Raw genomic sequence first — 56,034 nt, 5'->3', positions numbered from 1 at the left:
CTCTGATTAACTCAGCCTTGCTGGGTCATTTTGCATGGCTTAGTCTAAACTCCAGATCTCAATTAAGCAGACAAATAGCTCAAGCAACTTGTTCAACGTAGGCAAACTTTGGTTAGATTCTACTAGATTTCACTATATTTTTAATGAAGTTTCCCTATATTTATTATCACCTGTGTTAATCTAAGGTACTCAAGCTAGGCTGCTATTTCTTGGTTTTTGTATCTAGGCAATTGTAATTATTAACCTGACATTAAATGTTGAGAGATTGAATGATGAAATCCTCTTCTATTATCTTAGCCGTTGTGATTAGCGCACTCACTCTCAGTCAGAGTGCCTATGCTAATCAAGAAAATGTTTCCATAACAATAGGCGATCGCGATCGCGCTGGAGTTTTATTAACAGAACCAGCTACGATTAATACTACATGGAGTAATTTTCTCGGACAGACTAATAATTCAAAACAAACTGCTGAATCAATTTCGCTAATGCAGGAGCGAGGATGCCAAAAAATTAACCCGCTTGAGTTCATCAATAACCCAAGCGCTTTTTTTAAGCAATGTCAGGAGCCAATCAAGACTCCAAGTACTGAACCAATTGAATATCTTAAGGTTCCGAAACTGGATTCTGGTATTAGTGTGACAGTTACTAAATTTTGATATGGGAACTTTTTTAACAAAAAATAGCTAATTCTTGGTAATGTGATTTATCTAGATAATTTACGCTTAAATATGGATGAAATATTTATGCTGGCTGCTTTAGCTCAAAGTAGAAAAGCTTTGCCGGAATGTTTGCCGAACCCACCAGTAGGCTGTGCCATCGTAGATGGCCAAGAGATCGTAGCTCAAGGATACACGCAAGCACCAGGAAAACACCATGCTGAAGCTGACGCACTTAAACAGATTCAAGGCAAAGCTTTCAACGAGTTGAAAATGTATGTAACTCTTGAACCTTGTTCTTTTCATGGACGCACACCTGCATGTGCTTTAGCGATCGCTAAAGATTGTCGGATACATGAAATATATTTATCTATACTCGATCCAGACCACCGCAATAATGGTAAAGGATTAGATATTCTCAGAATTGCAGGAAAAATAGTTAATGTTGGGTTATGTGCCAATGAGGTGAATGCTTTTCTTAGCCAATATCTACTAAAGTCATAGTTGAAGAGTTAGATTAAAACTTTAATATCATACCATTTTCCTAAAAATATTTGCAATCAGCCAACCATCTATGTAAATACATAACTGTGCTTTTGTGCAACTAAAAGTTGAAACTAGTAAGCGAGAAAGCTGTAAGATATTCCTTCATTAGGAGTTTTAGACTATTTCCGACTTCTCCAAAAAGTGGGAATGTTGTTGTTTAAGCTATGCTGCATAACAATCAACTAGATACCCTTACACAAAAATCTTTTCGCTTCAAGAGGATATTAGTTAGGGCGATCGCGGGTGTTACTGTCTTGCCAAGTATCATCCTTGATGTTAGTGTTACCACTGTTAGCACTTTTAGTCCATAAAATTTCTCTAGAAGTAATCAAGTTGATTATACCGCATCCAGTACAGATGTCTGCGTTAAATTATAACATAAGTGCAATTGTCACAGATATCTGCGTCTTCTCGATCGTCCTAAATCCCAGGAAAGAGATATGAGTAAGAATGAATGTACAGATGTAGCAGTGCTAGTCTGTGCAAGTGTTCTGGATACCGCATAATTAATTTCACCAGATGCCTCATTACTAAAGTATTTGACCAGATTCTTAAAGAAAGCGGTTATTAAAGAGGGAAGCAGGAGAAGTTCTTTCATGTTTAGCGATCGCCCACTATATATCTGGCTTGATATGCTTAGATTGTATTACAAAAAAAACGAGTTAAGAAATGGATATTTTATACTTAATAAATTTTTATGTAATGAGATTACATTGATTGATAAGTAGACTATGAAAAATTAAAGAAATAAAGTTTTTGTGATATTTTAAAAGTTGGTATTAATAATTTATCTCTTAGAAAATAGAATCGTGGCTCAGGATTTTTTACTTTTACAGTAAACGCATTGGATAACTAGACTAAATTTAATTATTAATTGTATTTTAAAATATGCAAAAATCAATGATAGAGGAATGTAATCACTTCAAAGGATATGCTAATGATACTTTAGGTATTTGATTTGCGATCGGTGATGATGTTATTATTAAGGGGTAGGTTGATTTTGGGTTTATTATCTCCAACAATTAACTTGTAATGTATCATAGACCAGAATTCATCAGTGTTGCAAATTGATTAGACCTTTTGCATAAATTACAAACTAATAAACCCACCTCGCCAAAGCGTAGCTTTGTCTATCTTCCCCAAAAGTGGGAAGGAAATTAAAGGATGGGGTGTTAAGTACTTTTGCAAGATATCTATGATTAGCAGTGTGAAATGGCTGTGGGTCTGAATATCTAGACTTGATACCAATAAATTGATGAGGTTACAGAGGAGCAAATAACCATGAGCAACTTAACATCTCCACATACCGAAGTTCAAAAAACGAAGAAAAAAAGTTTAACCGCAGATAAAAAGCCTCGATCTACAGATGATATTGTGCGTAGTTATCTGCAAGAGATCGGGCGTGTAGATTTGTTGACTCGCGAACAAGAGGTTATTTTTGCCCAACAAGTGCAGCAGATGATGAATTTATTAGCTGCTAAGGAAGAATTGGCTGTCAAATTAAACCACGAACCCACGCTACAAGAATGGGCAGATCGGGTGGAGTTAAGTGTGGAGGTGCTAGAGCAACAGCTAAATTTAGGACACCAGGCCAAGCAGAAAATGATTCAGGCTAATCTCCGGTTAGTGGTAGCTGTGGCAAAGAAATACCAGCACCGTAATCTGGAATTTATGGATTTAATTCAAGAAGGTACTTTAGGTTTAGAGCGAGGGGTAGATAAATTCGATCCCGCCCTTGGTTATAAGTTTTCTACCTACGCTTACTGGTGGATTCGTCAAGGAATTACACGGGCGATCGCTCAACAAGGACGTACAATTCGTTTACCTATCCACGTCTTTGAGAAACTGAACAAAATTAAACGGGTACAGCGAGAATTATCTCAACACTTAGGTCGCGTTCCTACTACTGCTGAAATTGCCACTGCCTTATCTTTGACACCTAGCCAAGTTCGAGAGTGTTTGTACTTAGCTCGTCAACCCTTCTCTTTAGAGGCGCGAGTTGGCGAACAACAAGATACAGAATTGCAAGACATACTGGAGGATGATGGCCCTTCTCCCGAAGATTATGCCGTTGAAGAATCTCTCCACCAAGACTTACAAGACTTATTGGCAAAGCTGTCTCCCCAGCAGCGAGAAATATTAACCCTGCGCTTTGGTCTAACGGATGGGTATGAACTTTCTTTAGCACAGATTGGCGATCGCATGGGTATTAGTCGAGAACGGGTGCGTCAGATAGAACAAAAAGCTCTTAGTCTCCTCCGGCGCCAAAAAGAACAAGTACGTAGTTATCTAGCTAGCTAAGGTTATTTTTTCAAATTTAGGGCATTTAAACTCAGGAAGCCACCATCATAACTGTGTAAAATTCAGTCATTATGGGCGAAAATAAACTTAGATAATCTCTGTTAATGATTTGATATGAGCACATCAAAGACAGTGCAACAGTTGCAAGTGCAATGGGTGACTCCTGAAAACTTTCGGCGTTATGGACAGGTTATTTTTGCAAGTCTTGATGGCAAAACTTACGATGGGGAAGATGCCCAGTTAAACCTGCAAAACGGGATTCCACGATTTTATATTATGCGGTTGGAGAAAATAGGACGAAAGTTTCACAAAATTACTCGCCATATGCAATGCACTCAATGTCTGGGTTCTTTAGAAGGGAAGGATTGGTTAATTGCAGTATGTCCTCCTCATAATGATGTGAATGAACCAACATTAGAAGAGATTACTGCTTTCCGCATTCCGGGGAATTGTTTTATCAAGCTACATGAGGGCACTTGGCACGCTGGCCCCCATTTTGACCATGAAGCTGTGGATTTTTATAATTTGGAACTAGCTGATACAAATATGGTGGATCATTTCACCCATGATTTTTTCAAGAGTCATCAAGTAGAGTTTGAGATAGTTTAGGTGAGATTGGGTTTAATTATAGATATATACAAGCCATTTTCCTGAATCAGTTCAACCATTTCAATCTACTTTCTACCGAAGGAAAGATTAATTCAAGTATTACGTCAGTTTGGTTATGATGTATAGAAGTATAATGTTAGCCTAGTAATTGTATCCCAGTAGAATAGTTGCGTAGAACTTTCCACTGCTTTTGAAATTTTTCTTAAACATTCATTTATGTCTTCTTCCAATTCTCAATCTTCTGACAAAAGCTTTGTCTACCGTGAATTTGGCAACGACAACTCCGCCGCCACAGAAAGACCAATTCCAGAACTACCCCCACAACAACAAAACTTGAAAGTACAAGCTTCCCGCAAAGGACGCAAAGGCAAAACCGTCACAGTCGTTAGCGGTTTTCAAGCCAAACCGGAAACCTTAGCAGATTTGGTGAAGCAGTTAAAAACCCAGTGTGGGACAGGCGGGACACTTAAAGATAACGAAATTGAAATTCAGGGCGAACACAAACAGAAAATTCTTGAGATTTTGACCAAGTTAGGTTACAAAGTCAAAATTAGCGGTGGTTAATCTTGAGTGCGGTTTACCGTATATAAACCGCGATCTAGATGAAGAGAGGAAATGTTATCTTTGAAATGTACAAATATGCTTGAACAGTGGTGAATCAGTTTGCCAACAAGCTGTCTTTTCTGAGATAAACAGGAGGTTTAAATGGATTTAGTTCGGATTCTGTGTGCCATTTTCGTGCCACCTTTGGGAGTTTTTTTACAAGTAGGTTTTGGTATAGACTTTTGGATTAATATACTTTTGACGCTTTTTGGTTACATTCCTGGAATTATTCATGCAGTGTGGATAATTGCGAAGAAATAATTTTTTGTCGGAGTAGGTTAAGCGTATCCATATCAGTGTTACTAATTCTAATAGAGGCAATTCATGAATTGCCTCTATAAAAAATATTAGGAAATTTACTGTTCTATATTCATTCGTAATATCAGGTTTACTTAATACTTATAATGTTTGTAGGTTCTCTTGAAAGAGAAAAGTCAATATTTGATGCTTGTTTATGTTCAGTTTCACTGACATTTAATCCAACTTATATTGCTAGATTTTATTATCAGTAATCACCCGATCTTGACATTACTTTAATAAACAAAAAACTCTAAAAATACTATTTTATTTTTTAAATACACGTAAGCACTGCCCAATAAAACTCGATATCTAAATAAGATTTGTAAAAACACGATTTATCAACTCTATAATGCACGCTTCGGTGTGGCTGAAAATACCAAATTAACTCTCATGTGTTAACATGGCATAGAGTCTAAACTCTAAAAGCAAGGGGCAAATGTGCAATTGCCATTGCACAGTTGAAACGTTTAAATCTTTGATTAACCCAGTGTGTATATCTAGTACCCAGCCATGAACCATAGGCGCTTTTCGCTCATGGAGTACCTGACGCATGATGGAAGTTTGATAAATATTTTTCACTTGCGCCACAACATTGATTTCTGCCAAGCGATTCAAACGTTCTTCTCTTGTTGGCAAAGCATCAATTTCTTCTTGTTTCTGTAGATACAGTTCCCGAATTGGATTTACCCAGTTATCAAGAATTCCAATCGTTCGCCCTTCTAAAGCTGCCTTAATTCCTCCGCAATCGTAATGACCACAAACGATAATGTGTTCCACTTTCAGGTGTAAAATTGCGTATTCTAAAACGGCTAAAAAGTTTATATCCGTTAGAGAAACTTGATTGGCAATATTACGATGTACAAATAGCTCTCCTGGTTCTGTACGGGTAAATTTTGTTAATGCCAGACGACTATCAGAACACCCAATGTATAGAAAAGGTGGTGTTTGTCCGTTAGATAATTCTTGAAAGTAAGTTGGATCTAGAGCTAGCTTTTCGGCAACCCAAGCCTGATTATTTCTGAGGAGTTCATCAATGCTGTTGTATTTCATCTTTCGTCAAATTCAAGAGAGAATCTCATCAATTTTTTATTTTAACCGATCTACAGTTTTGTCTAAATCAAGATGAACTTTCTCTGAACTAAAATCTTATAAAGATGACAATCTTTTTCAATCGGGGGCAACAACTTTGCTATCGTTATGATGGTTGATTGACCAACGGTGATCGATAGTTACAGAGGAAAACTCGCAAATTTCTTCTAGTCGCTTTTGCTGTACAGCAGCTTTACGGAGAGTAATAATTAGCTGATTCACCTGATGCCGTAAATCTGGGTTATCATTTACTGCTAACATAGTTTGTCTTTCTAAGAGTTGAAGTATAAGTTCGTAGTGAATAGGCGAAGGTAGAGGAATTTGCTCCATGAAGTTAACTTTTGATTTCATATTTGGGATTTTGTATGAGTTACAGTTTATTTCTTGTTAATAAATTGTTACATAATAAATAACTAGTTGCTTATGGCTTTGGTTTGATTAGCAATGAAGATTTGGCAAAGATATTGATGATATTTGATAGCAAAGTGCTGCGTGTATACGCATAGTATGCCCAATTGCTTAACTATTATGTGCAGTTGCCCTGCGCCTTTTAGGGCAGGTGGATGTTTATTTTAAAAATTCCTCGGTAATATACGAGCGATCGCAGCGCCGGGATCTGCTTGTTTTACCAAAGATTCTCCAATGAGTACAGCAGATGCACCTGCTGTCAGCACTAAACTTAAATCTTCTGGGTTGTGTAGTCCTGACTCGCTGACAACAAGGATATTTTTCTCTTGCAATTGTCTACCTCTTGCAGCCAAAAGTTGGCAAGTAGTTTGCAGATCGACAGAGAAATCTTCCAAATTGCGATTATTGATACCTATTAAGGAGACTCCATCTAAGGCTAACACACGGTCAAGTTCTGCCAAGCTATGGACTTCAATCAAAACTGCCATTTTCAGGTTATTAGCAATTTTCAGGAAGTATTGCAAATCTCGATCGCTCAGGATAGCTGCAATCAACAAAATCGCATCTGCACCCTGAACCCGCGCTAAGTACATCTGGTAAGGATAGATGACAAACTCTTTACACAGTAGGGGCAAATCTACGGCAGCCCGGACTTTGGCTAAATTGTCAAAACTACCTTGAAAGAACTTGACATCTGTCAGCACAGAAAGACAACTAGCACCTCCTTGCTGATAAGACAGGGCGATCGCTACTGGGTCAAAATCTGCTCGTAAAACGCCTTTACTAGGTGAAGCTTTTTTCACTTCGGCAATCAATGCTGGCTTTGTCTTACCTTGACGCAAAGCGGCAACAAAATCACGGGTTGGTGGCGCAGAGAGTGCTTGATGTTGCAATTCCCGTAAAGGCAGCCTTTCACGCATTTGGTCAACTTCTACTTCTTTATGCCAGACAATTTCTTCCAAAATATTGTTTGGCGCTGCATCAGGTACGGCAGCCTGATAACGTAACATGGACACGGAAATAGCTGGGTTAGGTGAACGGCGACGGATTTGCATAATTAGTCACTAGTCATTAGTCATTGGTCATTTGTCATTAGTCATTGGTCATTTGTCATTGATCATTTGTCCTTGTTTATTGACAAAGGACAAATGACAGAGGACAAATGACTAAATGGCTCGTTTATAAGCTTCGTCCAGGACTTCTGAGAGTGTCGGGTGGGCGTGAACTAGATGTGCGAGACTTTGCACAGATTGACGGTTGGCGATCGCAGCTGAGGCTTCATGAATTAAGTCTGAGGCGTGCAGTCCGAAAATGTGGACGCCCAAGACTTCTCCGGTGTCTTTGCGATATATCACCTTGGCAATACCGTCAGCTTCATTTTCTGCCAACGCTTTGGAATTTCCTTTGAAGTAACTCCTACTTGTGGCAATTTCAAACCCTTCGGCTTGTCCTAACTCCTTAGCTGCTGTTTCAGTTAAGCCTACATAGCTGACTTCTGGGTGGGTAAATGCTGCTGCGGGGATGCTGCGATAGTCTACTATTCTTTCCCTCCCAACTATATTTTCTACCGCGATGATGCCTTGAGCAGAAGCCGCATGTGCTAACATCATCTTCCCATTAGCATCGCCAATTGCCCACAAATGCGGTACGACTTCACCTGCTGATAGTACTGCCATGCGATCGTCTACTGGAATAAAATTCCGCCGATCGAGTTCCACACCCACAGACTCTAAACCAAGATTTTTGGTCGCTGGGATGCGTCCTGTAGCCACCAAACAAGCATCTACCTCAATGACATCTATATCTTCCTTGGTTTTGAAATCTGCTAACTCAATTACCACAGGTGAACCGGGAATGACTTTTTTGGCGTATATCCCGACTTTTGTTTCAATATCGCGGGGAGTAATTAGCACCCGTTCGGCAAGTTTGGCAATATCGCGGTCAAATCCTGGCATTAACTGATCTAGGGCTTCAATCAAAGTGATTTCACAACCCAAAGCTGAGTAAATATCAGAAAATTCTAAGCCGATGTAACCACTACCAATAATTGCTACCCACTCTGGTAGCGATTCCAATTTCACACCTTGGTCGCTGGTAAAGACAGTTTTACCGTCTACTTCAATCCCTGGAGGCACAAAAGGAATTGAACCTGGCGAAAGGATAATGTCTTTGGCTGTAATGGTTTTTTCACCGCCGTCTCCAGTAATAGAGATTTTTTGCGCGCCAGCGATTTTTCCCCAGCCTCTAATGATATCGACCCCTAGACGCTTAAGACTGTTGGTTAAGTCGCCTTGAAGTTTCGAGACAAGATTGGTAGCATGATTGGCGATCGCTTGGCGATCGAATTCCACGCTACCAATTTGAATTCCCAGTGACTTGAGGTGGTGGGCATTGCGTAACTCCCGCACACGTCCAGATGCTGCCAGCAGCGCTTTAGAAGGAATACAGCCCCGATTAATACAGGTTCCTCCCATATCAGCAGCTTCAATAATTGCTGTTTTCAAACCACAACTTACGGCGTGTAAGGCTGCGCCATGTCCGCCTACACCAGCGCCGATAATTACTAAATCGTAATCATATCCTTGACTCACGTTAGTTTCCCCGTCTGCTTCGCCTATTTATTCTCAACTTGACCGACAATCAGCGCAACCCTTTTAACAGTTATCAGTTATCAGTTTTATCGCTGAACTCTAAATCCCTTACCTTACATTACCCTGACTGTTTACTGTTGACTGTTCACTGATTTCAGGTTTGGGTATTGCTAACTCAAATTATGATTCACTCACTTCTGGCGAAAATATGGATATTTTCATTATATGGGTTGGTTTTCCCAGAAAAGCGACAATAAATTAAGTGAGTATTTGCAGGACAATGAAACTTATTTCCAGTTCTGAGCTAGTTAATGAATAGAAATTGCAGTCTCATTCAGAATCGCCACACCTTTTTCTTTACAGCGCGTTAGCGTAACACTAAGCTGGATTTAGGATTGATCCAGAAGATTTACGCAGGCGATCGCTCGATGTCTATTCCCCAAATTAGTGAATTTACTATCCGCCGTCATGCCAACGCCAAATCTTTCCAGCGAGGCGAGGCATATTATAACGCTGGTGCTGTTAATGCCGTTATCCAACGCGGTCATCTGCTTCAGGCAGATGTTGTAGGCACTGAAGCTAGACCTTATCATGTCAGCCTGAATTTCGATAGCAGTGGGTTAACCTCAGTAAAATGCACCTGTGCCTACAACTATGAAGGTTGGTGCAAACACATTGTAGCGACGATGCTCGTTTGTGCGCGTAACTCAGAAAATATTGAGCAGCGCCCCACCCTGGAAGAACTACTAAATCGCCTGAATTATATCGAAACTCAAAGGCTACTGCAAGAGTTAGTAGCGGAATACCCCCCCCTAATTGAGGCGATTGACCGTCATGTAAGTTGGATGACGAATCCTGCTGACAATCAAACAACCATAAAATTCGTGCGCCGCAATACTCTCGATCCGGCTCCCTTTCGGCGGCAAGTGCGGCAGATTCTCAAGGATACCGTGCGCTACTTTGAGGAAGGATACGAAGATGACCCGATTGGCGAAGATTTGCTGAGTGTAGTGCAAACTGCGGTAGATTTTAGCGAACGGGGAGAAGGTGAAAATGCGATCGCTATTTTGGAGGCGATTACCTCTACCTGTGCGGAAAATTGGGATGATGTTGCCGAATACGGCGCTGAAAATGATGAAGTTGTCGGCGAATTAAATAATGCTTGGTGTGAAGCAATTCTAATCGCCGAACTTACTCCAGAAGAAAAAGTTGATATTCAAATAAATTTGGAAGCTTGGCAAGATGAGTGGAATGCTGATTTTGGTCTAGTTATGGAGGCTTTACGCCAAGGTTGGGATTATCCGCCACTGGTACAAGTTCTTCAAGGTAACATTACTGAAAGGGGAGCATGGGAAGAAGACGTACCAGATTATGCTGATGATTTGGCATTAATTCGCCTGAAAATTCTCGAACGTCAAGAACGTTATCAAGAATACCTGTATTTAGCAGAAGCGGAAGGGCAAACCCAGCAATATCTGACAATGTTGGGGCGTTTAGGCAGGGTGGAAGAAGCAATTGATGCTGCTCAAACCCAGATGAACTCAATGGAAGAAGCCTTTGCCCTAGCCCAAACACTCAGCGTTCAGGGAGCATTACAGCAAGCACTAGATATAGCCGAGAGTGGATTAAATTTACCGGGTAATTGTCAGTATGAATTGGCAATTTGGACAAGTGATTTAGCTATTAAATTAGGTAATAGTGAAGCTGCTTTATCAGCAATCAAGGCGGCTTTTCAAATGAAGCCCTGCTTTGTGGATTACCAAAAGATGGCAGAATTGGCTGGGGAAAACTGGGAAAGTGTCAAAACAGACCTGCTGAGAATTGTCCGTACTTATAATGGTTGGGGAACAGAATCAGCCAAGGTGGATATATTCTTGTATGAAGGGCTAATTGATGATGCAATTGCGATCGCTAGCGAACTAAGTTCCGATCGTTCAGAGTTAATTCACCGAGTCATGGATGCTGCTATTCCTCATAATCCTGGTTGGGTAATTGCTAATGCTCGTCGCCGTGCCGAAAAAATTATGGATGCAGGTAAAGCCGAATACTATTATTACGCGGTTGAATGGTTGAAAAAGGCGCGTAATGCCTACCTGAAATCTGGGAAGAAAGCTGACTGGTTAAGCTATCGGGAAAACTTGATGCAAACTCACGCTCGTAAACGTAAATTGATGGGAATGTTTAAGGAAAGTGGTATGGAGTAGAGCTCTTGCAAAAAGCACTTTTGCACTCTTGGGGGTAAAGGGGAAAGGATGGAATTTTCCCTTACCCTTTAACCTTTCACCTTTCCCCAACTTCAAGGCAAAAGTTACTTTTGCAAGACGTCTACTGATTGCAGCACACTCTCATCAGAAATTTGGTATCAGATTTAAACTGTAAAAAAAGCACGGAGATACTACGCATAGTTTGCTTCCACGTAGTGGTACGGAAAGCCTTTGACTACATAAATTTTGCTTACCAAGGATTTTGGGCAACGCATAATTAATTTAATTTCACCAGATATCTCATTAATACTTTTAAGTCTGCAATCACCAGATGATTTAGCTTTTAAATTGCGATTTGCTCAAGACATCAACTTTAACGACAAAAGATGAAGTAAGATTCACATCTGAAGCAGTCCCCGTATAATCCCATAGTTACTGACAAAAATAGTCCAGTGCGATGATTGATAAATACCCTCAGAATCTTATAGTGTCCTGCTTACCGCTGAGTATGTTTCTATTACTTAGCAGTACATTTTTAAGTCCACTGCAAGCTCAGGCTGTTGATACTACACAATTACCAAGTGGTGATTTCATCCTATCACAACAAATTCCACCACCACAGGATATCCAACCACCCACAACACCTTCACCACTTCCCTCACCGGAAGTGCCACAGCCACTCCCCCCACCAGCAGAACTACTTCCACCCTCTGCCCCAACTCCTACACCTGATACACCACTCCCTGGCAACTTTCCTCAAACTATTGTTGTTGAACGCTTTGAAGTCGTTGGTAGCACAGTTTTCAGTGCCCAAGAATTAGCCAAAGCCACTGCTGAATTTACCAAACGACCGATCTCACTGACCCAAGTGTATCAAGCACGTTCTAAAATCACCGAGCTATATGTCAAAAATGGTTACATTACTTCTGGTGCTTATATTCCACCTCAAACAATCCAATCTGGTGTTCTTAAAATTCAGGTGGTCGAAGGTAAATTAGAAGATATTCAGGTAACTGGGACTCGGCGGCTGAATCCGAATTATGTCCGTAGCCGACTAGCAATCGCGACATCACCACCTCTGAATCGCCAGCGTTTATTAGAAGCCCTGCAACTTTTGCAACTTAATCCTTTGATTAAAAACGTGACTGCTGAACTCTCAGCAGGATCGCAAACGGGTACGAGTCTTTTAGAAGTTAAAATCAGTGAGGCAAAAACCTTTAGCGGTCAAATAGTTCTTGATAATGGGCGATCGCCCAGTGTTGGCAGTTTCCGACGCGGGTTAAGATTGAATGAAGCCAACTTACTCGGATTGGGAGATGGTCTGAGTGTAGGCTACACTAATACCGATGGTAGCAATTCCTTTGATGCTAGCTACACGTTGCCTCTCAATCCCCGCAACGGAACGCTTACCTTTAACTATGGCACTACGTCAAGTAATGTCATTGAGCCTCCTTTCGACTTCCTAGATATCGAATCGGCTTCTCGCTACTACGAACTGACATTCCGCCAGCCAATAATCCAAACTCCTACACAAGAATTCGCTCTGGGGTTAACAGCTTCCCGACGCGAAAGTGATATCTCGTGGATACTACAGAGAGAGAACCCACCAGCTCCCCCCTCTTTACTTTCACCTGGCGCTGATAATGAGGGACGCACTAGGGTATCTGCGTTGCGAGTTTTTCAAGAATGGACGAGTCGTAACAGCCGGGAAGTCATCGCCCTACGCTCTCAATTCAGTTTGGGCATAGATGTGTTGAATGCCACGGTTAATCAAGATGCTCCTGATAGCCGTTTTTTTGCTTGGCAAGGGCAAGCACAGTGGGCCCGCCTTTTAGCTCCTGAAACCTTACTATTATTACGTTTAAATACGCAACTTGCATCTACAACACTTTTGCCTATAGAGCAGTTTGGCTTAGGTGGGCAGGATAGCATTCGCGGCTACCGTCAAGATTATCTGCTGACGGATAATGGTACTTTTGTTTCTGCGGAAGTTCAAGTACCGATTCTGCGCTTACCTCAGATAAATAGCATCTTACAGGTTATCCCCTTTGTGGATTTTGGTGTTGGCTGGAACAGTTCTGGTAAAGAGAATACCGATCGCAATACTTTAGCTGCTGTTGGTCTGGGGTTGCGTTGGGCACAGGGCGATCGCTTCACCGTTCGTCTTGACTGGGGTATTCCTTTGGTATCTGTTAACTCAAATGAGAGAACATTACAAGAAAACGGTCTGTATTTTAGTTTACTTTATAATCCTTTTTAACTGCTGTTTATGTCTACCCTCAACTCTTAATAGGGTGGACATGGACAGTAGTCAATGATGAAAAAATGATGATTATCTAGGTTTTTATAAAAAAGACCCTGGGTTATGATTCCAGGGTGCATACACGTTTTTCAGGCATTAATAGGTTGAATAATAACTTTGTCAAATAGTTATTTCTACTATCTATAGAATGATACAAAAGTAGATTTAGTTATTTTAGTCGAGCAATACATCTACCGTTGGGAGTATACAAATATTGGAAGAGGCAAGTTATCTGGCAATATTTTGATTGGATTAACCTTCAAATGCTGCTGTAATTAATCTATATAATTTAAACTAAATAATTTAAGCTAATTTTATTTTTGCTGGGTGCATCAAAATACATCCAAAATTATAGCGGTAGTCACATAGGTTAGGACATAATGACAAGCGTGAATGCTAGAAATAGCAATAGTTTTACCTTCTGCCTTCTGCCTCCTGCCTCCTGCCTTCTGCTATAAATGTAATTTCTTGGGAGATATCCGCAAAATAATCGGTGGTGAAGGAGAATAACTTAAGTATTTTTAGGTAGTTGCACAGTAAATAAACTACCTCTCCCTACTTCAGAAGCGACCTTGATAGTTCCTGCGTGCCCTTCTATAATGCGATGGGATAGATGTAGTCCTAAGCCACTACCCGAACGTTTATTTCTGCCTTGGCGAAATCGCTCGAAAATTGTTGCCCGATCTTCTGGCGCAATTCCATATCCTGTATCTTCTACCTCAAGTATTACCGAATCTGGATCTCCTGGATTAGATGATGTTTCATAAATGCGGATTGTTATGCCTCCTGTATCTGTAAATTTGATGGCATTTGCAATCAGGTTGTTTAACACTCGCCGTAATTCCAAACGATCGCCCATGATAATAGCAGCGTTTGGACTCAGTGGATCTAATTGATGGGTATCAATTTCCAGAGTCAAGCCTTTTTCATTAGTTAGAGGACTTAGTTCGCTGACTACTTCTTGAGCTATCTCACATAAATCACATTCCTCCCAATTCAAGGTTTTTTTACCCGCCTCGAAGCGATAGACTTCTAATAGGGTGTTGACCATTTCCATCAGATTTTGGTTACTGCGAATCATGACTGCGATCGCTTGTTTCATTTCCAGCGAAATTTTGCAGAATGTTTCCATTTCAAACAAATTCAACATGCGATCGGCGGCTACTAGGGGAGTTCGTAAATCATGAGTCAGACGGGAAACAAAATCTTCCCGTTGGCGGGCCATTTTTTGTTGTTCGTCCAGACTGTGCTTGAGACGTAATAGCGATCGCACCCTTGCTAGTAGTTCATCAGTATCAAATGGTTTACGAATAAAATCGTCAGCACCAGCATCCAAACCTTCGACAACGCTGGATTGATGAAAGGCAGTAATTAATAGAATTGGAATATAAGAAATTGCAGGGTTATTCCGAATCCGACGTGTGACTTCATAGCCATCTATCCCCGGCATCATTACATCTAACAAAATCAGATCGGGTGGAGATTGCTCAATTTTCCGTAAAGCTTTTATTCCATCTGAAGCCAAATCAATTTCATACCCCTCACTTTCTAAAATGGCTTGAACCAAAATCAGATTATCTTGAGTGTCGTCAACTGCTAATATCCGATAAATTTTATTATTTTCAACTACAGACATGATTTATAAATTTGTATCAGTTTTTCTGGAAGTAATTTTTAAATTTAGGATATTCTATTGGTGCTTTTCTGGCTTGAGAAGGTGACTGATGAGGATTTTGCGCAGGAGAAAAAAAATCATCGTTATCTAACTGTGAAGCTGGAGCATTTGCTGCTACAGTCGGTAATGTAATTTGACGTGGCAATTCAATTTTAAACATTGAACCCACCCCCAATTTACTCTCAAGAAATATTTTACCGCCCATCATTCGCACTAGCGAATCTATAATTGCCAAACCCAGACCTGTACCTGGATATTTGCGAGTGATAGTTTGATCGACTTGCCGAAATGCTTCAAAAATATGTTTAAAATCTCTGGGAGCTATGCCTATACCTGTATCTTGAACGATAATTACTACTCGATTTCCAGGTAGTTCCTTAACCTCAACCCAGATTTCACCAGACTCTGTGAATTTAATGGCGTTGGAGAGCAAGTTAATCAAAATCTGTTTGACACGAACTGAATCGTTAAATATCAAAGGATTTTGCAAATCGGTTTGTACTAACAATGAAAGATTTTTAGCATCAGCTAGGGAACGCATTTCACTGACAACGAGATTGATTACCTTTGATATATCAAATCTTTCTGCCTTTAGATCTAATCCTCCTCCCTCCAGCTTGGAAAAGTCGAGAACTTCATTGAGTAGCATCAGTAAATGCTTCCCATTATTCAAAATGCGCTCAACCATATCTGCTTGCTGGTGCGTTAGTTGACCGAACTTAGGACGCAAGAGTATTTGTGAAAAACCAATAATCGCATTCATCGGCGTTCTAAGTTCGTGGGAAATAGTTGCCAAAAAAAGTGATTTTAGACGTGATGCCTCCAATAACTTGAAGTTTTGCATTTGAATCTGTTGCTGTTGTCTCTCCAATTCTTGGTTCTTACAAATGAGTTGTTCATGAGTTTCTCTAAGGTGCTGGTTTGCCAAATCGACCTGCATTTGTGCTTGATAAATCCGAATCGCACTCCGTAAAACTTGCGACAAACTTTCTGGGGATATTCTAGACTTAGAGAGATAGTCTGTAGCACCAGCTTTCAATAATTCGAGAGTAATTTGTTCATCTCCTTGACCAGTTAAAACTACTAAAGGAACTTTAATTTCTGAAGAACGTAGCTGTTGAATCAAGGTTAGTGCGTCCCGATCTGGTAAACGATAGTCGAGGAAAACACAATCGTAAGTAGTAATGCTTAAGACAGAGAATGCTTCATTACCATTGCCTACTTCAGACAGTTCTATCTGAACACCTGCTTTAGTCAGGGCAGAACAGATTGCTATCCGGTCTACTTCGTCATCGTCTACAACCAAAATTTTCAGCGTCTCTTCCATCGGTTTTAACTTTCGCCGCCAAACATAGGTTGATGTATAATATTTATCTTTTTAGATTATCAAACTAAAGAATATAAAATTTCCCTTCATCTAAAACCTGTAATTTGATTGATTAAGATATTTTGCATAAGATCCACTTTAATACCTGCTTGATATTCATCACATTAACTTCGTTATCCTCCGTTAGTAGTATGTCGGTCGCTCCTTCGAGTCTTTCCTTGGGTTGAATTGAGTCTGTTGGATATTCAATCTGGTTAATTTACCAGATGGTAACTAAACTCCTAACAAATGACCAATGTCCTGCAAAAATTAGTAATTAACAACCAGACACCACTGATATAAAGTAAAATAAAATACTTTACCAAGCTTAAAACAATTGTAGATGAGTGAGGAAGCCACCGTCGTCAGTCATTGGTGAGAGTTGCATCCCATTATCGTGTACCATAAGCTTGAACAGTTTTACTATCAGGTTAGTTAGACTAAATAAATAAAAAAGTACTATCTATACCTATTTGTGAATTTGAAGTAATCCTACCTCCTGAAAATTCGACAATTTTCTTAGCGATCGCCACATCTGTGTTAGTATTTATCCAGGTATATTGACCTTATAGATGTTCGCAAAATTACCAAAGTTTAATTCCGAAGAAAGGTTCCCGACAAAAGTTAGGCAAAAATTCAAAACCTAAAAGGGAAGAGGTTCGCACAGAGCGGCTTGTATTATATCCTGTGAAAAGTCAGACGGATAAGTTCGTTACAAAGGACTACTAATTACTTTGTTGTTTATGATTTCAGAAAATTTTAACGCTGGCTGATTCCCTTCCTTCTATGACGATCTCTATTGGCTCTATCAATCGGATGAATCCAAAGGTTTGATTAAAAATCGTTCCCAACCATCTTTTACTTTCTCGTAAAGCAACTTTCACACGGTGTAATTTTTTCATTTTCGTAAGCTTTTTTTAAAGTTTGCTCCAAAATAATAGTAATTAACGGATGCAACATGACAATTCAAAGCTGAATTATCAGCAAGGAACAGCAATTTGGCATTCGTTTCAATATTTCATACTTTTTGTGTAAGTATCTATATATCTCCAGCTAGATTTGTCCTCTATCTAAATGTAAAAATTTTGGCTACTTGTTATTTCTATCGGTGGATGCAGACAGGTTGAAATATCATCTATCTTGAGTTTGGGAAAATAATAGATAATAGTTACAAAAGGCAATATTTTGAAAGATGCAAACAGCGCAAGAGTGAGTGTAGCAATGAATGAAATTAGTATTATTTTAATTGAAGATCATGACTTAACGCGAATGGGGCTACGAGCAGCATTACAGTCTCATAGTGCATTGAAAGTAATTGGGGAAGCGGCAAATGCTACTCAAGGGTTAAAACTTTTAGAAACGGCAAAGCCAGATGTAGCGGTAGTAGATATCGGCTTGCCTGACATGGATGGCATCGAACTCACTCGTAAATTTAAACGCTCCCAGGCTGAAAATGGGCAATCTACTACAAAGATTCTGATCTTGACAATGGATCATACAGAGGATGCCGTACTTGCAGCCTTCGCAGCTGGCGCTGATTCTTATTATATGAAAGAAACCAGCATCAGTAAATTAACTGAGGCAATTCAAGCAACTCACGGCGGTAACTCTTGGATCGATCCGGCAATTGCCAACGTGGTATTGCGGAAGATGCGCCAAGGTATTCCTGGAGAAAGTCAAGGTTCTGACAAGCCGAAGACTGTCAAAATTGAAGCGCTGGCGACAGAATACGAGCAAGTTTTGGAAACATACCCTCTGACTCAACGGGAACTGGAAATCCTCGAGTTGATTGTAGCTGGGTGTAGCAATGGTCAAATTGCCGAGAAACTTTACATTACAGTTGGTACTGTAAAAACCCATGTTCGTAATATTTTAAATAAACTATGTGCTGATGACCGTACCCAAGCTGCTGTGAGGGCCTTACGTTCGGGGTTGGTGGCGTGAGGAATTAGGGACAAGGGAGATAAGGGGACTAGGGGATAAGGAGAATAACCTGCCACAATGCCCCATACCCACTGCCCATTATCCCAATTTTTCCCGCAAGCAATTAGCAATACGTAGTGCTGCTCCCGGTTTACCCATACGTCGCCCACCATTTTCAGCAATAATTTGCAAATTATCAGGGTTTTTGAATAGGGATTGTACAACCTTCGCTACATCTGCTGGTCGATCGATTAAAATCAAAGACGATCCCAGTAGACGACTTTGAGATTCAGCAAAGCCAAGGTTATATTGTGGGCCATTACCGGGAATTGCGATCGCAGGTTTGCCTAAACCGATAAACTGTTCTGTGGCTGTACCTGCCATTGCGATCGCTAAATCTCCCAAATGCAAGCAATCATTATAGGCTTGTTGTGTTAATAGCAGATAAGCATTTCTTTGTTTAAATGTCAAGACATTTGGATCGCTTAGTTTGATAGGAGATGCTGATTCAGCGCGCCAGCCTTGGGATTGTACACTTTGGGATAAAATATTAGAGTCTAAACCAGGAGCGATCGCACCTAAAAACACTACTTTGTTAGAACTATAAAAGATTGAATCTCGCTGTTGAAAACTTGTCATCAATGCAGATACAGCAATCATAATTGTTTCCCAGTTGGCGTATGCTTCTGGCGGACGAGAACCAGGAAGAAGAGTCACTACAAAAGGTCGAACTGTCTCTTGCTGTTGGATATTCTGACTATAAAATTGTTGGCGTGAAAACCTCGATTCTAGACCATCCATCATGGGATTACCCAAATAGAAAGCTGGAATTGGCCATTGTTTTAATGTTTCTGTGGTCAGCGCATCTCTAAGGAACACAGCCTTACAACGACGACGACTCATTAACCAACGTTCCCAAGGATGGTAAACTGAACCAGAAAAGTTTTCCCAACCCGCGTCTTTAGATTTTCGTGGTAATAATCCAGCTTCATCTCGCACATAATATTCAGATTTTGCCGTACCGACAAAAGCATAATTAGCGCCACTAAATGTTGCAAACAACAGCGGCAAAATATCTCCTACTGCTAAAATCGCTCTTCTATTACCTAATTTTTTTTGGGAACTTACCCAACGGCGAATAGCTTTAATTTGGCTGAGGGTAAGTTGCAATAAACCACCGCGTACATCCCGCGCTAATTCGCGGCCATCCATATAAATAAAGCCGCCAGAAGGCATATTCAGGACTGAACCGATAAAGGGGATATCCAACTGTTCATAAGCACGTCCTTCACCCACTAGAGGCAAAGCAAATATCTCTGGTGGGTTTGGTTGTCGTTGGAGTTCTTGCAAAATCCGAACTGCAATCGCATCTTCCCCATGACCATTACTTAATACAAGTAACCGCAAAGGAGAAGTTGCGGATTGGGAGTTAGAAGCTAAAGATGACCGAGATAGATTACTCATAAGAAACAAAATATCAAAATTAACTGTCTGTTTGGGTAAGAGGTATAAATAGAGAAATCGACAAGGAAGCTGGAAGTTAGTATTTCCCTATTCCTTTACTTCCCTACAACTAATACCAATTTTGGATAGGAATGTAATTGTTTGAAATTTCTAGAACAGCCTTTTGGTCAATACTTTTAATCAAAAATCTAAAATCTAAAATCCAAAATTAGTATAACTCCCAGTTAATTAGGTTAAATATTTATGCGAGTTTCTGCTACTGCAATTTTTACATTAGCTACATTAGCTACTGGCAATATTACTCAGCAAGCAACGGCTGCACCTGCTAAAACCGTTACTCCAACTGCAAAAGCTGGTAACTTGGTGGTACCGATAATTGAAGACACTCCCGCACGGGTAGAGACAATTGCTTCCCCAGAAACTATAGTTGCACAACAATTTTCCCAAAATCCTGTCGCCGTGCAAACAGGTGCAAACAAAAATTCCCCAGTAGTCTTAAAATCAACAGACAAGGGAAATTCATCAGTAACGCTTCTTCCCACTCCCTCTTTTTCCCCTTCATCCCCCAAAACTCCTGCTACTGAAAGCGATTTGGTAGTCAGAGCTACAGATGTACGGATGGTGGGAGCCAATCAAGAATTACAGCAAATCATTGGCCAGGTAATAAAAACCCAGGTGGGTGGAGAAACCAGTCAAAGCCAGCTACAAAAAGATGTAACAGCAATTTTAAATACAGGTTTATTTAGTAGTGTCAGTGTGAATAGCTTTAGCACTCAGGCTGGATTGAATGTAGTATACCAAGTTCAACCAGTGATTGTGCGATCGCTGCAATTATCTGGTGCTAAAGTACTTACCTATCAAGTCGCTCAACAACGTTTGCAATCTCAGATTGGAACCACTATTAGTCCCAGTGGACTGCAACAAGCAGTAGCACAAATTAACAAGTGGTACGCCGACAATGGTTATAACTTAGCACGGGTGCTATCAATTAAACCCAGTTCTCAAGGCATTCTCACTGTGAATGTCGCTGAAGGTTTGGTGAGTGATATCAAATTTCGCTTTGTCAACGATGAGGGTAAAACCCTTGATAGCAAGGGAAATCCCGTCGGAGGACGCACCAAAGCAGATTTCTTACAACAACAACTCAAGTTGAAACCCGGTCAAATTTTCCAAGAAAATGTCGTTAAACAAGACATTCAACAACTATATCGGACTGGTTTATTTGAAACTGTGAATGTTGCTTTAGAAGGTGATGCAACAAAACTTGATTTAGTTTACCAACTCAAAGAAACTGGGGCGCGTGGTGTTAATTTGGGTGGGAGTTACAATGCCGATCAAGGATTGGTAGGTACAATCAGCTATCAAGATCAGAATGTCGGTGGTGTTAATGATACTTTAGGTGTGAATGTTGGGGTAAGTAGCCGAGACTTACAATTTAATACCAAATTTATTAGCCCCTATCGAATAACTAACCCCGATCGCTTGGGCTACACTGTAAATGGTTTTCGTAGTCAGGAACTTTCGGAAACCTTTGATGACAAGATTAAGCTAGCTAACGGCGATAAAGTGCGAGAAGGTCAAATTGGCGGTGGTGTCAGCTTGCAGCGACCAATTGACGACTGGAATACTTCATTAGGATTAAACTATACCCGAACTAGTATTCGCGATCGCCAAGGTAATATTACCCCAACTGACGTTCAGGGCAATCCCCTCTCTGCGAGTGGAACTGGTATTGACGACCTAACTACCGTATCCTTCACCGCCACCAAAGATAAACGAGATAATCCCCTCAATCCAACTCAAGGTTCCGTTCTAAGTCTGAGTACAGAACAATCTATACCCATCGGCGAAGGTAATATTTCCCTCAATCGCCTCAAAGCCAACTACAGCCAGTATTTACCAGTGCAGTTATTTAACAGCAAACAGCCACAAGTATTTGCGGTGAATGTCCAAGCCGGTACCGTCCTTGGGAATTTACCGCCCTACGAAAGTTTTAACTTGGGTGGTTCCAACTCAGTGCGCGGTTACGATTCTGGAGAAGTTGGCAGTGGTCGCAGTTATGTGTTGGCTTCGGCAGAATATCGTTTTCCCGTCTTACCAATCGTAGGCGGTGTATTGTTTGCCGACTTCGCCTCAGATTTAGGTTCTGGTGATACTGTATTAGGAGATCCGGCAGGTGTACGGGATAAACCAGGTTATGGTTTTGGTTATGGGGCGGGAGTGCGATTAAATTCACCACTAGGCTTAATTCGGGCTGACTATGGCATTAACGACCAGGGAGAAAGCAAAGTGCATCTGGGAATTGGGCAGCGATTTTAATTTGAGTTCAGGCGTTGCTGAGAAAGTCATATCCAGAAATTAAATATGCGTTATCCGAAACCCTTGTAGAGACGTAGCAGTGCTATGTCTCTACAAGGTTTTTGGGTCATACAGCAGATTTCAAGTTGGTGAGGTACACAAGCAAGCTAAATCTGTTACCCAGGTATAAAGCGTGTTTTATATCATGTCCGCTTGATTGCTTATTAAACCCGAAGAACCCCACCCCGCCAAAGCTACGCCTTGTCTCCCCTCCCGAAGAGCGGGGAGGGGTTGGGGGTGGGGTGTAATGACTGTGGTTAGCATAACTAATTATGCGGACATGATATTACTCCTGAATTCTGAATTCTGCTGTATATGTATTAGCGATCGCCTTTGAAAATGACTTTTATAAATTGGCCAATTTATTACACAATATTTAATAGTATATAAATTTCAATAATCAAAGAAAAAAAGCTATTGTCACGTTTTCACGAGACATTAATTTTTTAATAGCGCTAGTCATGCAGAATATAAAAAAATATTATAAGTAATAGCATGGAAAAAAGTGTTATTAATGCCAGCCTTTCTACTCAAAACCTAATCTTTCGTCCAGGTGATACTCCTGTATCATTTGAGGTAACTGTTAATAATGACAGCGATCGCTTCGTCAATTTTCAGATAGAAATTACTGCGGCAGGAGAAATCCGCAACACAGGATATCGCTGGTATAGACTTGAACCAGAGGTAGCGGCAGCCAAGCCACCAGGCAGTAGTACCATCTTCCAAGTTTTCGTATTCAATACACCCATGCCGGGATTTGTTGGTACTGTCAACCTGATGGTAAACATTTTTTCACCGCAATTAGCACAACAGTCCAGACTTGTGCTACGCCTGAAAATCGAGCGAGACAACAGACCAACACATTTAAGTGTAGAATTACCTGTACGAGAGTTCCAAGTTTATCCCCGCAATTCTGTCGATATACCAGTACGGGTGCGGAACTTGGGGCAGCAACCAACTGAGGTAATACTACGTTTTACAGGCGTCGATCCGTCTTGGCTGGCTGGCAGTGCAGAACGCCGATTACCCTTAGATCCAGGTGGTTTAGCAGAAGCTACATTCCAATGCCAACCTCCTTCTGTAGTGCAAGCGCCCAGTCAAAATTACCCTTTTACTATTGAAGCTGTTAGCAATAATGGTTATCCAACTAATGCTGAAGGCAATATTGAAGTTTTGCCAGTGGGTTTTATAGACTTTACTACCACCGAAAAACACCTGAAAATCCCCAATAAATCGGCATGGTTGCCTGACTGGAAATCTGATACAGCTTCCTTTGAATTACTATTTAAAAACGCTAGCAATCTCAACCAACAAATTAATGTACAAGTGCAGGGTAGAGACTGGCGAAAATGCAGTTTTAAAAAGCTTCCCGAAACTGCTAATCTGCATCTAGGAGAGACAAGTAAAGTCATTCTCGATGTTAAAACAAAACGTCCTTGGATTGGAATCGGCAAAACTCTATTATTAGAGGCTAAATCGGAATTATCGGATCAACGTTTAGGCAGTACAGACCCAGCCACGCAGACATTAGAAGTAGAGACTCTGCCAATTATACCTTTATGGCTACAATTGGCTGCGATCGCACTATTAGCCGCACTCCTCGCATTAATCTTGCAACCAAAAGGTGTAATGCATACCCGTTCTGTTAACTCAGTCCGCTTTAGTGGCATTGGTTTATCTGTGGTCAGTGGCTCAGATGATTGCACCTTAAGACTTTGGAGAATTGGTGCTGATAGCCTAGACCCTGATGATACAGTAAAATATTCTGGGCAACCCCTTGCTTGCGACCAAGCACAACAGCCTAAAGGCTTGATGGCGATTACTGATGATGCTGTAGAAGTCTTGCGCTTCATGCCGTTACAAAATAATCGCGCTGCTGTTGGTTTAGATAATGGTGTAATTGAACTTAGAGATGTCCCTTCAGGTGCCAAAATTAGCCAACTTCAAGACCTTAAAGATCCTAAAGCAAAAGGCGATCGCGTTTTTGACCTAGCTTTCACCTCAAACTCACTTAACTTATTCAGTGGCTATGGTAGTGGTAAAGTCAGACTATGGTCAAGACCAGCACCTAACAGCGATTTTCTGCCAGAACCCCAAGTTATTGACGTACAAAGTAGATTGAAACTCTCAGGTTTCCAAGTCCGGGCATTAAATCTCAGCCCAGATGCAAAAACTCTAGTAATTGCTGGAAACTTTAAGCGTTTTATATTGTGGCAGTGGAATCAAACTCAATCTAATAAACAATTTCCAAGTTTATCGGTGCAAAATCTAGAAAAACTAGACCCATTAGTTGGGCCTGAAGATTATATTTGGGGATTAGCTTTTGTTCCTGACTCAACAGGAAAAATCCTCGCAACTTCTGATTCTGCGGGATTTATTACCATTTGGGATTTAAATCAGTGTCAAACTCTCAAAAATCCGAATCCGCTAGAAAAAGTAAATGAACTTAATTGTTTACAACTAGACCGTTGGTCAGCATCAAAAACTTCTGTGCGGACTCTAGCATTTAGTGACGATGGGAGTCTCTTAGTAAGTGGTGGCGATGATGGACGAGTCGTAATTTGGTATTTAACTCCCGAACATAAGCTTGACAAAACAAGAGCAGCAGAAGGTAAAACAATTTACCAAAGCTCTAAAAAAATCAATAGTATCGACTTGAAAACCAATCAAGGAACCATGATTGTGAGTGGTGGTGAAGATTTTCAGGTCAAATTACACCGCATCAAATAAGGGAATCAATGACATGCAAGCTAAATTCAATCCACTGCAAGTTATTATCAACCCACCTGGAATTCAATTTGGGATGCCAGGAGATACCATTGAACTTTATATTGTTGTAATCAATCAGGGAAATCAAAGTGCGGTTATTGACTTATATTTTGTTTTTGACGAAGTATTTCAAAATTTAACCGGCTGGTCTAGTTCTCCTAGAGAAAGTTTAGCATTAGCTCCAGGGCAAAATAGCGACGAAGTAAGATTTGAGTTTCAAATCGCCGCAAATGCTCTCCCAGGAACCTATGACTATACACTAGTCGTAGATTCTCCTCTACATTATCCACAAGATACTCCCATAACTTTCGCAAACCAAATTAAGGTTCTGCTAAAAGAACAGACTGCAATTCGGGTAAACGACCCGACATTTTCCATCAGACCTAACACCAACCCCAACAAACCGTTAATTTTCAATCCTAATGAGCCTCTGCAAGTGGAGGTAATAGTTGACAATCGCTCTTATCTCGTAGACAGATTCCGCTTGAGTTGTCCAGATTTAGACGATGACTGGTTCACAATTAATTATCCTGCGACTGGATTTGAGGGGCCAGGATTAGTGTCTGACGTGACTGCATTAGAACTCAATCCTGGTACGCAAGGTCAAATATTGTTGAAATTTCACCCACCTGGAGATACCCTTGCGGGAAGCTATTCGCCGACAATCCGCTTGTATTCAGAAAACTCTCCAGATTTAGTACTGCTGGATTTGGTGTATATCCAAATTCCGACAAATTATCGCTTAGATATAGAACTTAATACCATCTTGGGACAAGTTAGCCGTAGTCTTGGCAAGTACGAATTATCACTAGCTAACCAGGGCAATATTGTCCGCGAACTGATATTAAACTTAAAAAGTCGAGACGAAGAAGAACTATATACTTACAAATTCGATCCCACTGAAGTAAGATTATTACCTAATAGAAGTGCTGTGGCTAATTTGACGGTCAAACCCAAACCTTGGTGGCGACGACCGTGGTTTGGTGCAGGGCTAGCGATCAACTTTCAACTCAACATCAAAGACCAACAAAATTTACCCCTACCGAACACACTACCTCAAGGAACTTTGGTATGGAAACCCCGCCCTTGGTGGCAATTTCTTCTGTTAGTTTTGGCAATTTTGGGGTTATTGGGAGGGATAGGATTTATCATTTGGCGAATTTTAAACCCCGACCCTTTGAGATTAGAAAATTTTAGTGCAAATGACTCTCAAATTACTGAAGGTGATGAGGTAGCTTTAAACTGGGAAATTCATCAATATAAACAGTTAAAAAAGTTAGTTTTGACGGCTAAAGGTTCCCAACCTATTCAGCCTATTACTTATGACTTTAGCAATGGTATTCCTGAAACACTGGGTAAAAGAAGTGCTAATGAAATCCCTGCTTGTCAGGTACAAGATAAACAAGAATTAATTTGTAGCAACGTAAAAACTGGAGTAAAAACAAAAGGTAATTACACTTTTGAATTACAAGCCTTTTATCGCAATGGTATACAAATATTTTCTCAAACTAACCAAGTAGTAGCGCAAACTACCCAAGTAGAAATTGTAGAAAAACCAATTGCATCAGTAGTTAATTTTCAGCTAGATAAGCCCCAGTACACAAAAGGTGAAAATATTCTTTTTAGTTGGACAATTGCACGTCCATTATTGCTGTCACAACTACAGGTTGTTGGCAATGCAGATGATGGTACATCTTATGGTGAACCAGTTACTTACAAATTTAATCAAGGCAATATTACAGACCCTAAACTTAAAAAACTATGTATACAACAAAATCAACAACTGCAATGTAAAAATATTCCTTTATTAGCAAATAAAGTGGGAAGTTTTGCATTTGAAATCAAAGCTGTTTCTAACAATGGAAGCGACAAAATTAGTTCTAAAAAAGCTGAATCAAAAATTCCAATATTACCCAAACCATTTAAAATTGTCTATTTCAAAATTAACGGTAGCGAGCAACCAAATTTGGTTCTCAATGAAGGAACATCTGCTATTCTGAGTTGGAGAGTAGAGGGAGAAAATATTCAGGTTAAACTTCTACCATACGGCAATGACGTTCCAGCAGTTGGTTCAACGAAGTTTCTAGTAAATCAAGCCTTCCCCGCTCAAATCGGGCTGCTAGTCAATGATATATCTGGTAAGCAACAACCCCAGCAAAGAGGATTTGCAATCACAGTCCTCAAAAAAGTAGAGCCTACTCCTATACCTAGCTTTAACCCAATTCCACCTACTCTGCCACCTAGCAATAGCCCATTTAAGACTCCCTTACCTCAGAGGTAACTTTTTGGGCATTTGCTAGCTCAATTTCTAGTTTTATGAAAAGCTCGGCGTCTGCGCCCATTTTCAAGTTGAGGTTTTCGCAACGGTACTACCTCAGCTTCATTACTCTCACGTGCTACCCGAATCAACAACCCAGCAGCTATTAAACTGGCAATCATAGAATTACCACCATAACTAAACATCGGTAAAGGTAAGCCAGTAGTCGGTAGAGAACCTGTAGCAACACCGATGTGGAGCAATGATTGTCCCACCATCAAAGTCGTCACACCGATCGCTACCAATCGATGTACTATATTTTTAGCCTTCAGCGCCACAACTAATCCGAGAGTAGCGAATGTAGCTAAAAGTACCAATAACACCATACTGCCAACAAAGCCAAACTCTTCAGCGAACACCGCAAAAATAAAATCGGTATCTTGAATTGGTAAATAAAACAGCTTTTGTTGAGAAAGCCCATATCCAGCTCCCCAAGTTTTTCCAGAACCCACAGCTAGTAGACTTTGCACCAACTGGTAGCCATCTCCTGTAGCATCCGCCCAAGGATTGAGGAATGACATCACCCGCTTACGCTGATACTCTTTAATACTAATACTGAGTAGCGCCAACATTACTCCACCAATTGCTGTTCCTCCCAGGTACTTGTAAGGTAAGCCAGCTGCTAAAGCAATTAGCCAGATAGTCATGCCGCAAAGTGCCGTTGTACTCAAGTTCGGCTGGGCAAGAATTCCTAAAAGTACCAAACCAAAAACGCCCAACCAAGCGAAGCGAACCCGCCAACTAATTCGTTCCCATTGACCAAAAAGCCGCGCACTTTGCAACACCAAAAAGGGTTTAATTAGTTCTGAAGGTTGAATCGGAATTGGCCCGATCGCAATCCAACGCGCTGCATCAAAAGCTTTTCTTCCCAATCCTGGGATCAGTGTGACAAAAATTAACCCCAAAAATAGCAACAAAAACCAATGGGATAGTCCCAAAATTTTCTGCAACGGTGAATTAACAATAATATTGAATCCAATTAAGGAAACTAAGACCCAAAGCAGTTGACGTTTAAAGTAATACAAACCATCATTCTGACGGGCATCAGCGACAGGATATGATGCTGAAAATAGCATGATCAAGCCGACGAACAGCCAAATCAAGGTTAACCAGCGCAAGAACCGCGCTTCTAATGCCCAGTTGGAGACTGAACTATCAAAAATTGGAATCAGGTGGCGTAGATTCACGATCGGTACAGGTAAAAAGTTAGAAATTAGGAGTTAAAAATAAAACTCATAAATCATAACTTATAACTCATAAGTAGGCTTTACAACCATAAATATTAGAGTTGTTAACTTTAATACCCCACTAGTGCAATATTTCTGACAAATTGCAATCTTTACTCAGCGTTTTAAAAGTAGTATTTTATACTTAAAATTTAGGGTTCTATAGTTAAGAGCGATCGCTAGAAAATTGGCTGAAGGTTGGAAAAGAAACCTAATTGTGCTTGATGAAACTATTGAACAGGCTAAGAATAGACAGAATGCTGACGCTCCAGTTCCACTTTATACTCGCGGGTATCGTCTTTTAAATATGTTTAATTATTGATTTGCATAAAATCCGAGCCATAAAAAAGAGGTCTTTCTCGACCTCTTACCAATTCCCTAAAATAATATTCTATTTACAGAATTACGACAAGCCAGTATTAGCACCTTGCTTACCAGTTGCTAGTTCCACCTTGATGATTGTGCCACCTGCTTTTTGAATGCGTTGCTGTTCGCGGAACCAGTTTTCATAAGGAACTAACTTAGTAAAGTAAGTATTTTGCAGTTCGCGTTGAGTCCGAATTCGGGTTTGGCTGGGAACTAGAGCAGTAATTTTAAACAAACGGGACATATTTTGAAAATCTCCTGTATACCTTGTGAAAACTTTTTTATCTCAAAATCTTGAGTGGAAATCTTTTAATCATTCAAAGGCTGGAAATCAAACATCAATACTAGACCACCAACACTCATCACTGATAATTTACCAAGATAAGCAATATAACGTTCTAGCACTCACGGTTGATTTCCAGACCTTAATAAAGCCGCACCTAAATTCTTAAGCGCAAACTAGTTCTTAGCTTAAGCCAGAGGAGATATAGTCTAAGTAAACGCCCATTTCCTTACCAGCATCAGAACCTACCAAACTGGCGGTTACTTCTTTGATTGCTTGGATAGCTTGCACGGTAGCACCGACGGGAACGCCCAAGGAGTTGTAGGTTTCCTTCAAGCCATTGAGCACACGCTCATCTAGGATGGAAGGATCGCCAGCCAACATAGCGTAGGTGGCATAGCGGAGGTAATAGTCCAAATCACGGATGCAAGCAGCGTAGCGGCGGGTGGTGTACATGTTGCCGCCGGGACGGGTGATGTCAGAGTATAGCAAAGATTTTGCTACAGCTTCTTTGACGATCGCAGCAGCGTTAGCGCTGATGGTGCTAGCAGCACGTACCCGCAGTTCGCCAGTGGAGAAGTAGCCTTTTAGCTTCTCTAAAGCAGAAGAGTCTAGATATTTACCTTGAACGTCTGCGGAGTTAATGACAGCGGTAATTGCGTCTTGAGCCATGTTGTTAATTCCTTATTTCCAACCGTATTGCAATACTTCTGTTTAAGTAGGTAAACAGCTTTACCCTATCCTAGAAGGGCACCAACTAGGTAGTCGAAGTAGCCAGCAGCTTCACTAGCGTCATCACCAGAGAGCAGTGACGCAGAGCCATTCTTCAGCCCGCGGATACCTTCAGCAACACCATCGATAGGAGTTCCCAAGGACTTGTACAGTTCACGGGCACCAATAACACCAATTTCTTCGATGGGGGTGACATCACCAGCAACGATACCGTAGGTAACGAGGCGGAGGTAATAATCTAGGTCACGCAGGCAAGTAGCAGTCAATTCTTGACCGTAAGCGTTACCACCAGGAGACACAACATCAGGACGCTTTTGGAACAGTTGATCGCCAGCTTGCTTAACAAGCCGTTCGCGATTTTCTGATAAAACTTGAGCAATCCGCACCCGGCGCTCACCACTTGTAACAAAGGACTTGATCCGATCTAACTCACCAGGGCTGAGGTAGCGAGCTTCTGCATCAGCATTCACGATAGCTTTCGTGACGATACTCATTAATGGATTCCTCCAATACTAATGAAACCAGGATTTGATTAAACTGGTGCGACTTTGAGTTTGGTTTACTGAGTTTGTTTTATCGTCCTTTTAGACACAACAGTTTTACAACTGCTACAGCTAATAAAATTACGAGTTTGCTTGAGTCAACACAAGTACACAAGCTTTCAAACTCAGTTACCTTCCGCAAAACATTTTCCGGCATTCTGTTGAGCATTTATGACTGCTCTTAATACTTTGTAATATTGCTTTTCAGAATTTACTGTTTTAACTGCAATCTGAGAGCGGTATTACGAAAGGTTAAGAAGGGGACAGGGGAAAGGTTACAGGGGACAGGGAACAGTAAATAATCTGTACCCTATTCCCTATTCCCTATTCCCTACTTCTTAATCAACCGCAACACTGCCGAGGTAGTTACCTGCTGGCAGAGATGGGAAGCGGTTGTAAGGCACAACATCTTCACCGAAGTAGCGGTTATATTCTGGACTTTCGACTATTGCTTCTACAGCGGCTGACAAACCACTATCAACTAGCAGCTTGTTATATTGGCCAATTTCTTCCTGAGTTGCGGGTGTACGCCCCAACAGATGACGGAAGAGGAACTCAATGGTCTTGGTATGAGGATAAGGTGATAAGAAGCGCTGGCGATAGATTTGGGAACTAGCTAGTTCATGCACAAACTCCCGCACGGAAATTTCACCATTTTGGAGTTTGCTATCTAGGTCAGTGCGACGGAAATTATCGGGCACCTCACCGCTAAATACATCCAATACTTGACGATAAATGGCATTGATTGCCTGTTGTTTTTCGTCTTGGTTGGTGTTTTCTGTTAGACGGTAAATGCGCGCATGTTTACGCACACCTTGTTCCACGGATTGTCCGCTAGCATCGTTGTAAGAACGGCCCAGTTCAGCAAAGGATGGCTGACCATTTGTTTGGGCTGCGATATCTGCGATCGCCTGTACCAAAAGCGGTGTATCGTTACTAACTCCGACACGGGCTTGTACTGGCTTAAAGCTGGGTACAACCACGTCATCGTTTTGCTTGGTCAGCTGGTTGTAAAGCTTCTCTGTATTCGGGAAGTTTGCCGCTGGCAGGGTCGGGAAGCGGCGGTAAGGCACCGTATCTTCACCAAACACCTGGTTATATTCCACACTATCTACCAAAGCACCAATAAAGGCACGAATACCTTGAGTAGCCAAAATTTGGTTATACTTGCGGATTTCTGCTTGGTCTAGTGGCGCACGTCCCAAGAAGTGTTTGGTTCCTAACTCAATCACTTTGGTGTTGGGGTAAGGTGTGTAGAACTCTTTCAGGTAGAGGTTAGAGTAACCCAAACCTTCAATAAATTCCTTCACGCTAATTTCGCCATTTCCCAACTTGCTTTCCCATTTGGTAAATTCGTTTTTGGCGATGTATGGTGCAATATCCCGCTCAAAAATCTGACGATAGGCAGCGCTGATCAAAGTTTTGACTGCAACCTTGTCAGTAGTATTCGCCACAAGCTTGAAGATTTTGGTTTGTTCCCGTTGCTTGCTAACACCTTGGTTAATGCGGAACTGAATATCTGGTTCTGACCGCTTTTCTGTCACTGTACCCAGTGTCACAAAGCTTGGTGTTACCTCCTTCTGGATTTTTGCGGCAATATCATCACGAATGCTACCAACACGTAATTGTCGCCCTGCTACACCACCAGGAGTCAGATACCGTTCGTAAGGAATCGTATCTTCACCAAAGGCTTCGCTGTATTCTACGCTGTTAATAATGGCATCAACCACCGCGTAAAAGCCTTGTTTAGAAGCGATATCAAAGTACTTGTTGATTTCTTGACGACCATAAGTCGGACGACCTAACAAGCGGCGGTGAATATACTCGATCGCTTTACAAACATACAGCGATGACCAGTACAGATTGCGGAAGACATCCGACTTAGCCAAAGCACGGATAAATTCCCGTACCGAGATGTCACCGTTTTCCAGCTTGATTTCTAATACCTTCGGGCGCTGACCTTCGTAGACATCGCGACCAAAAACTTGCAGGTAAGCAGCTCTAATTACTGCTTGTGTGGAGCTTTCGGAGTATCTGACACTAGAACTTTTGGGAGCCTTTTTACCTCTAGTACCAGGCAGTTGGTCTAATTTGAACACCTTGGGACCAAGGGTACCAGGAGCTTCACCCCGCGCTCTGGGATTACTATTTTGGTTATTAATCCCTGCTCCTTGGTGAATCAGGATGCGTTTGGTATCCTTGCTAAAAGGAGCCGGACTGGTACTGGGGTTGCGAGTTTCTTTCGGGAAAATCGCCCCAAACTGAATTTCCAAGGGGTCGTTACCAGAACCGTAAGGATGTTGATCTGGTAGCGGTTGCTCGTAAGCCGCAAATGTGGTGAGGAACTGAGGTATCTTGCGGAAAGGCGCACTGTAGTTAAACAGGTCTTGCTGCGGCCCCCAGTTGCGACATTCTTGTGCTTCTTGACCCAGACCCCGCAGGTAGGGTACTGTTTCTTCACCAAAATAGTCGCCGTATTCAGCAGAATCTACTAAGGCATCTACCAAAGCTGGTAGACCACCGTTAGAAATAATCGAGAAGTATTTTTGTACTTCTTCTCGGCTACTTGGGCCCCGTCCGAGAATGTGACGGAAAGCTAGTTCGATGACTCGGCTGTTAATAAAAGGCTGGTAAAACTGTTTTTGGTAAAGGGGAGATTTAGCTAAACGACGGACAAACTCTTTCATAGAGATGTCGCCATTCTTCACCTTGGATTCTAGGTCAGATATGGACAAACTATAAGCACGGGTAATGTCGCGCTCAAAGATTTGTCGATAGGCCGCTTTAACTACCTCATTTTTTTCACTACTGGATAACCCAGTCTTCATCACAAACTTGGGACGACGTTCTGAGGCATTGAAGTAGATTTGCGGCAATTCTAACCCTTGCTGGTCGCTAGAAGGGCGTTGGCGCAGTTTATTTGAAGGTGTGGCTGCTTTGAATTCTGTTAACAAAACATCCATGTACTGAGACACAATTTCTGTACCCTCAGCATCGTTGCGGAAAAATGAAAGTGCCCCAGCTTTGATTTCTTGTAAAGCTACTAGCGTAGCTTCTCCAGAGCAGGCATTTTCAATGATTTCCCGCAAACCCCTTGTATTCACCGCTATGATGTTGGGATCGCCAGCAACGATCGCATAAGTAGCGTAGCGCAAGAACCAGGATAAATCCCGCAAGCTCTTGGCCATGTTGCTTGGGCCATATCGAGCAATGTTAATTGGTCTGAAACCTGGAGGTGTCGGGCCGCTGGGGGATGAGTTAAATATTGATCGTAAATTTTCTAGGAACCCACCACGACTTTCAACGTAGGTTACAGTTCCCAGTTGCATCCCTTGTTGAACATTAGCACCGCTAACAGCACTAACCGGTACTATTTCTACTGCTCTGGGCTTTTCTAAAAAAGCCATTGGCGAACCACCAACAAAAATCCGGTTAGCAGCTCGAGACACAATAATCTCGGCATTGTCCGTCAACGTCTGAGAAATTTCTAGACGCTTTGCACCAGATGCAAAATAGCTTGCCAGTTCATTTAGTTCACCATTTCCCAAGAAACGGTCTTGCTGCTCCGCTTGGGTAATTGTGGATACAGGTAGGGTTTGATATAGTTGCGGACGCGCAACCGAGCTTCCACCACTCGCCTTAACACTCATCGGATTTGTAAAACTCCCATTATAAGCGTTTATATGTTAAGTCTGGATTGTTTTGAGGCTTGACACATCGGCGTGTCTATGCTTTATAAGCTTGAAAGTATTACCTGCAAAACTGCCAGTAAATTAACCCACTTAGCTTTTAGATTAGAACGTTTTGCGTTCTCAAGGCGGATTTATTAAGAAGTATGTAGAACCTGTATCTTAAATGTCTCCAGTCTTAAAAGTGTATACTCCAGTTTGTCTGAGATTAAGTCTAAGTTTTGTAACTAAGTAGTAGGTTGGGAACTGTCTGCTGATTTCTTTTTTATTTAAACGCATAAGCACTTCGCCTTTTTGCAGGGTAGGGGCACAGAGGGAAACGCAGAGGCACGCAAAGAATTAGCTATGCATTAATTAAAGGTTGCACTTAGTCACTAGACAGTGGTTATTCGTCGATGTTAAGTTGTTTTTGCTACTGGTAAAAGCATGTTAAAACTGACACTATAGGGGAAATAATTCTTAATTTGTGGTAGTTTAATCTGGAAATAGTCAGTATTAAGATTAAGGGTAAATGCTAAGAACAAAAGTTGTAAATTTAACTATTGATTCAATGCTACCCTATCTGCGATCGCAATTATTTTCGCTGTCACTTCGGCAAATGCGTTTCCAGAGAAAACATCAGCACTGTTATCAACCGAGCAAAGACTAGACCTCAAATACCAACTCTGGTATACAACAGTGAAGCCCGCCACTACGACCCAAATTAAATGTATAAATTTATACTTTTATTTTAATGTTACTTCTTAAAAAGGGACAGTGACTAAAGAAAGCATAACTGTTAGTGGTAGCGATCGCTTCAAATTCACTACAAAAAATGCTAACGCAGTGAAACTGTTACAAAATATTTATAATTCTAAATATTGCCAATGATTTTCAGAGAACCAGCATATATCACCAAAGGTGGACGTGACCAGTTTTATCGCGGACAAACGTTTGCTTACATCGCTACTAAGGTATGAGGTAGGTACTCAAATGTCCTTGAATAAGTTGCAATGATTCATAGATAATACCAAATATTGCCAAACCAATCAATGTGATGTTTAATTAAGCTTGTTCTTAAATTTAATATTTGATAATGATAACGCGACGTAAATTTATAGCTTTAATTCCTGGTTTTTTAGTAGCTAGTACTAGCAGCATACTTGTAAGTTTAAATCCCAAAAAATATTTAACTAATCGGAAACGAAGTTTACCGTTTTTCTTAGGTTGGTATGACAATATCAATAATATTGATGTACCAATCAAAGCATCTTCTAAAGGAATTGACTTATTAATGCCCTATGTTGAAAAAGAGAGCAAAGCAAAAATCCAGGCATTTTTGGATGCTTCTAAAAAAACACCAATAAAAATCCTGCTTGAGATTCCTCGTATTTTAATCGAATCAGAAAATATTTCTGGAGTGAAAGACTTTATTCGTACTTATAAAAACCATCCTTCCGTTTATGCTTGGTATCTTTATGATGAACCAGAAATAAAAAAACCTAGACCAATTTCTCCAAATTTGTTAAAAAAGGTATACAAAGCTATTAAGGAAGAAGATAAATCAAAGCCAGTGGCATTAGTTTTTACCAAAATAGAAAAAATTGAACCTTACAGCGATGCAATGGATATACTGATGTGGGATTGTTATCCTTGTAAATATGGAGTTGTAGAATTCCAATGGGTATCATTTTACCGAAAAGCACTCTACGAAGTCATTTCCCTTGCTGATGTTAAAAACAAAAAGTTTTGGAACGTAATACAAGCTTATAAAGGAAATCAGACCGATTTTCGATTACCAACAAAGTTAGAATTTCGCTATATGTTTTATTTATCAGTCCTGACAGGGGCTGATGGGTTGCTATTTTGGATACACTATCTCTCTTCACCTTCCTGGAATGAGTCAGTTTTGTATCCTACTATTAAAGAATTCCGAGATTACATTCCTGCAATCGTTAGAGGAGAAGATTTAAGTAATCCAGTACAAGTAAACAACCCAAATATAGAAGTTAAATTATTTCCTATTCCTAATACTACAAAATCTTTAATCATAGCTGTTAATCACACTTCGAGTCAAATAAATTTCGTAGTAAAACTAACTCAGAATTTAGCTGGTAAAATAATTACTTTTAATGAAAAAACTATTAATAACCTATTTCCTAATGCAAGTTTCAGTACTCGTTTAAATCCTTATGAAGTAAAGTTGTATCAAGTAAGATAAGTTAATAAGCTTAGTAACTAAATATAAGACATCTAAACTATTCAAACTTCTTATCCCATATCTCTTAACTCCGAGAAGTGGGGATGAAGAAGTTTGAGCTATGTGGCATAGTTAACTCTATCTTATGTTTAATTGCGTTATCCCACTTAGATATACAGTATGATAAATATTTTTTACGGAGATTAAATAGATATGATATTAAACCACTTTTTATGATGGTAATTAATATCTATAGTTTAAATATAATTAAATAGAAATCTTAGATTTCTATTTAACTAAAAATTAGCCAGCATTTTGATTAAAATTGCTCTGTTTTTTAAATTTTTTGTATCCCCAAACTTGCATTTTATAGGGAAGAATGCGAAATAGTAAAGACATTACTTTGAGAATATTTAATTTTAGTGAAAGAGTATTGTATTGATATCGTGCTTTAATTTGCTGTCCTAAAGCCGCAGACCTTCTACTGATAACGCCTGTATTTCTATAATAAAGTAAAGGTTCAGATAAATTTGAAATACCAACTCTCAATTTCAATGCTCTTGCCCACAATTCTAAATCACATTCAGAACGAAATTTCATGTTATAAAGTCCTGTTTTAGCAAAAACACTACTTCTAAACATCACAGATGGATGTATCAACGGATTTTGATAATGAAACAGTGCATGTATCTCCTGATTACATACAGGCATTATCCTAATTGAGCAATTTTCTCTTGGAAATTCATCCTCAAAGACAAAAGCCCAAGTACCTAAGATGTCAATATCTAAGTGACTTTCTAAAAAATCTATTTGTTTACTTAATCGCTCTGGATGTGCAATGTCATCAGAGTCCATTCTTGCGTAGTATGTAGATGAAGAGTTTAATATGGAGATATTAAGTGCATGAGCTAAACCCATGTTTTGAGAAATTAAGAGGTGTTTTATATGAGGATAAGTTGCAGTATATTCATTAACAGTTTCCTCCAAAATTTTTGAAACCAAACCATCCTGAATTAAATGAATTTCCTTTGCTGGTACACTTTGCCATAAGATAGAGTCAATAGCAGCACGAAGATGTGCAATATTGCTACCTTGGTAAAAAGGAATACCCACTGTAATGCTTGCTTGTATGTTGCTAGAAACTGTAGGTACTGTATTCGACATGGATGTATTTCACCTCTGTATATTTCAAAAACAAAAATATGTTTATAAAATTTCTTGCAAGGTTTTTGAAAGATAAGCTTCTGAATGATTTTCTTGGAAGTATCTTATTGCATCCCAATAGCGGGTTTCATAATCATTTATGTCCATACTAAATACATCATGGATGCATTTTGACATTGAGCTTTTGTCATTAAAATCAGTAAAAAAGACAAAACTTAGACCTTTTAAATATGAGAAAGTAGAAATATCATTAATAATTAAAAGCTTTCCATAACTCAAAGCCTCTGTCACCACACCACTTTGAGTTGAGAATGAGTAGGGAATCACAACAAAGTGGCTTAAACCAAGTAGGAAACTTTTAGCACTATTTGAAATGAAGCCAGGAAATCTAATTATTAGTTTTTCGTCGTAATTTACTTGTATGTTCCTCTCACTTCCACCCCGAATAAATCTCGCTTGTTTTGGGTAATCTGTGTTAATTATACTTGCTAGAGATAAAAATCCTTGAGGGTTTTTATCTCTATCTGCTCGACCTAACAATAAAAAAGTTTTTTCCTTATCCCAACTATACTTTAGTTGTGCTAAATTATTTTGTAAAATATTTTCTGGTATAGAAATAAATGATAAGTTTAACTTGTAAAGCTTATCATTATTAACGAAGTCTTTTGCTTTCAAAACTGCCTCATTGCTAGGCAATAATATTTTATCTCCTATATAGCCAAAAATTAAATGATATAAAAATACAATATCTGCTTTTAAAGGGTTAATTCTTCCTTTTTCAAATTTAGGCTCATGCATTAAATAAAAAACTTTTAATTTCTTATTTAATAATTTACTAATAGCTTTTAAAATTAAAGCTAATACTAAATAATCTAACTGAATTAAAAAGAAAAATACTGATATTTCTTCTTCCTTATTTATGCTCACGAACTGTTTGATTAATGACCAAACCTCTCGTAAAGTGACGGAATACAAGTATTTTACAGAATAACTAGCTATATCAGAATCAGTATTTAGTGTCATTGCTTTGTAAAAAGATTCTGAGCAATGATGCACTCTGGGATTTTTCGGTCTAAAAAGATATATTATATGCATAATTCACAAATGGATAAAAACGCGGTGATTTCAAAAATAAATATTTGAGATGACTGAAGTCTTAGTAAATATTCGCTAATATAATTTTGGATTTATTCACTTTTTTTTTGATGCAAAAGGTGAATCAATTTTGAGATAGTTTTTAAATAAAATTAATGTATTTAAAATGCTAACTATCAATTTTTCATGTATTTTATTAGCGTAAATCAAACGTATTTGTGAATGTTCACTAATTCTCTTTTGAGTTTGGCTAGAAATACCTCCAGGTTCGCGTATTGATATTACTGTAGGTAAATAAAAGATTGTTATATTTTTAAGCATTCGTAAAAATAACTCGTAATCCATAGAAATTTTGAGAGATTCATTGTATTTGTAATTCTTATGTAGAGAAGTTTCACAGAAAAACCCCTGGTGTGGTAAAAACATAAAGTATTTTAGAAATTTCGATGAAAGTTGCGGCGGACGATAAAATATGGTTTCTCCAGCAAAACTTGTAGTGACGGTGACACCAATAGCACATTTCCATTTATGTTGCATATAGCTTTGCACAACTTCAGAAATCACTGTTTTGGAAAAGAATACATCTCCAGAGTTTAAGAAGAAAATTAAATCCCCATTACTTTTTTGTAACCCTTTATTAAATGCGCTAGATATCCCATTATCTAGTTCTGACAAATAAATATAATTTTTAGAATGGGTATATGAATCTAAAAACTCTTTACTTCCATCATCAGAATCTCCGTCAATAATAATATGCTCTATTATTTTATAGTCTTGTTCTTTGACTGATTGTAAGGTTTTTTGCAATCCTTGGTAATTATTTTTGGATATCGTCACTATCGATACTTGGCAATTATTCATATTAGTTATGATTAATTATGTTTAATAAAAACTGATAAAAAAGGTAAAAATATTCACTGATTGGTGTAGTTAGCGGTTCACCATTCCAAAAAGTTAGGTAGCTTTGAGGAAGTGTGATACTAACAAAAAAGTAAATCATCCTGAAAACAATTGCCAATATAAATATCAAAGTATCATAGCTATAGGCACCATTAAGTTTGTCTGAAGAGAGAGCGATAATATAAAAAAAACCAGGTATGCAAAAAAATATACTGGTAATTCTCAAATTAAATCCATATGTTAAAGATCCAAAATAAAGTAAGAAAAGCAAAAAGAATGTTGTAATCCATCTTATATATCTTCTATTTGTTTTGCTATATACTCTATTTATTTTGCTTAGATCGGTTCTCAAGATAAATATAGAGATAATAATATAATCAAGAATAGGACGTATTTGATTTTTAATTTTATCTCCAAAACTGTAGTCATCACCGCCACCGCCATAAATATCGATTCTCTGAGATACAGAACCATCAAAAGATGACAATGAACTTGTCAAATCTAGCAGTGATTTCATTATTACTGATGAAAATAAAAGTATCGAGCTAAAACAAATAATAATACTAAATCTATTATTCAAATATTTAGAAAATGATTTGAATGGATTTAATGCATTAATAAATTTATACTTGAATAGTCCAGGTAATATGCCAAAAGTATACATTAAAGAAGATTTGTGTGTCCAATAACCGACATATATACAAAGACAAGCAATAACAAAATTATCAACATAAATAGCAGGTATTATAAATATCCATGAATAAATTTGTCTCATCCAAAATAGTTGAAAATAGTATCCTTGAGTCGTGACATTAATTAATATGATTAATGGATAAAATTCGGGCATAAATAGTATGGCGAAAACGGTGAAAGCCGTATTCATGGTCAAAGATTGAAGGAATAAAAAACTCAGCTGACTAGGCCCTATTAATACACTCAAATATTTAGGCAAAATGAAAGAGACTGGTTCTAGTTCGATATCTGGAATAGTCAACCCTGTTTCTTTCTGAAGCGAAGAATAAATATCAAGATATACAATTGTATCTTGAAATGGCTCAAAGCTAGCTATATATGTAGTAATTGTAAATAAAACTAGTAAGATTGGAAATATATTAAGTATACATTTTTGGTTTCCTACTATTTGATTTTGGGAAACGTTAATTTGGCAATATGCAAGTATAAAAACTACACCTAATAACGGAATAATAGCCCAAATAGCTAGACCAAATATAAAAATAAAATTTTTAAAATTGCCAAACAAAGAAAAAACTTTATGTATTGAATGGATTTTATTTTTTTCTGGGATGAATTTAAGAAGCATAATTTTTAGATATTAGAAGTGCAACATTATCACCTCTATAGACTCAAAAGCCTTACACTTTCTCTGGGAGGTTGCTAAACGAATTTGATTAGACTCTGTTACGAAGCTAGTATTTATCAAGCTGCGTAAATTCTAAATCCACAGTGGGGCTTTTTCAACAAGCCCTATATAGTTACTCACTCACTTTTTTTGTATATTCATTGCTTCCTTATAAACCGCAACGTACTGCTGTGCGATCCGAACTGGGTCAAACATATATTCTGCATGACGACGAGCTGCTAAACTAAGAGATTTACTTTCCTTTTGTTGTTGTAGAACCCATTGAATTCCTGTTGCTAAATCTTCTGCTTCGTATGGTTGTGCCAAATAGCCTGACACTCTATGCTGAATTAAATCAGGCATTCCTCCAATTTTGAAAGCAACAGTAGGAGTACCACAAGCTATTGCCTCAACAACTGTATTCGGTAAGTTATCTTGTCTAGAAGGTGCAACAAAGACATCAGCAGCAGAATAGAGTAGAGCCAGAGAAATATCATCAGCAAGATGTCCTGTATATCGAAGTGGGAAACCCAATTTAGGAACTTGTGGCGGACGTGACTGTCCAAAAATTACTATTTCAATTTCTATATCTTTTGACTTTTGATTTTCCAGAAAACTGGTAGCTTGTAATAATAAATCAATACCTTTGCGAGGATCGTTAGTTCCGCCCAAGGCACCAAATAAAATTAACGATCTCTGTTGAGGTAAATTCAAAAGCTGTCGTGCTAATATTTTTTCAATCGGGCGAAAGCTATCTAAATCTAAGGGATATGGTATTACTGAGACGGGACAATCTGCCATCAATGCACTATTGCGAACGCAATCTGCTAGCCAGTTACTAGGACACACAATATGGAAAGGATATTTCCAGTTACGTTGCTTGCGTTCCCAAGTCCAACGATTTAAATCGAAACCAGACTCGTCTTGTGGACGATTGTCTGCTCGATAACCCTCACGCCAGCGAGCATTAAGTCCATCGTTTGTATAGTGCTCTGCTCCACAAAATGCCCACATATCGTGAAACGTCCACACTATCGGTTTACGAATCTGACCAATTTCACTAATGGATAAAGTCTCTGCACCTACCCAATGAAGATTTATCACATCTGCATCAGAGGCATGGAAAGATTTTACCCAATTAGAAGGAAGAAGTCCAGCCGAATAACGCGTTGGATCGCAACTTTTGATGGTTTTTTTGGCTAATAAACCAATACCTGTGCGAATTTCTGTTGTTATTCTTCCGATTTTTAATGAATTACCTCTAACTGTTGGATCGTCAGAAATTTTTGACAAAACTTGCATTCGAGAGTCTATTTCTGCCTGTAACAAACAACGATGAATCCGGTAAGCTGCACGAGCAGCACCTCCAGATAAATCAGAATAACTAGTATGAATAATTTGCATAAGTAGATTCAATGGTTAAACATTAATAGATCGACAAATTATTTGAAATTTTTGAATGTTTTTCTGAGCTTTCTCTGGACACGTTTCAAGAGACTTGGCATATAAACATGTTCTCTTGTGAAGCGATCGGCTTGGCGATCTGGGATCGTGAAGGGCGGATGTTGTAATGGAAATTGCATAGGTTGTGTCGGAACATTGGAGCGTGGATCGCCTCGATCTGTTGTATTGGTTCCATCCAGATCGAATCCCAGATTGCTAATCAAATTAACTGTGGGGATAATGCTCAAGGCATTTTGTAACCAGGAACAGAGCATCCATTGATAGTCCCAAGTATCAAAACCATCATAGGTAGATTGAAATTGGTTTTGCCAAAATTGGACTTCTCTGGAATCTCTGAGAATGTCTTGCAGCCAACCCTCGTCACGAATGGTTAACCACTTTTTCATTTCTAGATCGTAATGTTGCCATGCCCTACGCCAGGTTGCCCATCCCCATGTTCGGGCATAAATCGAAAAGTAATAGCTATCCTGAGTCTGCCGATTTCTAGGATTGCCCAAGGGGGTATTATCTCCAGAAATTGTCATAATCCGCTCATCGTGACGGTAATACCTCAATAATTCTTCGCAATAGGGAAAAAATGTCGGATGAGGTAAACAGTCGTCTTCCAAAAGAATAGCTTCTTCAACGATGTCAAATACCCAAGAAAAAGCAGTCGCTTCTCGCTGCTTCATCCCCATATTGATGTCAGAATAATTGGTTAAGACTTCGCAGGGCCAGTCAACGCGATCGATAATCGATCGCGTTTCAGCACATTTTTCGGACTCTCCAGCTCGATTTACACGAGGCCCATCCGCTGCAACTAGGAGCATCGGTGGACGCGCTTGGCGAATAGCCTCAAACACTTTTGCGGTTCTATCTGGGCGATTGAAAATGATGAACGCAACTGGAGTTTGCATTTTGACAATACCTTTCTTCCTGAAAGTTGATACAAGAGATGATGCGTTTGTACAGTGCGTAAGTTTTAAAGTCGCCAAACAATAAACAAGTCTGGGAGGATTTTAATGACTGGAGTGACTATCTCATTACCTTCCAGAATTGGTATTATTTAGTTTATTTAACTTCGATAAAATGACAGGGAACGTTTCAATCCAGCTTGGGTAGCAAAGTAAATAAAATATGCTATCACCTTTGGTGAAATACTGCATTGAAATGCCTCTTGAATTTGGGCGATCGCAGCAGATAAATCGCCAATCATCAGCATATTTTGGGCTGTTCTGAGAGCACAGATTGCCGAGTGTTTTTTATTGGCATCGATCAGGCGATCGACTGTTGATTGTGGCAGATAAGCAGGCAAATAAGACTGTGCAATTTCCAATCCACGGCGTACCTCTTGCATGTTTTTGCCTGTACGCACAGTTTGTCCAGTATTAGATACAGAATGTAGCCGATAAATAGCTAGTGGCTCAACTTCATACCATACAGGGTATTGTGCGGCAATTCGCACCCACATTTCCCAATCTTCATAATAGAAACGAAACCGATGGTCAAAACTACCTAACTTTTCATATACTTGTCGGCGAACAACAATAGAGGGAGTTTGAATATATTGTTTAACTATAATTTTTTCCAACCAATTATCAATTATCCCGCTTTGAGGTTGTAATATCTCAGAAAAGTGTCGCCAGTGCCCTGTTTCATCCATAAAGATGTGACGACAGAAAGCGGCTCCTATTTCCGGCTGGGTATCAAATGTTTGTTGCATCTTGCGATAAAAGCCTTCCCGAACGCAATCATCACCATGCAAAAGATGCATGAGTTTGCCACGCGATCGCTCTAAGCAGGTGGTAAAGTTCTTAACGTGTCCAACATTCTCTGGCTGGCGATAAAAACTAACGCGATCGCCTGCTAATTCTTTAACAATAGCTTCAGGATCGTCCTTGGTGGAGTGGTCATCAACCACCTCTATTTGCATTATCTCCGATCCTGGGTCTTGCGCTAAAACGCTTGCTAATGTTTCACGCAGATAGTTTGCACAGTTGTAGGTGGGAATCATCACTGACCATAAAGGTCGTGGTTCTCCATCGGGCACAGGTTGAATAACAGATCGAAAAGGGTATAGCTCATTCATAATAATTGGCTTTTCGTCACTTCAGGTGTTCAGTTAATTTGTTTTTTTATTTCTGTAATTAAATAATTTCTTCAAGTCATTGTAAAAAACTATCTGTCAATTAGTTCTGGACAGATCGCTAGGTCTGTGCTAAGTACGTCTAAATATGAATTTCACAATTTTTTTTATACTCCTCGTAAGAGACTGAGCAACATCTGGAAAAAATTGCAACAAGTAGAACATTCGTGGGTGCTGATAAGGCCATAATGCTTTATTTAAAGCTTGCAAAATCTCAGTATCCTGGTATCCTTGTTCGCACAAATATTTCTCTAACCAAGTCAAGAAAGTTAAGTGGGTAGAATTTGGTTTGAGTGGATTGTATTGTGCTGAAGCTTGTGCAACATAACAGGAGCTTTTTGGGTGTTGTCGATACCTATCCCAACAGCCACTTTCTACAAAGACAGATGCATTGACACAGACTTTGGCAAAGAAGGCTTGATCTTCAAACATTCCTCGGAAGGACTCCTCAAAGCCACCGACATCTTGAACGAGTTTGCGACGTATGAGGACGCTACAGGTGCCTGGTGTTTCGGCTTTGCCTTTCAAAAACAACTTGAGCAGTGTTGGCGGTTTTAGTAGGGTATCAGGTTTTACACCTAGAATTCGTTGGCGATCGCGCTTCGCATCTTCAGGATTACCCGTCCAGCTAAACCACATCAGAGTGGAGCCATAAACCATACCTGCTTCGGGGTGAGCTTCTAATATTGCTACCTGCTTCTCCAGTTTTTGCGGCAACCAGATATCATCTGCATCTAGTAAAGCAATATATTCACCTTTTGCATGGCGAATTCCCAGATTACGCGTTGCGCTCATACCGCGATTTTGATGACCTTCATGCTCCAAATAGCGCACTTTGTTAGGGTGTTGTTGGGCATATCGCAACGCAATGGCTGTACTCTTGTCGGCTGAACCGTCATCTGCCAACGAAAGTTCCCAATTGTCATAGGTTTGAGCAAAAATGCTTTCTATTGCTTCTATAAAGAAATTTTCAACAGCGTTCAAAAAGATGATGATGCAGGAAACTAATGGTTTCTTATTTATCTGTTCAACCATGAAACCACCTCGCTAATTGCTTGGTAAATTCTTCCCCATTCCAGTTTTCAATCCCGAAGCGAGGCAATTGAAAACTGTTGCTCTGTCGCCAGACTATGTCTTTAGTTGTAGTGCAAGCACAGTCAAATCCAATAGTTTGAGCCAACTCAAGGGTTTGTTGAGTGTAATTACCAAATGGATAGGAAAAACTTGTTATGGGACGATTGAGCATCTCCTCTAAAGTAGCTTTGCTTTGCTGGATTTCATATCTTTGTAATTCTGTTGATTGTGCTGAAAGAAATGGATGGGTAACTGTGTGAGCGCCAATTTCTACTAAATCTCCTTGCCCCAAAGCACACACCTCTTCCAGTAAAAGGGAGCGGTGAGTCTTACGTACAGTAGATTTGGCATTAGCCCAAATTACTAACTCGTCTAGAGCTTTTAAACATTCCCCTTCCGGTAAAGGTAGTAATACTTGCCAAATTGAGTAATAGAAAGACATTCGAGAACCGGGTTTAGCTTCCCAAGCTTTAGAAGTGCGATCGCTTTGATAGTCTTGTTGAGTGTAATTGGCGGCTTGACCCAGCTCCCAGTGACAAAGGCTACCATTAATATTCAAAGAAAGTTTCTCTGGTAATTTGCCTGGTTGCAAAAGTAGCCTTTCTAACTCGTCCCACCAAAACTCACGCTCTTTTCCTATGTAGCCAGTACTTACGAAAACTGTGGCTGGAATGCTATAGCGCTCAAGTATTGGTTTGGCATGATGGAGATTGTCTGCATAACCGTCATCAAAGGTGACAACCACTGCTCGCTCTGGAATGTTGTCATCTCGCTGCGCTTGCGCGAATTGCTTGAGGCTAAGAGGTTGGTAATATTTTTGCAAAACTTCTAGTTGCTCGGCAAAGTTTTGGGGAGTTACGCACAGACTCCAGGGGTCTAATTCTACCTCAGCGACGCGATGGTACATCAAAATCAGCCCCTTAGAGGATGCTAAATTTTTTTGGAACCGTCGAATTGTTCGCTTCAATTTGTCACTTCCAGGTATTTTCATTCCATCACCTCATATCAGGTTTCACTGCTCTAACGGTGATAGTTACCTCGTAGCTACGATCATGATAATCTAGCTTTCCCTTGGGTATATCTTGAACTACCAATCCTTGAAGAAAAGCTGTGGCTGCCAAAGCATTTCCGTGGGTTTCGACTTGAATATTCTCCTTAGGGAAAACCTCCTCAAACAGTCGCTGTGCAGATAGGGCTGTAAAATTCCAACACCAGCAACTGTTCCATTCCTCATCTTTGAGTGGTGTGATTCCCGGAAACGTAGCCAGAACAACACCTCCTGGTTTCATAATTCTGTAGGCTGTTAAGAGCGCTAGTCGCACTTCGTAAATTAGCTGAAGCGTCTGAACCAGTATAAAGCAGTCAAATGTATTTGATGGTATATGTTCCGCATCTGTTAGGTCTGCGATGATTGTTGCATTGGGGTTATCTTTAACGTGCAATACATCGCTTTTAGTAACGCGATCGCCTCCAAATTCCTGAGTATAATAGTTATCTCCAATTTCTAATACGTGCCCATGAATATCATTTGAATAGCGACCCAAAAAATTCTCAATATAGTAGCGGTCAATTGGTTTTCCTTGCTCAAAACCCCAACCTGAATTTATAGGTTTTAAGCTTTGCAAAGTACCCAGGCGTACCTTATTATATTGAGACTTTAGCCAGTAGTGGGTAGGAGATGGTAATATCTTTTGGACGATTAGTTTTAACTGTTCTTTGTTCATCAGAAAAAATTATTTTAATGAATATGGCTTTTTTTAATAAGAGCTATATACCTAACAGTTCTGCATAACTCCAATTTGCATAAACACGGACACCCCGTTCTAAAGATAAAAAATCGGTTATTCCTAGACTTCCTAATTTTGTAACATCAGCTTGCCAATTAATGGGAGTTCCAACAGGAACCATTCCATCAAACTCAACACTACCTTTGTAGTCTAAGGATTTAAACACCATCTCCGCTAGTTCTGAAATTGTAACTTCTCTTCCACTTGCGAAATTATATGTTTCTCCTTGCATTGGTGCAGAAGTTGCTACTACTAATAAAGCTTTGGCAATGTCGAGTACATGAATAAAATCACGGCTTTCTTTGCCAGTTCCTTGTAACTTAACTATGGGTTGATAAATTGCTTGTCGGCAAATATCCCAAAGGACTTGACGGCGTAAACCCGGGCCATAAGCAGAAAAAATTCGTACACTTGCAGTTGGTAAATCATAAACTTTGCTAAATTCTAAACATAGTTGTTCGCTTTGTAACTTATGAAATCCATAAGGAGAAATGGGGTTACAGCGTTGAGTTTCTCCAATAGGTAATGACTCTGGATTTCCATAAATAGCTGCACTAGAAAGAAAAATAAATCGACATCTAGGGGCATTAATTCGCAACGCATTTAAAATTTCAAAAGTTAAAGCTGTGTTAGATTGAAAGTCAACATCGGGTTCTATAATCGATAAGCCAACAGAGGCACGCCCTGCACAATGAATGCAAATGTTAGGAGAATATTCCTTTAATAAGTTATTTAAAGAGGGGTCGGGTAATTTGAGACGATGATAGGCTGTTAAGTTGTGAAGGGGAGCATTTTCAGGAGGCGAATTATCAACGCCTATTACCGACCAACCTTGCTCTGAGAAATACCGAGCAACGTAACGACCAATAAATCCCGCTACCCCAGTAACTAAAACTGATTGATGGAAAGTAGTCATTTTGGTTATATTGTAATAACTAGTGTTTGACAATTTTTATAAATTGAGATAAATGAATTTTGATAATTATCTCAATATTTCAAGTTAAATATTTACATATCTAAAACAGTTTTTGTCCACCAATCTTTTCGAGTATTAGCAAAATTCAAAGCATCTTCTAAGATGCGGTTACTTAATTGCTCTAAGACTTCTTTTCTCGATAAAGTATCACAAATATAAGCTGCTGCTTCGTCAGGGCTATTAATATCTAAAATTGGCAAGCCAGATAAATATGGTAATGCTTTCAGACAAGGCTCAGTTGCAAAGAAAGGAATTCCATAAGAAACACATTCAACTAATTTCATTTTCACTGAAAAATCATTATCAATAGGACATATAAAAATATCGGAAGTCTGAAACAAAACTTCAAGCTGTTCTTTAGGAATAAAACCAGGAATATGAACGTTACTTTCTATAGTCCAATCTTTGGGTATATTATTAAAATCTGTACCAGCAATCACAATTTTTATTTTATTATTTAGTTTTAATAATCTCGGAGATAATTCATAAATTAGCCATTTTACAGCTAAGAAATTGAAATAGAAATTAATATTACCAGCAAAGAAAACTGTCTTTGAATTTGTATAACGCCAGCCGACGAGTTTAGGCGGGAGTATTTGTGAATTGATCGATGCTTTTTTATTAGCTAGTAAATAATTGGGAATATCTGCTTCGGACATAAATATACATTTATCAGCCAATTCACAGACTTTTTTCTCAAAATTATTTAGTCTTAAATAACTAATAAAAATACTAAATTTAGATTTGTAATTGAACCAATTATAGGGAGCAAGAGCTTTAAAAAATTCTGCTTCTTTATCAGTTGCAAGATATATCTTTTTTTGTTTAAGTTTAAGGAAATTTTTAAACCATAAAATACTATATAGCTGTTCAACAATAACAACTTTAATCGAGAGTTGTTCGCAGAGTTCAGTTAAATATTCAGAAACATGTTTTGCTCGATCCCAATTGTAGTACGTTACATTCTGAAAGCTAAAAGTCGAGCGTAATTTATACACTAATCTTTTATATATTTTTACTACTTCTTTTAAAAAACTTTCTTTTGTTGTAGAAGGGCTTAATCGATTAGTTAAGTAATATTTAACTTTTAAATTTTCTAATTGTGTTTTAGTTTGTAATTGATTACTTTCGTTACAAGTAACGGCAACATAAAGGTTGATATCTTCTATCTGAGATAGTTGAAAAATATCATTTAAAAGTGCCATTCCACAACCATTATTAGGGTCTAAAGGATAACTTGTGAAATAAAGAACATTTTGCTTTTCCATGCCTTCTCTCTTATCTATCTTGTATCAAAAGTGATGTCTATTGATGTCTTTTTTTGTATTGAATAAACATCAGACTATCTCTAAAAGTCTCTCAGTAAATTATTTCTAGGTTTTTAAATTTAGATTTGAATCGGCGATTGGCGCTGATAATACTTGAAAGTTACAGGTTACTAAACCGTCACATGTTATACCAAAATCTTCGGATGGAAGTTCAACCACCTCTATTTCAAATGCCGACTCAATATAATCAAAGATAGTATGGAATGAAGAATCGGAAAGCCAAAGACCAATGACATAAGTACCTGATTTTAAATGTAGCTTTTCAATGTTTAATTTAACTAGATTTTCTCCCTGCTGAAGGGATATTATTTGTCCAAGTGATACAATATCCGCATTTACTAATTTTATACCGTACTGGTTATAGACAACAACTGCAAGACTTCCTATATTTCTTGAGGAATCTGATTCGATTTTCAGTAGAAATTCAAGTTCACCATTTGAATAAGCATTAAAAGAAATATCTTTTTTTAAACTACTATATTGAACAGCGATAAAACGAGCTTGTCCATTGCCATTTCGATGTGCATCGCTTAAATTTATCCACTTTTTGGGAAAAGCTTGACAAGAATAATAGTTACTAGATAAATATTGAGTTATCACGCTATTTGTATTTCCGTAATTAATTAGCTGCCCCTTATTTAGTAACAAACATTTAGAACATAGTCGTTGAATTGCTTCAATATTGTGACTTACAAATAGAACTGTTCGAGCTTGATCGTTGGATACTTCCTGCATTTTGCCAAGACATTTTTTCTGAAAATTTGCATCTCCAACTGCTAAAACCTCATCCACAATCAAAACATCTGGCTCTAAATGTGCCGCAACTGAAAATGCAAGGCGTACATACATCCCAGAGGAGTAGCGTTTAACAGGCGTATCTAAAAATTTTTCAATCTCTGCAAAATCAACAATTTCATCAAACTTGCGTTTGATCTGTTCCCGACTCATGCCCAAAATCGCGCCATTGAGGTAAATATTTTCCCGCCCTGTCAACTCAGGATGAAAACCTGTGCCCACCTCTAGCAAACTCGCTACCCGTCCCGTAATCTCAATACTGCCATGAGTAGGTTCCGTGATCCGGCTCAAAAGCTTCAGTAATGTCGATTTGCCGGCTCCATTCCGCCCAAGAATTCCCACCCGATCGCCCTGCTTAATCTCAAACGACAGATCTTTGACTGCCCAAAATTCCTCATGATTCGAGTTTTGCGTTTTGCGTTTTGCGTTTTGATTAAAGGGGTTCAACGTCTTCGCCATCGATTTCGCCCCGTCCACTATCACATCGCGCAACGCCTTATAACGATATCCCTCCTGCTGATGGCTCAACACATAGCTCTTACTTAAGTTCTCAACCTTAACCACCGTATCTGCCATATATCCTCCAACCTCTGCTAACAACTCCTGAAACGCTGTACCTAAATAATGTCCGCAAACTTGCGCTCCATCCGGCGGAAATAGTAAATCCCGGTAATCAGTACTAAGATGACTAACCCCACGGACAAGAGAAATCCGGGTAAATAAATAGCAAAGTCTTTACCCAAAATTGCCCACCGGAAACCATCAATTACACCCACCATTGGATTTAATGAGTAAAGTAGTCGCCACTGTTCCGGCACCACACTACTACTAAAACCCACCGGCGAAATATATAGTCCAAACTGCACAATAAACGGCACAATATATCGGAAATCCCGATATTCCACGTTTAATGCCGCCAGCCATAACCCCGATCCCATTGCTGCTGCAAATGCGATCGCAATAAACAACGGCAGCGTTAAAATTCGCCAATCCGGCACAAAGTTATACCACGCCATAAATCCCAACAGGATGATCGCAGAAATCATAAAATCGACAAAACTCACAATCACTGCACTCGTTGGGACAATCAAACGCGGAAAATAAACCTTAGAAATTAAATTAGAATTACTAATTAAGCTATTACTACACTCACTCAAGGCATTGGAAAAGAACTGCCAAGGCAGCATCGCCGAAAACACGACAATCGGGTAAGGCGCACCCGCCGACGGAGCCTTGAGTAAAACACCAAATACAACCGTAAACACAACTGTCGTTAAAAAAGGTCGCAGCAATGCCCAAGACAGCCCGATCGCCGTTTGCTTATAGCGCACCAAGATGTCTCGCCAAGCCAAGAAGTAAAACAACTCCCGATACTTCCAGATATCCTGCCAGTACTGCTGCTCGGTTTGCCCTGCCTTAATAACTAATTTCTGCCGAGGCTCGATTGTCTGTTTTCCGATCATGAAAATACCCCTATGCCCATTAACCTATAATCAAGTCAATAAATAAACTTCATCAAGCTCTTATCCCAGGCAAATTTATCTGACTCAAAGCAGACCTTTTTCCACCGTCAGATCCCCTAGAGTGATAGTAACCAGACGCCTTTTCAGCAGTAACCCCATTTACCACCATTCCTAAAACATGCGATCGCGCTTGCTCTAGCATGATTTTCGTACTCTTAGCAACAGCACGGTCAAGCACTCCAGGATGTACAACCAGCAATATCCCATCTGCCATCTTGCCTAGCATGAGTGCATCACCAAACAAACTCAAGGCAGGAGTATCAATAATCACACAATCATACTCTTTGACTGCCTCTTGAATTAACAAAGCCATGCGCTGCGAATGTAGCAATGCTGCGGGTTTTGCTAGGATTGTCCCAGCCGTTAAGAGATCCAAGTTAACTAATACTTCTTGAGTGGCGTTGCGAAACTCTGCTTGACCAACTAAAACATTACTTAGTCCGATTGGATTGGATAATTTCCAGATTTCCTGTTGGGAAGAGTGACGCATATCCGCATCTACTAATAGGATTCTACGCCCCATATGTGCTTTAGCTACTGCCAAATTTGCAGCCACAAATGATTTGCCTTCACCCGGAGCTGAACTAACTACGACAATTACTTTTAATGGTCGATCGGAGATAGTAAAATCCAGGTTTATCTGAAGCATCTCAAAGGCTGAACTTGCTCCCGAATATGGATTATCTTTGACTGCTAGTTCGACTAGACCTTCCCCACTGTTTTTAGCTTTTCGATCGAAGTGAGGAATCGTACCGAGTAAAGAATAACCTAATAACTGCTGGGCTTGCTCAAGAGTTTTCAGGGATCGATCCATAGATTCTAAGATCAAAGCTACGCCTACACCCAGCAAAATTCCCAAAAATCCACCCAGCGCTAGCTGAAAGGCAATTTTGGAAGGAATAGCTTTTTGAGGAAGTAAAGCCGCAGATATTACCCTGGCATTACCGACATTCTGATTTACTACTACATCGACTTCTTGCGATCGCTTTAGCAGTTCTTCATAAGTAGATGTAGCAACTTGCAACTGTCGCTCTAACTGCTCCTGTTTTTCTTGCAGTTGCGGTAAAACACTCAATCGTCTTTGAGAAAGTGTGTATGCATTCTGCAAAACCGTAATTCGGTTAGCTAATGCTGAACGTTCTACATCCGACTGTACCAGTTGGGCCACTAAGGTCTGCTTGAGTTCTCCCATCCCTAAATTCTGGGCTGGTACAGATTTTTCTCTATCTGCATTCTCAACAATTCGCGTCTCTAGCTGCTTTTTGAGGGCTGCTTCTTTTGCTAACAAATTAGCGATCGTCGGATGTTTGTCTGTATAACGAGTCTTTTCTACTGCTAACTGGTTTTGCACCTGTTGGTATTGTGTTAACACTTCCTGCACAGCTTTTGATTGACTTAAATTCCCTATATCCACAGCCTGCTGCGAATTCAATCTCAATTGACGTTGCAGAAGTTTTGAGCGAGTCTCAGCATCCGTTAAATTTGCCTGGGCTTGGGTAATCTGGTCTGATAAGTTTGCGAGTTTGTCCACTCCTTTCGTTGCTTCTTGCTCTAAAGCAATCACCCGATTTCCTTCTTTAAATCGACGCAAAGCTGCTTCCGATCTAGCTACCCTTGCTTCAACTTCAGGTAATTGCTTGCGTAAAAACTTCTTTGCCACTGTCGCTTGGGCTTGGTTAATGCGAATATTGTTCTCCAGGTAATATCTCATCAGCGAATTCACAACATCTGCGGCTTCTTTTGGATTGCTGCTGCTGTACGAAATCGCCAAAATATCTGTACCTCGGACACTTTTAATTTTGACTTGTTTGAGAAATTCATCTATTTCCAAGGGTGTTCCTTGCTTATCTACCAACCTGAGACTAGCAATAGTTTTCTCAACTATTGGATTAGAACGAATGACCTCTGCTTCTGTATCCAATGGACTGTTGATTTCAGTCACACTTCTCAACTCCCCAACTTGTGCCGAGGGATTTGTCAGCGAAGAAACGCGGTCAGTTTTACTGAAAAGCAACTTACCTTCTGCTTCATAAATTGGTTTTTGCTTGATAGCACTTAAAGCTGAAAGCGCAAAAATAGAGGCAGTCACCACAGCTATAATTAGCCAACGCCTTTTCAGAAGTAGCGAGTATTGCTGCAAATCTAAGGAGTTTTGGTCTTCTTGGTTAGAGGGCATGGAGTATGTTACGAATACCTGAAATTGTTTTTACTAATTTTGCTTCACAATTTTGGTAGTCCAAGATAGCTATTTGGACATAATTAGGATTAATTACTAATTGTTTGTATAAAAAATCATAATAAAAATATCCGTATTTTTAAAATGTTTGCTTTTTATTAGATTTCCTTAGATTTATCCCAGAAATATTATCTGAATGTCAAGGTGTTTTTAATTTTTTTTCTAAAAATTTAAATTACATTAAAAAGCATTTATTTTAACTCATTAAGTAGAAAAGCATAAATATTTATAGTTGAGGTCGAGCAGGAGGTAGAAGGCAAGATATAAGAGGGAAGAAGCTTTTAGCCTCATTTATCTTGGTTAACATGATTATGTTTTTTTTCACCCACTTACTTGTTTGGTATTAATTTAATAACAGCATTTCAACAGCTTGCATAAGCTTTTTCTTTATTTTGTTACTTTATGAACAGCTACTTTAACAGCAAATATACGCTAATCAAAAAATTAAATATAAAGTTCAGATTGACTACACTCATGGCATAATGCAAATGTCAAAAGAACAACCTTGAAGCCGTAGTGTAGTTCGTACAGCCAATGCAAGTTAAGATGTATCTCCTACAGATATGCTATACCGACGCACAGATAGTTCCCCTCCTAGTTTGTAATACCTAATCTCCAATTTCTTTGACAAACAGAGTATACAAAATTTCTCATTTTTGTATGCTTTGGCACAATACGGCTAGTCTTTAATATTCCCTTATTTGACTCGGTTGCTGGTTTTAACGAATAAATCGATATCAGGATACTGAAGAATAATAGAAACCAATGACTTCCACAAGTTATGTCAGTTTACCTATCAATACTAGGCTGCCAAATATAGTCCGCAGCCTACCGATATTGCTTTTGTTAGGGGATATTTTTGGGTTGCTAATTTGTTTAGCGATCGCACAATGGTTGCGTTTAGATCAACCCTTACATTGGCTAAATCCGTTGCCTTATGTATTTGTCTGCATGATACTTGCAGCATTTTATTTAGCAGATGCTTACCATCCAGATCGGCAAATTTCAGGTTTAAGAGCGCCCGCTCGAATTATTGTTTGTAGCATTGCGATCGCCTTCTTGATTTCTGCTCTGATTTACTTGTCAGATATTGCCAAATACAACCCGATATCGTGGCGGAGTGTCTTCTTACCTAGCTTAGGAATCTTTACTATCTGGGCAATAATATTGCGCGTAATGGCGGTGAGATGGGTGCGATCGCACGCTCTGAAAAGCCGTTGGTTAATACTAGGAGGCGGGGATAATGCCATCAAATTTACACAAAAATTGCTAGAACTTAATCCTTTAGGAAAGCTGACTGTTCTAGCAGAGGAAAACCAAAAAGCTATAGACTTACCAAAAAGAAATCTGAGTTATCAGGGAAGCCTGAGCGATTTGTCGCAATGGAGTCAAGAATCCTGGTCTGGGGTTATAGTGACAGCGCAGATAAACTTTTCTAAGTCACAAGCACAACAGTTAATGCAGATGCGGTTGCGAGGCATTCCGGTTTATACATTGCCGGATGTTTACGAAACATTTTGGTATAAACTCCCTTCGTCGCTGTTACAAGATAAATGGTTGGCTTTTAGTGATGGTTTTAACCTCATGCCTGGTTACTTCAGTATGAAACTGAAGCGAGTTATCGATCTCATATTGATCCTCTTTTTACTAGTATTAGTTGCACCACTTCTGTTATTGGTTGCATTACTAGTTAGGCTAGATAGCCCTGG

The 56,034-nt window shown here is 39.5% G+C and carries 40 protein-coding genes and 1 pseudogene (1 of these 41 running past the window's edge); 14 read left to right on the top strand and 27 right to left on the bottom strand.

Annotated elements, in window-relative coordinates; genetic code table 11:
• Window positions 1-269: 269 nt before the first annotated feature.
• From RMZ95_RS12745 to RMZ95_RS12720, 6 genes are all read left to right on the top strand, one after another.
• On the top strand, window positions 270-656 hold the full coding sequence (locus RMZ95_RS12745) for a hypothetical protein (RefSeq protein ID WP_322683861.1): 387 nt from the start codon (window positions 270-272) through the stop codon (window positions 654-656).
• A gap of 72 nt (window positions 657-728) precedes the next feature.
• A complete protein-coding gene (locus tag RMZ95_RS12740; protein ID WP_322683860.1) occupies window positions 729-1,160 on the top strand; it encodes a bifunctional diaminohydroxyphosphoribosylaminopyrimidine deaminase/5-amino-6-(5-phosphoribosylamino)uracil reductase RibD in 432 nt (143 codons plus the stop codon).
• A gap of 1,323 nt (window positions 1,161-2,483) precedes the next feature.
• Window positions 2,484-3,503 (top strand): RpoD/SigA family RNA polymerase sigma factor, encoded by a 1,020-nt coding sequence (locus RMZ95_RS12735; RefSeq protein WP_322672112.1) that lies wholly within the window; start codon window positions 2,484-2,486, stop codon window positions 3,501-3,503.
• A gap of 114 nt (window positions 3,504-3,617) precedes the next feature.
• Window positions 3,618-4,112, top strand: a complete 495-nt coding sequence (locus RMZ95_RS12730) for an ureidoglycolate lyase (protein ID WP_322683859.1) — start codon at window positions 3,618-3,620, stop codon at window positions 4,110-4,112.
• Between the two features lie 216 nt (window positions 4,113-4,328).
• The gene (locus RMZ95_RS12725) at window positions 4,329-4,676 is read left to right on the top strand and encodes a translation initiation factor (RefSeq protein ID WP_322672110.1); all 348 of its coding nucleotides are present in this window, start codon (window positions 4,329-4,331) and stop codon (window positions 4,674-4,676) included.
• Window positions 4,677-4,817: 141 nt separating this feature from the next.
• A complete protein-coding gene (locus RMZ95_RS12720; protein ID WP_322672109.1) occupies window positions 4,818-4,976 on the top strand; it encodes a YqaE/Pmp3 family membrane protein in 159 nt (52 codons plus the stop codon).
• 420 nt (window positions 4,977-5,396) lie between these two features.
• Here the strand turns inward: RMZ95_RS12720 and RMZ95_RS12715 are convergent, their stop codons facing one another.
• The 4 genes from RMZ95_RS12715 to lpdA all read right to left on the bottom strand — a co-directional run bounded on the left by RMZ95_RS12715 (window position 5,397) and on the right by lpdA (window position 9,103).
• Window positions 5,397-6,065, bottom strand: coding sequence for a carbonic anhydrase (locus RMZ95_RS12715; RefSeq protein WP_322672108.1), 669 nt, complete (start codon window positions 6,063-6,065; stop codon window positions 5,397-5,399).
• Between the two features lie 117 nt (window positions 6,066-6,182).
• Window positions 6,183-6,434 carry a DUF5340 domain-containing protein gene (locus RMZ95_RS12710; RefSeq protein ID WP_069072137.1) on the bottom strand — a complete coding sequence of 84 codons (252 nt, stop codon included), beginning with the start codon at window positions 6,432-6,434 and terminating at the stop codon, window positions 6,183-6,185.
• A gap of 242 nt (window positions 6,435-6,676) precedes the next feature.
• Window positions 6,677-7,567 (bottom strand): indole-3-glycerol phosphate synthase TrpC, encoded by an 891-nt coding sequence (trpC, locus tag RMZ95_RS12705; RefSeq protein ID WP_322683858.1) that lies wholly within the window; start codon window positions 7,565-7,567, stop codon window positions 6,677-6,679.
• 111 nt (window positions 7,568-7,678) lie between these two features.
• Window positions 7,679-9,103 carry a dihydrolipoyl dehydrogenase gene (gene lpdA, locus RMZ95_RS12700; RefSeq protein WP_322683857.1) on the bottom strand — a complete coding sequence of 475 codons (1,425 nt, stop codon included), beginning with the start codon at window positions 9,101-9,103 and terminating at the stop codon, window positions 7,679-7,681.
• Between the two features lie 428 nt (window positions 9,104-9,531).
• Between lpdA and RMZ95_RS12695 the strand changes: the two genes are divergently transcribed.
• Both RMZ95_RS12695 and RMZ95_RS12690 read left to right on the top strand, forming a co-directional pair.
• Complete coding sequence (locus RMZ95_RS12695; protein WP_322683865.1) at window positions 9,532-11,307, top strand: SWIM zinc finger family protein; 1,776 nt, start codon at window positions 9,532-9,534, stop codon at window positions 11,305-11,307.
• A gap of 508 nt (window positions 11,308-11,815) precedes the next feature.
• On the top strand, window positions 11,816-13,567 hold the full coding sequence (locus RMZ95_RS12690) for a ShlB/FhaC/HecB family hemolysin secretion/activation protein (protein WP_409882539.1): 1,752 nt from the start codon (window positions 11,816-11,818) through the stop codon (window positions 13,565-13,567).
• 553 nt (window positions 13,568-14,120) lie between these two features.
• On the opposite strand, the gene RMZ95_RS12685 is transcribed toward RMZ95_RS12690, so the two are convergent.
• Together RMZ95_RS12685 and RMZ95_RS12680 are read right to left on the bottom strand one after the other, a co-directional pair.
• Entirely contained in the window at window positions 14,121-15,245 is a 1,125-nt protein-coding gene (locus tag RMZ95_RS12685) for a hybrid sensor histidine kinase/response regulator (protein WP_322683855.1), read from the bottom strand.
• A gap of 16 nt (window positions 15,246-15,261) precedes the next feature.
• The gene (locus RMZ95_RS12680; protein WP_322683854.1) at window positions 15,262-16,611 is read right to left on the bottom strand and encodes an ATP-binding protein; all 1,350 of its coding nucleotides are present in this window, start codon (window positions 16,609-16,611) and stop codon (window positions 15,262-15,264) included.
• Between the two features lie 1,260 nt (window positions 16,612-17,871).
• On the opposite strand from RMZ95_RS12680, the gene RMZ95_RS12675 reads away from it, so the two are divergent.
• Complete coding sequence (locus RMZ95_RS12675; RefSeq protein WP_104908003.1) at window positions 17,872-18,594, top strand: response regulator transcription factor; 723 nt, start codon at window positions 17,872-17,874, stop codon at window positions 18,592-18,594.
• Between the two features lie 78 nt (window positions 18,595-18,672).
• On the opposite strand, the gene RMZ95_RS12670 is transcribed toward RMZ95_RS12675, so the two are convergent.
• Window positions 18,673-20,037: a lipid-A-disaccharide synthase-related protein gene (locus RMZ95_RS12670; protein WP_322683853.1), complete on the bottom strand. Its 1,365-nt coding sequence runs from the start codon at window positions 20,035-20,037 to the stop codon at window positions 18,673-18,675.
• A 243-nt stretch (window positions 20,038-20,280) separates the two neighbouring features.
• Here RMZ95_RS12670 and RMZ95_RS12665 point away from each other — a divergent pair, with 243 nt between their 5' ends.
• The 3 genes from RMZ95_RS12665 to RMZ95_RS12655 all read left to right on the top strand — a co-directional run bounded on the left by RMZ95_RS12665 (window position 20,281) and on the right by RMZ95_RS12655 (window position 27,445).
• Window positions 20,281-22,356 (top strand): outer membrane protein assembly factor, encoded by a 2,076-nt coding sequence (locus RMZ95_RS12665; protein WP_322683852.1) that lies wholly within the window; start codon window positions 20,281-20,283, stop codon window positions 22,354-22,356.
• A 534-nt stretch (window positions 22,357-22,890) separates the two neighbouring features.
• On the top strand, window positions 22,891-25,125 hold the full coding sequence (locus RMZ95_RS12660) for a hypothetical protein (RefSeq protein WP_322683851.1): 2,235 nt from the start codon (window positions 22,891-22,893) through the stop codon (window positions 25,123-25,125).
• Window positions 25,126-25,138: 13 nt separating this feature from the next.
• Window positions 25,139-27,445 carry a hypothetical protein gene (locus RMZ95_RS12655; RefSeq protein WP_322683850.1) on the top strand — a complete coding sequence of 769 codons (2,307 nt, stop codon included), beginning with the start codon at window positions 25,139-25,141 and terminating at the stop codon, window positions 27,443-27,445.
• A gap of 20 nt (window positions 27,446-27,465) precedes the next feature.
• On the opposite strand, the gene RMZ95_RS12650 is transcribed toward RMZ95_RS12655, so the two are convergent.
• The 5 genes and pseudogenes from RMZ95_RS12650 to RMZ95_RS12630 form a co-directional block, all read right to left on the bottom strand.
• Window positions 27,466-28,668 carry an FtsW/RodA/SpoVE family cell cycle protein gene (locus tag RMZ95_RS12650; protein ID WP_322683849.1) on the bottom strand — a complete coding sequence of 401 codons (1,203 nt, stop codon included), beginning with the start codon at window positions 28,666-28,668 and terminating at the stop codon, window positions 27,466-27,468.
• 442 nt (window positions 28,669-29,110) lie between these two features.
• Window positions 29,111-29,317: a phycobilisome linker polypeptide gene (locus tag RMZ95_RS12645; protein WP_094349821.1), complete on the bottom strand. Its 207-nt coding sequence runs from the start codon at window positions 29,315-29,317 to the stop codon at window positions 29,111-29,113.
• Window positions 29,318-29,539: 222 nt separating this feature from the next.
• Window positions 29,540-30,028, bottom strand: coding sequence for an allophycocyanin subunit beta (gene apcB / locus RMZ95_RS12640; protein WP_104908010.1), 489 nt, complete (start codon window positions 30,026-30,028; stop codon window positions 29,540-29,542).
• Between the two features lie 65 nt (window positions 30,029-30,093).
• Window positions 30,094-30,582, bottom strand: coding sequence for an allophycocyanin subunit alpha (gene apcA, locus RMZ95_RS12635; protein ID WP_322672097.1), 489 nt, complete (start codon window positions 30,580-30,582; stop codon window positions 30,094-30,096).
• 398 nt (window positions 30,583-30,980) lie between these two features.
• A pseudogene (locus tag RMZ95_RS12630) lies at window positions 30,981-34,280 on the bottom strand (phycobilisome rod-core linker polypeptide); the annotation flags it as partial.
• A 1,114-nt stretch (window positions 34,281-35,394) separates the two neighbouring features.
• Here RMZ95_RS12630 and RMZ95_RS12625 point away from each other — a divergent pair.
• The gene (locus tag RMZ95_RS12625) at window positions 35,395-36,519 is read left to right on the top strand and encodes a glycoside hydrolase family 2 TIM barrel-domain containing protein (protein WP_322683848.1); all 1,125 of its coding nucleotides are present in this window, start codon (window positions 35,395-35,397) and stop codon (window positions 36,517-36,519) included.
• A gap of 282 nt (window positions 36,520-36,801) precedes the next feature.
• Here the strand turns inward: RMZ95_RS12625 and RMZ95_RS12620 are convergent, their stop codons facing one another.
• The 15 genes from RMZ95_RS12620 to RMZ95_RS12550 all read right to left on the bottom strand — a co-directional run bounded on the left by RMZ95_RS12620 (window position 36,802) and on the right by RMZ95_RS12550 (window position 54,265).
• Window positions 36,802-37,662 carry a glycosyltransferase gene (locus RMZ95_RS12620; RefSeq protein ID WP_322683847.1) on the bottom strand — a complete coding sequence of 287 codons (861 nt, stop codon included), beginning with the start codon at window positions 37,660-37,662 and terminating at the stop codon, window positions 36,802-36,804.
• Window positions 37,663-37,704: 42 nt separating this feature from the next.
• Window positions 37,705-38,685 (bottom strand): hypothetical protein, encoded by a 981-nt coding sequence (locus RMZ95_RS12615; RefSeq protein WP_322683846.1) that lies wholly within the window; start codon window positions 38,683-38,685, stop codon window positions 37,705-37,707.
• A 168-nt stretch (window positions 38,686-38,853) separates the two neighbouring features.
• Window positions 38,854-39,594 (bottom strand): glycosyltransferase family 2 protein, encoded by a 741-nt coding sequence (locus RMZ95_RS12610; protein ID WP_322683845.1) that lies wholly within the window; start codon window positions 39,592-39,594, stop codon window positions 38,854-38,856.
• Between the two features lie 25 nt (window positions 39,595-39,619).
• Window positions 39,620-40,978: a hypothetical protein gene (locus RMZ95_RS12605; protein ID WP_322683844.1), complete on the bottom strand. Its 1,359-nt coding sequence runs from the start codon at window positions 40,976-40,978 to the stop codon at window positions 39,620-39,622.
• Between the two features lie 180 nt (window positions 40,979-41,158).
• Window positions 41,159-42,421 (bottom strand): glycosyltransferase family 4 protein, encoded by a 1,263-nt coding sequence (locus RMZ95_RS12600; RefSeq protein WP_322683843.1) that lies wholly within the window; start codon window positions 42,419-42,421, stop codon window positions 41,159-41,161.
• Between the two features lie 38 nt (window positions 42,422-42,459).
• Window positions 42,460-43,377 (bottom strand): glycosyltransferase family 2 protein, encoded by a 918-nt coding sequence (locus tag RMZ95_RS12595; RefSeq protein ID WP_322683842.1) that lies wholly within the window; start codon window positions 43,375-43,377, stop codon window positions 42,460-42,462.
• Between the two features lie 158 nt (window positions 43,378-43,535).
• On the bottom strand, window positions 43,536-44,549 hold the full coding sequence (locus tag RMZ95_RS12590; protein ID WP_322683841.1) for a glycosyltransferase family 2 protein: 1,014 nt from the start codon (window positions 44,547-44,549) through the stop codon (window positions 43,536-43,538).
• Between the two features lie 129 nt (window positions 44,550-44,678).
• Window positions 44,679-45,641: a glycosyltransferase family A protein gene (locus RMZ95_RS12585; protein WP_322683840.1), complete on the bottom strand. Its 963-nt coding sequence runs from the start codon at window positions 45,639-45,641 to the stop codon at window positions 44,679-44,681.
• On the bottom strand, window positions 45,634-46,671 hold the full coding sequence (locus RMZ95_RS12580) for a polysaccharide deacetylase family protein (protein ID WP_322683839.1): 1,038 nt from the start codon (window positions 46,669-46,671) through the stop codon (window positions 45,634-45,636). The genes RMZ95_RS12585 and RMZ95_RS12580 overlap by 8 nt, the downstream gene beginning before the upstream one ends.
• A 4-nt stretch (window positions 46,672-46,675) precedes the next feature.
• Window positions 46,676-47,404 carry a methyltransferase domain-containing protein gene (locus RMZ95_RS12575; protein ID WP_322683838.1) on the bottom strand — a complete coding sequence of 243 codons (729 nt, stop codon included), beginning with the start codon at window positions 47,402-47,404 and terminating at the stop codon, window positions 46,676-46,678.
• A gap of 43 nt (window positions 47,405-47,447) precedes the next feature.
• The gene (locus tag RMZ95_RS12570; protein WP_322672085.1) at window positions 47,448-48,383 is read right to left on the bottom strand and encodes an SDR family oxidoreductase; all 936 of its coding nucleotides are present in this window, start codon (window positions 48,381-48,383) and stop codon (window positions 47,448-47,450) included.
• 92 nt (window positions 48,384-48,475) lie between these two features.
• The gene (locus RMZ95_RS12565) at window positions 48,476-49,711 is read right to left on the bottom strand and encodes a glycosyltransferase family 4 protein (protein WP_322683837.1); all 1,236 of its coding nucleotides are present in this window, start codon (window positions 49,709-49,711) and stop codon (window positions 48,476-48,478) included.
• A 105-nt stretch (window positions 49,712-49,816) separates the two neighbouring features.
• Window positions 49,817-51,142, bottom strand: a complete 1,326-nt coding sequence (locus RMZ95_RS12560; protein WP_322683836.1) for an ABC transporter ATP-binding protein — start codon at window positions 51,140-51,142, stop codon at window positions 49,817-49,819.
• A gap of 41 nt (window positions 51,143-51,183) precedes the next feature.
• Window positions 51,184-52,029, bottom strand: a complete 846-nt coding sequence (locus tag RMZ95_RS12555) for an ABC transporter permease (protein WP_322683835.1) — start codon at window positions 52,027-52,029, stop codon at window positions 51,184-51,186.
• 52 nt (window positions 52,030-52,081) lie between these two features.
• The gene (locus RMZ95_RS12550; protein WP_322672081.1) at window positions 52,082-54,265 is read right to left on the bottom strand and encodes a polysaccharide biosynthesis tyrosine autokinase; all 2,184 of its coding nucleotides are present in this window, start codon (window positions 54,263-54,265) and stop codon (window positions 52,082-52,084) included.
• Window positions 54,266-55,090: 825 nt separating this feature from the next.
• On the opposite strand from RMZ95_RS12550, the gene RMZ95_RS12545 reads away from it, so the two are divergent.
• On the top strand, window positions 55,091-56,034 hold the 5' portion of the coding sequence (locus tag RMZ95_RS12545; RefSeq protein ID WP_322683834.1) for a sugar transferase. The gene runs 469 nt beyond the window's last position; only the first 944 of its 1,413 coding nucleotides appear in the window; its start codon is at window positions 55,091-55,093; its stop codon lies beyond the right edge, outside the window.

Source organism: Nostoc sp. DedQUE07, from assembly GCF_034530975.2.
In the GTDB taxonomy this organism is placed as follows: domain Bacteria; phylum Cyanobacteriota; class Cyanobacteriia; order Cyanobacteriales; family Nostocaceae; genus Nostoc.
The sequence above is the reverse complement of the archived record's forward strand: the minus strand, read 5'-3'. Positions and strand labels throughout refer to the sequence as shown.

What these genes read in the sequence shown, in the direction of transcription:
- RMZ95_RS12600 (WP_322683843.1), bottom strand. Translation starts at nt 42,421, where the DNA reads ATGCAAATTATTCATACTAGTTATTCTGATTTATCTGGAGGTGCTGCT.
- RMZ95_RS12625 (WP_322683848.1), top strand. Translation starts at nt 35,395, where the DNA reads ATGATAACGCGACGTAAATTTATAGCTTTAATTCCTGGTTTTTTAGTA.
- RMZ95_RS12580 (WP_322683839.1), bottom strand. Translation starts at nt 46,671, where the DNA reads ATGAAAATACCTGGAAGTGACAAATTGAAGCGAACAATTCGACGGTTC.
- RMZ95_RS12595 (WP_322683842.1), bottom strand. Translation starts at nt 43,377, where the DNA reads ATGCAAACTCCAGTTGCGTTCATCATTTTCAATCGCCCAGATAGAACC.
- RMZ95_RS12675 (WP_104908003.1), top strand. Translation starts at nt 17,872, where the DNA reads ATGAATGAAATTAGTATTATTTTAATTGAAGATCATGACTTAACGCGA.
- apcA (WP_322672097.1), bottom strand. Translation starts at nt 30,582, where the DNA reads ATGAGTATCGTCACGAAAGCTATCGTGAATGCTGATGCAGAAGCTCGC.
- RMZ95_RS12585 (WP_322683840.1), bottom strand. Translation starts at nt 45,641, where the DNA reads ATGGTTGAACAGATAAATAAGAAACCATTAGTTTCCTGCATCATCATC.
- RMZ95_RS12735 (WP_322672112.1), top strand. Translation starts at nt 2,484, where the DNA reads ATGAGCAACTTAACATCTCCACATACCGAAGTTCAAAAAACGAAGAAA.
- RMZ95_RS12740 (WP_322683860.1), top strand. Translation starts at nt 729, where the DNA reads ATGGATGAAATATTTATGCTGGCTGCTTTAGCTCAAAGTAGAAAAGCT.
- RMZ95_RS12715 (WP_322672108.1), bottom strand. Translation starts at nt 6,065, where the DNA reads ATGAAATACAACAGCATTGATGAACTCCTCAGAAATAATCAGGCTTGG.
- RMZ95_RS12655 (WP_322683850.1), top strand. Translation starts at nt 25,139, where the DNA reads ATGCAAGCTAAATTCAATCCACTGCAAGTTATTATCAACCCACCTGGA.
- RMZ95_RS12645 (WP_094349821.1), bottom strand. Translation starts at nt 29,317, where the DNA reads ATGTCCCGTTTGTTTAAAATTACTGCTCTAGTTCCCAGCCAAACCCGA.
- apcB (WP_104908010.1), bottom strand. Translation starts at nt 30,028, where the DNA reads ATGGCTCAAGACGCAATTACCGCTGTCATTAACTCCGCAGACGTTCAA.
- trpC (WP_322683858.1), bottom strand. Translation starts at nt 7,567, where the DNA reads ATGCAAATCCGTCGCCGTTCACCTAACCCAGCTATTTCCGTGTCCATG.
- RMZ95_RS12665 (WP_322683852.1), top strand. Translation starts at nt 20,281, where the DNA reads ATGCGAGTTTCTGCTACTGCAATTTTTACATTAGCTACATTAGCTACT.
- RMZ95_RS12605 (WP_322683844.1), bottom strand. Translation starts at nt 40,978, where the DNA reads ATGCTTCTTAAATTCATCCCAGAAAAAAATAAAATCCATTCAATACAT.
- RMZ95_RS12720 (WP_322672109.1), top strand. Translation starts at nt 4,818, where the DNA reads ATGGATTTAGTTCGGATTCTGTGTGCCATTTTCGTGCCACCTTTGGGA.
- RMZ95_RS12730 (WP_322683859.1), top strand. Translation starts at nt 3,618, where the DNA reads ATGAGCACATCAAAGACAGTGCAACAGTTGCAAGTGCAATGGGTGACT.
- RMZ95_RS12695 (WP_322683865.1), top strand. Translation starts at nt 9,532, where the DNA reads ATGTCTATTCCCCAAATTAGTGAATTTACTATCCGCCGTCATGCCAAC.
- RMZ95_RS12725 (WP_322672110.1), top strand. Translation starts at nt 4,329, where the DNA reads ATGTCTTCTTCCAATTCTCAATCTTCTGACAAAAGCTTTGTCTACCGT.
- RMZ95_RS12680 (WP_322683854.1), bottom strand. Translation starts at nt 16,611, where the DNA reads ATGGAAGAGACGCTGAAAATTTTGGTTGTAGACGATGACGAAGTAGAC.
- RMZ95_RS12590 (WP_322683841.1), bottom strand. Translation starts at nt 44,549, where the DNA reads ATGAATGAGCTATACCCTTTTCGATCTGTTATTCAACCTGTGCCCGAT.
- RMZ95_RS12550 (WP_322672081.1), bottom strand. Translation starts at nt 54,265, where the DNA reads ATGCCCTCTAACCAAGAAGACCAAAACTCCTTAGATTTGCAGCAATAC.
- RMZ95_RS12560 (WP_322683836.1), bottom strand. Translation starts at nt 51,142, where the DNA reads ATGGCAGATACGGTGGTTAAGGTTGAGAACTTAAGTAAGAGCTATGTG.
- RMZ95_RS12555 (WP_322683835.1), bottom strand. Translation starts at nt 52,029, where the DNA reads ATGATCGGAAAACAGACAATCGAGCCTCGGCAGAAATTAGTTATTAAG.
- RMZ95_RS12690 (WP_409882539.1), top strand. Translation starts at nt 11,816, where the DNA reads ATGTTTCTATTACTTAGCAGTACATTTTTAAGTCCACTGCAAGCTCAG.
- RMZ95_RS12620 (WP_322683847.1), bottom strand. Translation starts at nt 37,662, where the DNA reads ATGTCGAATACAGTACCTACAGTTTCTAGCAACATACAAGCAAGCATT.
- RMZ95_RS12615 (WP_322683846.1), bottom strand. Translation starts at nt 38,685, where the DNA reads ATGACACTAAATACTGATTCTGATATAGCTAGTTATTCTGTAAAATAC.
- RMZ95_RS12745 (WP_322683861.1), top strand. Translation starts at nt 270, where the DNA reads ATGATGAAATCCTCTTCTATTATCTTAGCCGTTGTGATTAGCGCACTC.
- RMZ95_RS12660 (WP_322683851.1), top strand. Translation starts at nt 22,891, where the DNA reads ATGGAAAAAAGTGTTATTAATGCCAGCCTTTCTACTCAAAACCTAATC.
- RMZ95_RS12685 (WP_322683855.1), bottom strand. Translation starts at nt 15,245, where the DNA reads ATGTCTGTAGTTGAAAATAATAAAATTTATCGGATATTAGCAGTTGAC.
- RMZ95_RS12570 (WP_322672085.1), bottom strand. Translation starts at nt 48,383, where the DNA reads ATGACTACTTTCCATCAATCAGTTTTAGTTACTGGGGTAGCGGGATTT.
- RMZ95_RS12710 (WP_069072137.1), bottom strand. Translation starts at nt 6,434, where the DNA reads ATGGAGCAAATTCCTCTACCTTCGCCTATTCACTACGAACTTATACTT.
- RMZ95_RS12565 (WP_322683837.1), bottom strand. Translation starts at nt 49,711, where the DNA reads ATGGAAAAGCAAAATGTTCTTTATTTCACAAGTTATCCTTTAGACCCT.
- RMZ95_RS12670 (WP_322683853.1), bottom strand. Translation starts at nt 20,037, where the DNA reads ATGAGTAATCTATCTCGGTCATCTTTAGCTTCTAACTCCCAATCCGCA.
- RMZ95_RS12575 (WP_322683838.1), bottom strand. Translation starts at nt 47,404, where the DNA reads ATGAACAAAGAACAGTTAAAACTAATCGTCCAAAAGATATTACCATCT.